General features: G+C 35.5%; 71 protein-coding genes (2 of these 71 cut by a window edge). 55 read left to right on the forward strand and 16 right to left on the reverse strand.

Annotated features, from left to right (window positions below):
* Together recD2 and IGI43_RS15660 are read left to right on the forward strand one after the other, a co-directional pair.
* A protein-coding gene (gene recD2, locus IGI43_RS15655) for an SF1B family DNA helicase RecD2 (RefSeq protein ID WP_438758710.1) crosses the window boundary here: on the forward strand, window positions 1-636 show its 3' portion. 1,947 nt of this gene lie to the left of the window's left edge; 636 of the gene's 2,583 nt are visible here — the last part of the coding sequence; its start codon lies beyond the left edge, outside the window; it ends in the stop codon at window positions 634-636.
* Window positions 637-780: 144 nt separating this feature from the next.
* Window positions 781-1,896, forward strand: a complete 1,116-nt coding sequence (locus IGI43_RS15660; protein ID WP_438758711.1) for a PLP-dependent transferase — start codon at window positions 781-783, stop codon at window positions 1,894-1,896.
* A 136-nt stretch (window positions 1,897-2,032) separates the two neighbouring features.
* Here IGI43_RS15660 and IGI43_RS15665 read toward each other — a convergent pair whose 3' ends face one another.
* Window positions 2,033-2,992 carry a diacylglycerol/lipid kinase family protein gene (locus tag IGI43_RS15665; RefSeq protein WP_438758712.1) on the reverse strand — a complete coding sequence of 320 codons (960 nt, stop codon included), beginning with the start codon at window positions 2,990-2,992 and terminating at the stop codon, window positions 2,033-2,035.
* A 240-nt stretch (window positions 2,993-3,232) separates the two neighbouring features.
* Between IGI43_RS15665 and IGI43_RS15670 the strand changes: the two genes are divergently transcribed.
* Entirely contained in the window at window positions 3,233-3,739 is a 507-nt protein-coding gene (locus IGI43_RS15670) for a QueT transporter family protein (RefSeq protein WP_438758713.1), read from the forward strand.
* 175 nt (window positions 3,740-3,914) lie between these two features.
* A complete protein-coding gene (locus tag IGI43_RS15675; RefSeq protein WP_438758714.1) occupies window positions 3,915-5,120 on the forward strand; it encodes an aminoacyltransferase in 1,206 nt (401 codons plus the stop codon).
* 73 nt (window positions 5,121-5,193) lie between these two features.
* Here IGI43_RS15675 and IGI43_RS15680 read toward each other — a convergent pair whose 3' ends face one another.
* From IGI43_RS15680 to IGI43_RS15695, 4 genes are read right to left on the reverse strand one after another with little or no spacing between them, the layout of a single operon-like run.
* The gene (locus IGI43_RS15680) at window positions 5,194-5,838 is read right to left on the reverse strand and encodes an ECF transporter S component (RefSeq protein WP_438758715.1); all 645 of its coding nucleotides are present in this window, start codon (window positions 5,836-5,838) and stop codon (window positions 5,194-5,196) included.
* 16 nt (window positions 5,839-5,854) lie between these two features.
* A complete protein-coding gene (gene coaC / locus IGI43_RS15685) occupies window positions 5,855-6,397 on the reverse strand; it encodes a phosphopantothenoylcysteine decarboxylase (RefSeq protein WP_438758716.1) in 543 nt (180 codons plus the stop codon).
* Window positions 6,397-7,167 carry a phosphopantothenate--cysteine ligase gene (gene coaB / locus IGI43_RS15690; RefSeq protein WP_438758717.1) on the reverse strand — a complete coding sequence of 257 codons (771 nt, stop codon included), beginning with the start codon at window positions 7,165-7,167 and terminating at the stop codon, window positions 6,397-6,399. Before coaB ends, coaC begins: the two co-directional genes overlap by 1 nt.
* Before the next feature lie 15 nt (window positions 7,168-7,182).
* A complete protein-coding gene (locus IGI43_RS15695) occupies window positions 7,183-8,175 on the reverse strand; it encodes an oxidoreductase (RefSeq protein WP_438758718.1) in 993 nt (330 codons plus the stop codon).
* Window positions 8,176-8,406: 231 nt separating this feature from the next.
* On the opposite strand from IGI43_RS15695, the gene IGI43_RS15700 reads away from it, so the two are divergent.
* The 13 genes from IGI43_RS15700 (at window position 8,407) to IGI43_RS15760 (ending at window position 20,654) form a co-directional block, all read left to right on the forward strand.
* Complete coding sequence (locus IGI43_RS15700) at window positions 8,407-8,925, forward strand: FUSC family protein (protein WP_438758719.1); 519 nt, start codon at window positions 8,407-8,409, stop codon at window positions 8,923-8,925.
* A gap of 196 nt (window positions 8,926-9,121) precedes the next feature.
* On the forward strand, window positions 9,122-9,664 hold the full coding sequence (locus tag IGI43_RS15705; RefSeq protein ID WP_438758720.1) for a helix-turn-helix domain-containing protein: 543 nt from the start codon (window positions 9,122-9,124) through the stop codon (window positions 9,662-9,664).
* Between the two features lie 135 nt (window positions 9,665-9,799).
* Window positions 9,800-10,885, forward strand: coding sequence for an ABC transporter ATP-binding protein (locus IGI43_RS15710; RefSeq protein ID WP_438758721.1), 1,086 nt, complete (start codon window positions 9,800-9,802; stop codon window positions 10,883-10,885).
* A gap of 11 nt (window positions 10,886-10,896) precedes the next feature.
* Window positions 10,897-11,706 (forward strand): ABC transporter permease, encoded by an 810-nt coding sequence (locus IGI43_RS15715; protein ID WP_438758722.1) that lies wholly within the window; start codon window positions 10,897-10,899, stop codon window positions 11,704-11,706.
* Window positions 11,703-12,539, forward strand: a complete 837-nt coding sequence (locus tag IGI43_RS15720) for an ABC transporter permease (RefSeq protein ID WP_438758723.1) — start codon at window positions 11,703-11,705, stop codon at window positions 12,537-12,539. The genes IGI43_RS15715 and IGI43_RS15720 overlap by 4 nt, the downstream gene beginning before the upstream one ends.
* Complete coding sequence (locus IGI43_RS15725) at window positions 12,536-13,609, forward strand: ABC transporter substrate-binding protein (protein WP_438758724.1); 1,074 nt, start codon at window positions 12,536-12,538, stop codon at window positions 13,607-13,609. The genes IGI43_RS15720 and IGI43_RS15725 overlap by 4 nt, the downstream gene beginning before the upstream one ends.
* Window positions 13,610-13,727: 118 nt before the next feature.
* Window positions 13,728-13,991, forward strand: a complete 264-nt coding sequence (locus IGI43_RS15730; RefSeq protein ID WP_438758725.1) for a pyruvate formate lyase family protein — start codon at window positions 13,728-13,730, stop codon at window positions 13,989-13,991.
* A gap of 359 nt (window positions 13,992-14,350) precedes the next feature.
* Window positions 14,351-15,652 (forward strand): glucosaminidase domain-containing protein, encoded by a 1,302-nt coding sequence (locus IGI43_RS15735; RefSeq protein WP_438758726.1) that lies wholly within the window; start codon window positions 14,351-14,353, stop codon window positions 15,650-15,652.
* Window positions 15,653-16,210: 558 nt separating this feature from the next.
* The gene (locus IGI43_RS15740) at window positions 16,211-16,501 is read left to right on the forward strand and encodes a TIGR04197 family type VII secretion effector (RefSeq protein ID WP_438758727.1); all 291 of its coding nucleotides are present in this window, start codon (window positions 16,211-16,213) and stop codon (window positions 16,499-16,501) included.
* Window positions 16,498-16,845 (forward strand): DUF3958 family protein, encoded by a 348-nt coding sequence (locus IGI43_RS15745; protein ID WP_438758728.1) that lies wholly within the window; start codon window positions 16,498-16,500, stop codon window positions 16,843-16,845. Before IGI43_RS15740 ends, IGI43_RS15745 begins: the two co-directional genes overlap by 4 nt.
* Entirely contained in the window at window positions 16,845-18,398 is a 1,554-nt protein-coding gene (locus tag IGI43_RS15750) for an EndoU domain-containing protein (RefSeq protein WP_438758729.1), read from the forward strand. Before IGI43_RS15745 ends, IGI43_RS15750 begins: the two co-directional genes overlap by 1 nt.
* A gap of 12 nt (window positions 18,399-18,410) precedes the next feature.
* Entirely contained in the window at window positions 18,411-18,818 is a 408-nt protein-coding gene (locus tag IGI43_RS15755) for a hypothetical protein (protein ID WP_438758730.1), read from the forward strand.
* Window positions 18,819-19,406: 588 nt separating this feature from the next.
* Window positions 19,407-20,654, forward strand: a complete 1,248-nt coding sequence (locus IGI43_RS15760; protein WP_438758731.1) for an IS256 family transposase — start codon at window positions 19,407-19,409, stop codon at window positions 20,652-20,654.
* Between the two features lie 242 nt (window positions 20,655-20,896).
* Here the strand turns inward: IGI43_RS15760 and IGI43_RS15765 are convergent, their stop codons facing one another.
* The 4 genes from IGI43_RS15765 to IGI43_RS15780 all read right to left on the reverse strand — a co-directional run bounded on the left by IGI43_RS15765 (window position 20,897) and on the right by IGI43_RS15780 (window position 26,798).
* On the reverse strand, window positions 20,897-22,612 hold the full coding sequence (locus IGI43_RS15765) for an ABC transporter permease/substrate binding protein (protein ID WP_438758732.1): 1,716 nt from the start codon (window positions 22,610-22,612) through the stop codon (window positions 20,897-20,899).
* Window positions 22,605-23,795, reverse strand: a complete 1,191-nt coding sequence (locus tag IGI43_RS15770; RefSeq protein ID WP_438758733.1) for a quaternary amine ABC transporter ATP-binding protein — start codon at window positions 23,793-23,795, stop codon at window positions 22,605-22,607. The genes IGI43_RS15765 and IGI43_RS15770 overlap by 8 nt, the downstream gene beginning before the upstream one ends.
* A gap of 407 nt (window positions 23,796-24,202) precedes the next feature.
* Window positions 24,203-24,838, reverse strand: a complete 636-nt coding sequence (locus IGI43_RS15775; protein WP_438758734.1) for a TrkA C-terminal domain-containing protein — start codon at window positions 24,836-24,838, stop codon at window positions 24,203-24,205.
* A gap of 16 nt (window positions 24,839-24,854) precedes the next feature.
* A complete protein-coding gene (locus IGI43_RS15780) occupies window positions 24,855-26,798 on the reverse strand; it encodes an ABC-F family ATP-binding cassette domain-containing protein (RefSeq protein ID WP_438758735.1) in 1,944 nt (647 codons plus the stop codon).
* Between the two features lie 215 nt (window positions 26,799-27,013).
* On the opposite strand from IGI43_RS15780, the gene IGI43_RS15785 reads away from it, so the two are divergent.
* Window positions 27,014-27,679: a redox-sensing transcriptional repressor Rex gene (locus tag IGI43_RS15785; protein ID WP_438758736.1), complete on the forward strand. Its 666-nt coding sequence runs from the start codon at window positions 27,014-27,016 to the stop codon at window positions 27,677-27,679.
* Window positions 27,680-27,744: 65 nt separating this feature from the next.
* Here the strand turns inward: IGI43_RS15785 and IGI43_RS15790 are convergent, their stop codons facing one another.
* Complete coding sequence (locus tag IGI43_RS15790; RefSeq protein WP_438758868.1) at window positions 27,745-28,413, reverse strand: lysostaphin resistance A-like protein; 669 nt, start codon at window positions 28,411-28,413, stop codon at window positions 27,745-27,747.
* Between the two features lie 86 nt (window positions 28,414-28,499).
* Window positions 28,500-28,682 carry a hypothetical protein gene (locus tag IGI43_RS15795; protein ID WP_438758737.1) on the reverse strand — a complete coding sequence of 61 codons (183 nt, stop codon included), beginning with the start codon at window positions 28,680-28,682 and terminating at the stop codon, window positions 28,500-28,502.
* A 223-nt stretch (window positions 28,683-28,905) separates the two neighbouring features.
* On the opposite strand from IGI43_RS15795, the gene groES reads away from it, so the two are divergent.
* Together groES and groL are read left to right on the forward strand one after the other, a co-directional pair.
* A complete protein-coding gene (groES, locus tag IGI43_RS15800) occupies window positions 28,906-29,190 on the forward strand; it encodes a co-chaperone GroES (protein WP_069639783.1) in 285 nt (94 codons plus the stop codon).
* A 63-nt stretch (window positions 29,191-29,253) separates the two neighbouring features.
* Window positions 29,254-30,882, forward strand: coding sequence for a chaperonin GroEL (gene groL, locus IGI43_RS15805; RefSeq protein WP_438758738.1), 1,629 nt, complete (start codon window positions 29,254-29,256; stop codon window positions 30,880-30,882).
* Between the two features lie 99 nt (window positions 30,883-30,981).
* Here groL and IGI43_RS15810 read toward each other — a convergent pair whose 3' ends face one another.
* The 4 genes from IGI43_RS15810 to IGI43_RS15825 are packed head-to-tail and all read right to left on the reverse strand — an operon-like array spanning window position 30,982 to window position 33,798.
* Window positions 30,982-32,121 (reverse strand): tyrosine-type recombinase/integrase, encoded by a 1,140-nt coding sequence (locus IGI43_RS15810; protein WP_438758739.1) that lies wholly within the window; start codon window positions 32,119-32,121, stop codon window positions 30,982-30,984.
* A 50-nt stretch (window positions 32,122-32,171) separates the two neighbouring features.
* Window positions 32,172-32,960, reverse strand: a complete 789-nt coding sequence (locus IGI43_RS15815; RefSeq protein ID WP_438758740.1) for an Ltp family lipoprotein — start codon at window positions 32,958-32,960, stop codon at window positions 32,172-32,174.
* Window positions 32,961-32,983: 23 nt separating this feature from the next.
* Entirely contained in the window at window positions 32,984-33,412 is a 429-nt protein-coding gene (locus IGI43_RS15820) for an ImmA/IrrE family metallo-endopeptidase (protein ID WP_438758741.1), read from the reverse strand.
* 11 nt (window positions 33,413-33,423) lie between these two features.
* On the reverse strand, window positions 33,424-33,798 hold the full coding sequence (locus IGI43_RS15825; RefSeq protein WP_438758742.1) for a transcriptional regulator: 375 nt from the start codon (window positions 33,796-33,798) through the stop codon (window positions 33,424-33,426).
* A gap of 264 nt (window positions 33,799-34,062) precedes the next feature.
* Between IGI43_RS15825 and IGI43_RS15830 the strand changes: the two genes are divergently transcribed.
* Both IGI43_RS15830 and IGI43_RS15835 read left to right on the forward strand, forming a co-directional pair.
* Window positions 34,063-34,245, forward strand: coding sequence for a helix-turn-helix domain-containing protein (locus IGI43_RS15830; RefSeq protein ID WP_438758743.1), 183 nt, complete (start codon window positions 34,063-34,065; stop codon window positions 34,243-34,245).
* 88 nt (window positions 34,246-34,333) lie between these two features.
* On the forward strand, window positions 34,334-34,645 hold the full coding sequence (locus IGI43_RS15835; protein ID WP_438758744.1) for a hypothetical protein: 312 nt from the start codon (window positions 34,334-34,336) through the stop codon (window positions 34,643-34,645).
* A gap of 345 nt (window positions 34,646-34,990) precedes the next feature.
* Here IGI43_RS15835 and IGI43_RS15840 read toward each other — a convergent pair whose 3' ends face one another.
* Window positions 34,991-35,158, reverse strand: coding sequence for a YjzC family protein (locus tag IGI43_RS15840; RefSeq protein WP_438756526.1), 168 nt, complete (start codon window positions 35,156-35,158; stop codon window positions 34,991-34,993).
* A 108-nt stretch (window positions 35,159-35,266) separates the two neighbouring features.
* On the opposite strand from IGI43_RS15840, the gene IGI43_RS15845 reads away from it, so the two are divergent.
* The 33 genes from IGI43_RS15845 to IGI43_RS16005 all read left to right on the forward strand — a co-directional run.
* Complete coding sequence (locus IGI43_RS15845; protein WP_438758745.1) at window positions 35,267-35,446, forward strand: hypothetical protein; 180 nt, start codon at window positions 35,267-35,269, stop codon at window positions 35,444-35,446.
* Window positions 35,447-35,459: 13 nt separating this feature from the next.
* On the forward strand, window positions 35,460-35,726 hold the full coding sequence (locus IGI43_RS15850) for a hypothetical protein (RefSeq protein ID WP_438758746.1): 267 nt from the start codon (window positions 35,460-35,462) through the stop codon (window positions 35,724-35,726).
* A gap of 48 nt (window positions 35,727-35,774) precedes the next feature.
* Window positions 35,775-35,996, forward strand: a complete 222-nt coding sequence (locus tag IGI43_RS15855) for a helix-turn-helix domain-containing protein (protein WP_438758747.1) — start codon at window positions 35,775-35,777, stop codon at window positions 35,994-35,996.
* Window positions 35,956-36,546, forward strand: a complete 591-nt coding sequence (locus IGI43_RS15860; RefSeq protein ID WP_438758748.1) for a hypothetical protein — start codon at window positions 35,956-35,958, stop codon at window positions 36,544-36,546. The genes IGI43_RS15855 and IGI43_RS15860 overlap by 41 nt, the downstream gene beginning before the upstream one ends.
* A gap of 4 nt (window positions 36,547-36,550) precedes the next feature.
* On the forward strand, window positions 36,551-36,907 hold the full coding sequence (locus IGI43_RS15865) for a winged helix-turn-helix transcriptional regulator (RefSeq protein WP_438758749.1): 357 nt from the start codon (window positions 36,551-36,553) through the stop codon (window positions 36,905-36,907).
* A 14-nt stretch (window positions 36,908-36,921) separates the two neighbouring features.
* Window positions 36,922-37,401, forward strand: a complete 480-nt coding sequence (locus IGI43_RS15870) for a siphovirus Gp157 family protein (RefSeq protein ID WP_438758751.1) — start codon at window positions 36,922-36,924, stop codon at window positions 37,399-37,401.
* Window positions 37,401-38,105 carry an AAA family ATPase gene (locus IGI43_RS15875; protein WP_438758752.1) on the forward strand — a complete coding sequence of 235 codons (705 nt, stop codon included), beginning with the start codon at window positions 37,401-37,403 and terminating at the stop codon, window positions 38,103-38,105. Before IGI43_RS15870 ends, IGI43_RS15875 begins: the two co-directional genes overlap by 1 nt.
* A 3-nt stretch (window positions 38,106-38,108) precedes the next feature.
* Entirely contained in the window at window positions 38,109-38,630 is a 522-nt protein-coding gene (locus IGI43_RS15880) for a hypothetical protein (protein ID WP_438758753.1), read from the forward strand.
* A gap of 394 nt (window positions 38,631-39,024) precedes the next feature.
* Window positions 39,025-40,845 carry a hypothetical protein gene (locus IGI43_RS15885; RefSeq protein WP_438758754.1) on the forward strand — a complete coding sequence of 607 codons (1,821 nt, stop codon included), beginning with the start codon at window positions 39,025-39,027 and terminating at the stop codon, window positions 40,843-40,845.
* Window positions 40,842-42,302: an ATP-dependent DNA helicase gene (locus IGI43_RS15890; protein ID WP_438758755.1), complete on the forward strand. Its 1,461-nt coding sequence runs from the start codon at window positions 40,842-40,844 to the stop codon at window positions 42,300-42,302. The genes IGI43_RS15885 and IGI43_RS15890 overlap by 4 nt, the downstream gene beginning before the upstream one ends.
* On the forward strand, window positions 42,299-42,763 hold the full coding sequence (locus tag IGI43_RS15895; RefSeq protein WP_438758756.1) for a crossover junction endodeoxyribonuclease RuvC: 465 nt from the start codon (window positions 42,299-42,301) through the stop codon (window positions 42,761-42,763). The genes IGI43_RS15890 and IGI43_RS15895 overlap by 4 nt, the downstream gene beginning before the upstream one ends.
* Window positions 42,763-43,101: a hypothetical protein gene (locus IGI43_RS15900; RefSeq protein ID WP_438758757.1), complete on the forward strand. Its 339-nt coding sequence runs from the start codon at window positions 42,763-42,765 to the stop codon at window positions 43,099-43,101. Before IGI43_RS15895 ends, IGI43_RS15900 begins: the two co-directional genes overlap by 1 nt.
* A 15-nt stretch (window positions 43,102-43,116) precedes the next feature.
* Window positions 43,117-43,545 (forward strand): YopX family protein, encoded by a 429-nt coding sequence (locus IGI43_RS15905; RefSeq protein WP_438758758.1) that lies wholly within the window; start codon window positions 43,117-43,119, stop codon window positions 43,543-43,545.
* Window positions 43,546-43,639: 94 nt separating this feature from the next.
* The gene (locus IGI43_RS15910; protein WP_438758759.1) at window positions 43,640-43,987 is read left to right on the forward strand and encodes a hypothetical protein; all 348 of its coding nucleotides are present in this window, start codon (window positions 43,640-43,642) and stop codon (window positions 43,985-43,987) included.
* A 152-nt stretch (window positions 43,988-44,139) separates the two neighbouring features.
* A complete protein-coding gene (locus tag IGI43_RS15915) occupies window positions 44,140-44,631 on the forward strand; it encodes a DNA N-6-adenine-methyltransferase (protein ID WP_438758760.1) in 492 nt (163 codons plus the stop codon).
* Between the two features lie 89 nt (window positions 44,632-44,720).
* Complete coding sequence (locus tag IGI43_RS15920; RefSeq protein WP_438758761.1) at window positions 44,721-45,173, forward strand: hypothetical protein; 453 nt, start codon at window positions 44,721-44,723, stop codon at window positions 45,171-45,173.
* 450 nt (window positions 45,174-45,623) lie between these two features.
* Window positions 45,624-45,914, forward strand: a complete 291-nt coding sequence (locus IGI43_RS15925) for a hypothetical protein (RefSeq protein ID WP_438758762.1) — start codon at window positions 45,624-45,626, stop codon at window positions 45,912-45,914.
* Between the two features lie 111 nt (window positions 45,915-46,025).
* On the forward strand, window positions 46,026-46,379 hold the full coding sequence (locus IGI43_RS15930) for a phBC6A51 family helix-turn-helix protein (RefSeq protein ID WP_438756498.1): 354 nt from the start codon (window positions 46,026-46,028) through the stop codon (window positions 46,377-46,379).
* A complete protein-coding gene (locus tag IGI43_RS15935) occupies window positions 46,366-47,673 on the forward strand; it encodes a PBSX family phage terminase large subunit (protein WP_438758763.1) in 1,308 nt (435 codons plus the stop codon). Before IGI43_RS15930 ends, IGI43_RS15935 begins: the two co-directional genes overlap by 14 nt.
* A 13-nt stretch (window positions 47,674-47,686) precedes the next feature.
* Window positions 47,687-49,204 carry a phage portal protein gene (locus IGI43_RS15940; protein WP_438758764.1) on the forward strand — a complete coding sequence of 506 codons (1,518 nt, stop codon included), beginning with the start codon at window positions 47,687-47,689 and terminating at the stop codon, window positions 49,202-49,204.
* Window positions 49,205-49,209: 5 nt separating this feature from the next.
* On the forward strand, window positions 49,210-50,151 hold the full coding sequence (locus IGI43_RS15945) for a minor capsid protein (RefSeq protein ID WP_438758766.1): 942 nt from the start codon (window positions 49,210-49,212) through the stop codon (window positions 50,149-50,151).
* Between the two features lie 9 nt (window positions 50,152-50,160).
* Window positions 50,161-50,388 (forward strand): hypothetical protein, encoded by a 228-nt coding sequence (locus IGI43_RS15950; RefSeq protein WP_438758767.1) that lies wholly within the window; start codon window positions 50,161-50,163, stop codon window positions 50,386-50,388.
* A 131-nt stretch (window positions 50,389-50,519) separates the two neighbouring features.
* A complete protein-coding gene (locus tag IGI43_RS15955) occupies window positions 50,520-51,131 on the forward strand; it encodes a capsid assembly scaffolding protein Gp46 family protein (protein WP_438758769.1) in 612 nt (203 codons plus the stop codon).
* A gap of 12 nt (window positions 51,132-51,143) precedes the next feature.
* Entirely contained in the window at window positions 51,144-52,028 is an 885-nt protein-coding gene (locus IGI43_RS15960; RefSeq protein WP_438758770.1) for a phage major capsid protein, read from the forward strand.
* Between the two features lie 68 nt (window positions 52,029-52,096).
* Window positions 52,097-52,309: a hypothetical protein gene (locus tag IGI43_RS15965; protein WP_438758771.1), complete on the forward strand. Its 213-nt coding sequence runs from the start codon at window positions 52,097-52,099 to the stop codon at window positions 52,307-52,309.
* Window positions 52,310-52,319: 10 nt separating this feature from the next.
* Window positions 52,320-52,649 (forward strand): phage head-tail connector protein, encoded by a 330-nt coding sequence (locus IGI43_RS15970; RefSeq protein ID WP_438758772.1) that lies wholly within the window; start codon window positions 52,320-52,322, stop codon window positions 52,647-52,649.
* Window positions 52,646-52,963, forward strand: a complete 318-nt coding sequence (locus IGI43_RS15975; protein ID WP_438758773.1) for a hypothetical protein — start codon at window positions 52,646-52,648, stop codon at window positions 52,961-52,963. Before IGI43_RS15970 ends, IGI43_RS15975 begins: the two co-directional genes overlap by 4 nt.
* On the forward strand, window positions 52,956-53,297 hold the full coding sequence (locus IGI43_RS15980) for an HK97-gp10 family putative phage morphogenesis protein (RefSeq protein WP_438758774.1): 342 nt from the start codon (window positions 52,956-52,958) through the stop codon (window positions 53,295-53,297). Before IGI43_RS15975 ends, IGI43_RS15980 begins: the two co-directional genes overlap by 8 nt.
* 12 nt (window positions 53,298-53,309) lie before the next feature.
* Window positions 53,310-53,699 carry a phage capsid protein gene (locus IGI43_RS15985; protein WP_438758775.1) on the forward strand — a complete coding sequence of 130 codons (390 nt, stop codon included), beginning with the start codon at window positions 53,310-53,312 and terminating at the stop codon, window positions 53,697-53,699.
* A gap of 15 nt (window positions 53,700-53,714) precedes the next feature.
* Window positions 53,715-54,266, forward strand: coding sequence for a phage major tail protein, TP901-1 family (locus IGI43_RS15990; RefSeq protein WP_438758776.1), 552 nt, complete (start codon window positions 53,715-53,717; stop codon window positions 54,264-54,266).
* Between the two features lie 52 nt (window positions 54,267-54,318).
* On the forward strand, window positions 54,319-54,672 hold the full coding sequence (locus IGI43_RS15995) for a tail assembly chaperone (protein ID WP_438758777.1): 354 nt from the start codon (window positions 54,319-54,321) through the stop codon (window positions 54,670-54,672).
* Between the two features lie 119 nt (window positions 54,673-54,791).
* A complete protein-coding gene (locus tag IGI43_RS16000; RefSeq protein WP_438758778.1) occupies window positions 54,792-54,998 on the forward strand; it encodes a hypothetical protein in 207 nt (68 codons plus the stop codon).
* Window positions 54,999-55,013: 15 nt separating this feature from the next.
* A protein-coding gene (locus tag IGI43_RS16005) for a tape measure protein (protein ID WP_438758779.1) crosses the window boundary here: on the forward strand, window positions 55,014-56,660 show its 5' portion. Its footprint extends 1,638 nt past the window's final position; only the first 1,647 of its 3,285 coding nucleotides appear in the window; its start codon is at window positions 55,014-55,016; the stop codon falls past the right edge of the window.

The raw sequence follows: 56,660 nt of genomic DNA on the forward strand, positions 1-56,660 counted from the left end.
GTCGATGAATTAGTCATTCAGTTTGATAATAATGAAGTCAGCTATAAACGAAATGAATGGAACAAAATCACTCTTTCTTATTGTTGTTCGATCCATAAAGCACAAGGTAGTGAATTTAAGATGGTTATTTTGCCAATGGTTCATCAATATCACCGTATGTTGCAGCGCAATTTACTTTATACGGCCGTTACTAGAAGTAAGGATATCTTGATCTTATTGGGCGAAGTTCAAGCATTTAATACCTGTGTTGCACACGAATCTGCCAGTCGTTTGACGATGTTAAAAGAGCGTATCACAAGTGCTGATGATATGTCTCTCACAACAAGAATGCAGTTAGAAGCATATGAAGAAGGTATGAACAAAGAAGCACCATTTTCTGAGACAGTAGAAAATAAATCAATTGCATATGACACTGCTAAAGAAAATAAACCAGCTGTGATTGAAGAAGTATCAGAAGATGTACCAGCTAAACCTGAAATGGAAACAATTTCATTATTCAGTGAGCCAGTACAAGAAATTGTTGAAACAATTGAAGAAGAGTTGGAAAGAATATTGACGCCAAATTTAGTTAGCACTCAAACGATTGATCCAATGATTGGAATGAATCAGACGACACCGTATGATTTTATGAAATAATAGACAAACTGGGGTAAACGACAAGCGTTTATTCCAGTTTTTTCTTGCCTTAAGGGGATAGCGATGTATATAATGAAAAGCAACATAGAAATATATGTTATAACAAATGAAGGTCGTTTATTTTGGTAGAAATGAGGGAAGTCAATGGAACAGGAATTTTATTCGAAAAACGTTCAAACGGATACTTTTTTAGCACAAATCGGGAATCATCAAAATCCAGTAACAGGATCGATCAATACGCCAATTTATTTTTCAACGACGTATGAACATCCAACACTAGGGGAGTCGACGGGCTATGATTACACGAGAACTAAAAATCCGACAAGAGAAGTTGTAGAAAATGCATTGGCAGTTTTAGAAAATGGAGCAATCGGTTTAGCGACTAGTTCAGGAATGAGTGCCATTCAATTAGTATTCAGTCAATTTCCTGTAGGGAGTCAAATTGTGGCATCTAGAGATTTATATGGAGGTAGTTACCGTTATTTCAAAGAGTTAGAGAAACAAAACATATATCAGTTCATCTATGTAGATGATGAAGTAGGTTTTGAGAAAGAAATCACCGATAATACTGCAGCAGTCTTTATTGAAACACCAACTAATCCTTTGATGAGGGAAGTCTCGATAGAAAAGATCGTAGTTTTCGCTAAAAAACATAATGCCAAAGTAATCGTTGATAATACTTTTTACACACCATTGATTCAGCGACCGCTAGATTTAGGAGCAGATATTGTGATTCATAGTGCGACCAAGTATCTTGGCGGACACAATGATCTCTTGGCTGGGGCAGTGATTGCAAAATCAAAAGAAGTAGGAGAACAATTAGGCTATACCTTAAATACGACAGGAGCTGTTTTGTCACCATTTGACTGTTGGCTCTTGATTAGAGGAATGAAGACTTTGTCGTTACGGATGGAACGACATGAAAAAAATGCTCAAGCAGTAGCAACGTTTCTAACGTCCGATCCCAATGTAAAAGAAGTTTTCTATCCAGGACGTGGCGGTATGCTAAGTTTTAAAATCAAAAATGAAGGATCGATCAAAGAATTTTTGCGGCACTTATCGATTTTTACGTTTGCAGAAAGTTTGGGTGGGGTCGAAAGTTTGATCACCTATCCAACAACACAAACACATGCTGACATCCCAAAAGAGTTGAGAGAGTCGTATGGCTTAACGCCAGATTTGTTGAGAATATCCACTGGAATCGAAGCAAGTGAGGATTTGATAGGGGATTTGAAATTCGCATTTGAATCATTAAACTAATAAACAAGGATAGAACAGAAACCTTTGATACGAAAAAATAAGCTGAAGGGACTAATCTGCTTCCATCCTATAATCGCTATTTAGGTTATGAAGGAAAAGTTATTGTACTTTTCCTTCATAACCTATTTTAATACGTTTAAAACCAAAATAATCTACTAGTTGTCCCGAAAGAAATATCCGTACTTCGTTTTCCTAAAATTTCTCCATCGGCATGAACATATTCAGGAACCGTTGAAATAATTCTGAATTTACTAGATTGAAAATGATGGAAGTATTTTGACTGCATCTGTTTTTTTTGAATCAATAATAGAATAAGCCAGAAAATTTTAAACAAATTGATTCGTTCCACTAATACAAAATCTAAAACTGGTTTACGTGGATCGGCCATTGGAGCTATGGGTACTCCACCACCAAAATAAGGATGTTTTGTTACCGTACATAAAAAAGCTCGATCGAATTCAATTTTTTTTCCATTGATTTCAACAAGAATTGGGAAGCCCTTTTGGGTGAATAATACCTTTAAAATAGAAAAAATATAAGACAAAGAACCCATATTAAATTTGTTTAATGTACTTTTTGAAGTAGAAGTATTAGCCGCATTGACGATTGCTGCATCTAAACCAATACCGATATTATTAACAGCTAATCCTGTTTCATCTTGAATTGATTCAGTATACGTGACAAGTTGGATTTCTTGTGGGATTTCAGCTTTAAGTAGTTGTAAAAAAGCTTTTTCTATCTGCCTAGAGATGCCCACTCCACGAGCAAAATCATTACCTGAACCACATGGGATATAACCAATCGGAATTTTAGAATCGAATGACTTTAAAGCATTGACTACGCTATGCAAAGTGCCGTCGCCTCCAAGAACAACTAAAAGTGGGAATGTTTCGATTTCAAGTTCATCATCCCAAGGAATCAATGTATCTTGAGCTAGGTTTTGAACGATCTCTGTTTCGTGGCCGGCATAACCTGTATAATAAGTCGTATAATCAATGTTGACTGTTTGCAATTGTTTACTAATTTTTTCAGCAGCGAGATGTCCGGTACCGCCACCCGCTTTTTCATTGATAACGAGATAAAAATGTTTCTTCATTTATTCCCTCCTTGTGCAAAGTCTTATTATAACAGACATGTGAAAAATTAAGAATAATGGATGCTTGAAAAATTTTAAATATGGAATCAAGAGCAGAAGGATTTATAAATTGTGAGTTATCATTGTGAAACGACGAATTATGAGATATAATGCCTACGTAGCATTTTTTGAGGAAGTGAATCCTCGACAAGGTTCATCAACCATCCCTTGTAAAAAAACTCGGAGAAAGAAGGGGAAACTATGCAAAATACTGTTTCATCAAACAGTAAAGTAAAAGCAATTACGATGAATGGCATTGTGATGGCGTTATATCTTGGTTTAACGATGTTAGTAGCACCCGTTTCGTCAGGACCGATCCAATTTAGAATTTCTGAAAGTTTGAATCATTTAGTTGTTTTCAATCGGAAATTGATGTGGGGCGTTTTAGGCGGAGTGGTTGTCTATAATTTTTTCTTTGGCTTTGGTGCCATGGATGCATTATATGGTGGGATACAAACATTTATTTCGCTTGGGCTAACCGCTTTATTGCAAAAAAGAGTGCCTAATACTATAGCACGTTTAGCGCTGAATACGCTATTTTTCACTGTGTCGATGTGTATTATCGCCTTTATGCTAGCGCCAAATGGTGGAGCGGCTTTTTGGGGAAATTACGCAACGTTGGCACTTAGCGAATTTGCAACGATGACGCTAGCTGCACCAGTGATGTATTGGATCAATAAATCCGTTCATTTTGAAAATCGACTTTGATCGATAAAAAAATAGAATAAGAATTCATTTTTGAGAGACTGAGTCAAGACTAGTGTAGTTTGGATCCAGTCTCTTAAAGTTTTCTAACCAATTTCATGAAAAACTTTACTGTTCCTGTTGAATAAATTATGATATGGTAATACAGAAGCTAAAATGTAGAGGAGTTTTTTTTATAATGTTTGAATTTAAAATTGGCATCGATGCTAAAGAACACGATAAGTTTGTGGAGAGCCATCCTTTATGTAATTTGTTGCAATCATCTGCCTGGGCAAAAGTGAAGGATAACTGGGGATCTGAAATTGTCGGTGTTTATGAAAATGGGATCTTAATTGCCTCTAGTTTGGTATTGATTAGACCATTACCAATGAAATTTTCGATGCTATACACACCGCGCGGCCCAATTATGGATTATACGAATTCAGAACTTGTTGCATTTTTCTTAAAAGAGTTAAAGCAATTCGGTAAGAAAAAACGTGCATTATTTGTAAAAATGGACCCGACTGTTCATTATAAAGATTTTCATATAGGTGAAGAGTCGACGATTGATCCAATGGCTCAACCCATTATCGATAATATCATCGCAAGCGGGGCGAAATATCAAGGTTTGACGATGGAAATGGACGCAACGATCCAACCACGTTTTCAAGCGAATATCTACAAAGAAGATTTTAGTGAAGAGCAATTATCAAAAAGCACGAAGAAAATGATGAAACAAGCGCAGAAAAAAGGGGTCAAAGTTACGTTGGGTCATACTGAATTGGTCGATGATTTTGCTAAAGTTATTGAATTAACGACCGAACGTCAAAATATTTCACTTAGAAATAGTGACTATTTTGAAAAACTATTAACAATTTATCCTGAAAATTCGTTTATCATGTTAGCACGAGTGAATTTGAAAGAGCGTTTTGAGGAAACCAAACTACGTTTTGATAAAAACAAAGAAGATCTAGCCAACTTAAAAGAAAATCAAGTGAAAAAGCGTCATAACTTAGAAGAACTTGATTTTTCTTTAACTCGAGAAATGAAGGAACTTGAAGAAAACATCGCACATTCAGGTGATATGGCAGTCGTGGCTGGTGCTTTAGCGATTACATTTGGCTCAACGAGTGAAATTCTGTATGCTGGGTTGGATGATCGTTATAAGCGTTATATGCCTGCATATGTAACGTGGTTTGATGCGATCAATGAATGTTTTGAACGAGGCTGTACAACTTGTAATATGGGTGGATTGGAAGGTAGTTTGAATGATGGGTTGATTAAGTTTAAGTCTAACTTCAATCCAACAGTCAATGAATTTATTGGGGAATTTGATTTGCCTGTGAATGGATTACTTTTTAAAGCCAGCGAGTATGCCTATAAATTGAAAAAACAGAAAAAATAAAAAAAGATAGAGGTTGTGACAAACACCGATGAGGGCTAGCGTTCCCATGGTTGTTTGTTTCAACCTCTATTTTTTACAATTTTTGTGTCGCATTATTTTTTACTAAGCGCAGTAAAACTGAAGTTACACCAACTGTAGCAATTGCCGCTACAATGGCTTCAACAACACCGCTAGTAAAAATCACCGTTAAAATTGCTGTATAAATTGCTGCACCATTGGCACCAATAATTTGTGCATAAGAATCTTTAAATAGAAAATAAATCAAGTTCATCACAAGAATCGTATTCGTAGCCGATCCTAGAAACCCTGCAACAAACAAACTAAAAGTTTGAGAAGTAGGATTATTTTTCGTCAATTTCTTTAAACCTATAAAGACAAAATACGGAACGACTCCGATCAAAATTCTTGGCACCATTGCAACGATTATTGCTTTAAGGCTACCTTGATCTGTCCCAATCACAGGAATGAATGGTGAGAACACAAAAGATAAGGGAGACAAAACGATAGTGCTGCGAATCATGCTGATGATACCGAAAACACCTCCCAAAAAGGCCCCGATTCTTGGACCTAAAACGATTGAAGCAATGATTACAGGAATGTGCATCGTTGTAGCGTTGATCGGTCCAATTGGGATGAATCCTAAAAAAGGAACGGCAGATAACAAAATCAAAATTGCTAAAAACATAGCAGTTAATGTAAATGTCTTTGTATTTTTCATAAATGACTCCTCAAAATTATTTCGTTGATCCTTCATTGATTGTAGCGACAATTTCTTCCACTGTTGCAAGCGCACCACGGCCAAAATCACCACAGGCTAATAAGGCTTCTCGGGGATCGATTTCATGATAACCGACTTCTTTCAATATTGATAAATTTCGTTGCATAATCGGATTTTGGTACATATAAGTATTCATTGCTGGTGCAATAAATTTAGGGACTTCTTCTTTCAAAGCCAAAGCTACAGTCGAGAGCATATCGTCGGCAATTCCGTGCGCTAATTTTGCTAACATATTAGCGGAAGCAGGAGCGACTAAAAAAAGATCTGCTTTTTTAGCTAATTCAATATGGTTGATCTTATCAGGAGCAATCTCTTCCATTACATCTGTATGAACTGGATTTTTTGACAAAGACTGCAATGTTAAAGGTGTAATGAACTTTGTACTATTGGTCGTCATGATGACTTCGACATTATAACCTAATTTGGTGAGTTGGCTAGTAATATCAGCTGCTTTATAGGCAGAAATACTACCTGAAATGCCTAATAATATTGTTTTCATCATTGGTTCCTCCATTTTTCTTCAACCTTTTTGACAATCAATTGAGCAATCTCGTTTTTAGTCTGAGCTGTTTCTGTTTGCCCATCAGAATCAATCAAGATTCCTTTATGTTGGTTGCCACGAATCTCTTCAAGGTCATTGGCTAAAACAAAGTCACAGCTGTTTTTGACTAAGATCGATTGACCGACTTGAATCAGTTCTTCAGTGGAAACGCCCACCAATAATTTGAATCCTACAAGTATCGTATGAGGTTGTTCTTGCTTCAGCATTGCAATTATTTTAGGGTTTTTCTTTAAAAAAAGCAAGAGTCGATCTGTTTTAGAAGGTATTTTTTTTTCTTGCTGGATCGATTTACTAATTTCATCTAAACTGTGGTAAAGTTCTTCGGTCAAATTGGCTAAATCAGATAAGGAATCATCTGTTGTTAATTTAGCTGCAAGTTTTTCGATAAAGTCATCTTCTGACAAGGTGGCTTCAGTTGTAAAGTCGCTGACAGCCATGCTATGAATGATACTATCAAATGTTTGATGCTTAAATTCATCAAGTAAAGCGGATTCCAATTCATTTGTTGTTTCGATTTCTACCAGCCTTAAATTTGAATCACTGGAAGGGCGGACTGCCTGAGGTGTAGTTACATACGTTACAAGATGTCCTTGCGCTAAAAAGGCTTCACCGATTGTCTTTCCTAAACGTCCTGTTGAGTGGTTTGTAATGGAACGAACATTATCGATTTTTTCAGAAGTTCCACCTGCAGTAATTAAGATATTCATAGATAATTTGCTCCTTTAACTGATTTTAACGATCGTGCGGCCAATATGAGTCCCTGCCTGCAACTGATCTAAGGTTTGGGTCAATTCTTGTAGCGTTATTTCATTTACTAGTTCATGACTACTTACATTTAAATCAGTAGCTAAACGTTGCCAAATAGCTAAACGTTTGTGCATTGGAACATTGACTGAATCGATCCCTAATAAAGTCACATTCCTTAAAATAAATGGCAAAACAGTCGTATTTAATTTGATCCCAGCCGCGTTTCCACAAATAGCGATGCTGCCGCCATAGTTAAGTTGAGATAATAATAGAGAACATATATCACCGCCAACGGTATCGATTGCAAAATCAATGGTTTGTTTTGCTAAAGGTTTGATTTTTTCTGGCATAAATTCATCTATTAAAAGTACTTCTGTCGCACCAATATTTTTCAAAGAAGGTATAGCTGATTTTTTTCGACTTAAGGCAATGATATTTTTGTATCCTCGTTTTTTTAGCATAGCAAGAGCTAAACTTCCCACCCCACCAGATGCGCCTGAAATTAAAATTTTGGACTCCTTGTTGGTAGCTAATCCTTGATTTTCAAGTGCTTGAATGCATAATGCAGCAGTAAAGCCAGCTGTACCAAAAACCATAGCTTCTTTTAAACTTAATCCATTAGGTAAAGGTACGACCCAATCGCCTGGCACACGAGCAATTTCAGCAAATCCACCAGTGTGTGTAACACCTAAACAGTAACCCGTTACTAGAACGTTTTGACCTTCTTGAAACCGATCGTCTTTGGTCGTTAGAATAGTACCACTTAAATCGATTCCGGGTATCATCGGATAATGACGAATGACACCGCCATCTTGTCTGATGGCAAGTGAATCTTTATAGTTGACAGAGGAGTACGCGATTTTAATAAGTACATCTCCTTCAGATAAATCAGTGTGTTCTATTTTTTCTACAGTGGTTTTAACATTTTCATTTATTTTCTTAACACGAAATCCAGAAAACTTTTCCATAAATATCCTCCTTGTAATATAGACGATGAATAGGCTTTTTTACTTTAATCAAAAAATTAGTGTGATTGTTTCTATCATAACATATTCTCTTTTTATCTTTAGCAAATATTTCTTGAAGACCCCTTCTTAATAGAAGAAAAATAAGTTAGAATAGAATGGATGGGCTTAATTATAATAAGATGAATAGAACTGCAATCGTCGTTTTGCACTATTTGAAAGGAATTTAGTTTGTTGAAATTAAAAATTGGTATGCGAACATTTAAAACAGGATTAAGTGTCTTTTTTTGTATTTTGGTCAGTATTTTATTGAAGAGGGAAACATATGTAGTTGCAGCGATCACAACAGTTTTTACCTTGAGAGAAGATATGGAAAATACGCTGAAGTACGGCAAACATCGTATTATTGGGAATGTCATGGGAGCGCTGATGTCAATCGTTGTGATTGCTGTTTTCAATTTATTAGGTAGAACAGAGCTTGTACAGTTGATTTTTATCCCACTGATCATTACGTTAATGATCGCATTGTTGGCTGGTTTGGGCTATCAAGAAGGGACCGTTGGGGCATGTGCAACGCTTTTAACGATTGTATTTATGATTCCAGCAAACCAATCGTATGGCTATGCATTTGCTAGGGTAGTCGATAGTTTTATTGGGATGGGCATTGCATTGTTAGTGAATTATTTTATCCCGTTAAAATTTACCAAAAAAAGAAGTTTAAAATCTGCAGAAAATGAGGAAGTGTCTGATTGATAGATGCTTTTTTATTTTTTTAAAATAACCAAATCGATGCTAGTATTAAAGAATGAGATGAAACTAAAAAAATAAAATATTATTGTTGAAATTTGTTGCTATTTTTTGAAAAATTTGTATACTAGAAAAGGTAAAATTAAACTTATAGTTTAGTATTAGCAAACTTTTATATATTTTTATGAAATGAGGTGGTTTAATGGAAATCGGTGAGAAGTTACGTAATTTACGTGTACAAAAGAATTTGACCCAAGAAGAACTAGGCGAACGAACAGATTTGACGAAAGGGTACATTTCTCAACTGGAACGTGATTTAAGTTCACCTTCAATGGAAACATTCTTCAATATTTTGGAAGTTTTAGGCATCACACCAGAACAATTTTTCAGTGAACAAATGTTGGAACAAAAAATCGTTTATAAAGATGACGATAGTACACTATATTACGATGAAGAAAATGGCTATGAATTAAAATGGCTAATTCCTGAATCGAATGAAAAAGAGATGGAACCCATTGTTTTGACATTTGACAAAAACGGTGAGTATAAAACGTTTGAACCTTCTTTATCTGAAACATTTATCTATGTGATCGATGGGTCTGTTTCATTGATTCTTGGGGAAACGACTTATTCTGCAAAAAAAGGGGAAGCAATGTATTATCAAGCCGCAGAACCCCATCAGCTGATCAATCATTCAAAAGGGAAAAGTCGCGTATTGATCGTTGCAACAGAATCTTATTTATAATGTCTGGTTTTAAGGCCAGCTTCTCGAGAAAAAGATAAAATTCAATTGTGAGAAAGAACGTCACACTCTGATTTTATTATTTTTCATTCGAGCTATAAAGAGTCCAGTATACTTTTATTAAAGGAGGATCAGCGAGTGAAAAAAAATATTATTACATTTGAAAATGTCGTCAAACAATATGATGATGAAAAAGTGCTGAAAAATGTCAGTTTTGATATAGAACAGGGAAAGTTTTATACGTTACTCGGTCCTTCAGGTTGTGGGAAAACAACGATTTTACGTATTTTAGCGGGTTTTGTCGATGCTACCGAAGGTGATATTTATTTTGATGGTCATAGAATTAACGATATTCCAGCAAATAAACGCCAAGTGAATACTGTGTTTCAAGATTATGCCTTGTTTCCACATATGAATGTATTTGATAATGTAGCATTTGGGCTTAAAATCAAAAAGATAGCGAAAACAGATATTGAGAAAAAAGTTAAAGATGCGCTACGCATGGTTCAGTTACCTGGTTATGAAACTCGAGAAATCAGCGAAATGTCTGGTGGTCAACGTCAGCGTGTAGCGATTGCGCGTGCTATTGTGAATGAACCTAAAGTGCTGCTTTTAGACGAGCCACTTTCTGCGTTGGATTTAAAATTACGAACGGATATGCAATATGAGTTACGTGAGTTACAGCAACGTCTAGGCATTACTTTTATATTTGTTACCCATGATCAAGAAGAAGCGCTAGCGATGAGCGATGAAATTTTTGTTATGAACAAAGGTCATATCGTGCAAAGTGGTACGCCAGTTGATATTTATGATGAACCAATCAATCACTTTGTAGCAGATTTCGTGGGGGAAAGTAATATTGTTAACGGGACGATGATCGAAGATAATTTAGTAGAATTTGTAGGAAAACGTTTTGAATGTGTGGATGGTGGGATGCGCCAAGCTGAAGCAGTTGAAATAATGCTGCGTCCTGAAGATTTGACAATCACCACTGCAGATAAAGGGAAATTAGTCGTGACGGTTGATACACAGTTATTTCGTGGGGTTCACTATGAAATCATTTGTTATGATGAAGATCAAAATGAGTGGATGGTTCATTCCACTAAAAAAGCGACAGAAGGGGCAAAAGTTGGTTTATTCTTTGAACCAGAAGACATTCATGTGATGCGTTTTAATGAGTCAGAGGAAGAATTCGATGCCCGCTTAGAAAGTTACGAAGAATAGGAGGAGTAATAATGAAAACAATGCGTCGGATTTATTCGATTCCTTATATGATGTGGCTGCTATTCTTTGTGATTGCGCCCGTTTTAATGATTATTTATCAGTCTTTCTTTAATATGAATGGACAATTTACTTTAGAAAATTATCGAACTTATTTTACTTCAGGCACTTATTTAAGTATGACGCTTAATTCAGTCTGGTATGCGTTTTTGATAACCTTGTTTACACTCTTGATCAGTTACCCAACAGCGTATTTTTTGACAAAGTTGAAACATAAACAATTATGGCTGATGCTGGTGATTTTACCGACGTGGGTGAATCTTTTGCTGAAAGCTTACGCATTTATTGGGATTTTTAGTATTCATGGGAATGTCAATCAATTTTTAGGCTTTCTAGGCATTGGGCCACAGCAAATATTATTTACTGATTTTAGTTTTCTATTTGTAGCGACGTATATTGAAATTCCGTTTATGATTTTACCGATTTTCAATGCGCTTGAGGAGTTGAATCCTTCGTTGATCAGTGCCAGTCGAGATCTTGGCGCGAATAGTGTTGAAACTTTTCAACGAGTGATTTTTCCGCTTTCATTGAACGGTGTAAAAAGTGGCGTTCAAGCCGTCTTTATACCGTCTTTGTCCTTATTCATGTTGACACGATTGATTGGTGGAAATCGTGTGATCACATTAGGAACAGCGATTGAAGAACATTTTATGGTGACACAAAACTGGGGGATGGGGTCAACGATTGGTGTTATTTTGATTGTTGCGATGTTTATCGTGATGTTGTTGACAGGTGAGAAGAAGAAAAAGGGGCGGGTGAAATGACAAAGAAAAAAATTAAATGGTCTTATCTTTATCTGATCATCGTTTTTGCTTTATTGTATGCGCCAATTTTCTATCTGATTTTTTACTCATTCAATGACACCGATACGATGAACCAATTTACTGGTTTTACGCTTGCGAATTATACTGCTGTATTTGAAGATACACGGTTGTTGATCATTGTGTTAAACACTTTTTTATTGGCTTTTTTATCAGCGTTATTAGCAACAATCATTGGTACATTTGGTGCGATGGCTATTTATTATACAAGGCGTAGAAAAACAAGAACGACCTTGATGAGTTTTAATAATATTTTGCTTGTTTCGCCAGACGTGATCATTGGTGCAAGTTTTTTGATTTTTTTTACAGCTGTAGGTTTTATTAGTTTGGGATTTACTAGTGTATTATTGTCACATATCGCATTTAGTATTCCGATCGTAGTGCTAATGGTGCTGCCAAAACTACAAGAAATGAATGACTCGATGGTGGATGCTGCGCGCGATCTAGGTGCTAATAATGTGCAGCTTATCAAGAATATTATTTTGCCCTTTTTAGCACCAGGGATCATTGCGGGTTATTTTATGGCATTTACGTATTCGTTAGACGATTTTGCGGTGACCTTTTTCGTTACAGGAAATGGATTCTCGACTCTTTCTGTTGAAATCTATTCCAGAGCAAGACAAGGAATCAGTTTAGAAATCAATGCGTTAAGTGCGCTAGTGTTTATTTTTTCTATGATTTTAGTCATTGGCTATTATTTTATCAGTCAAGATAATACCTCTAAGCGCATGAAAAAAATACGTCGAGAACAAAGCGAGGTGGCTAAACTTAAATGAAAAAACTACAATCTTTGTTTATCGGTATTTTAGCGATCATCCTGATTCTTTTTTTAAGCGTCCGTCAACTGGAAAAAACCAGCGGAATGGCTGGTGCTGATACCTTGACGATTTATAATTGGGGCGATTATATCGATCCAGACTTATTACGTAAATTTGAAAAGGAATCAGGGTATAAAGTCAATTATGAAACCTTTGATTCAAACGAAGCAATGTTTACGAAAATCCAGCAGGGGGGAACGGCTTATGATATCACGATTCCTTCTGAATATATGATCCAAAAAATGATGAAAGAAAAAATGTTATTACCGATCGATCATAAGAAACTAACTGGACTACAAAATATCGATGAACGTTTTTTGAATTTAGATTTTGACCCACAAAATAACTATTCGATCCCTTATTTTTGGGGAACGTTAGGTATCATCTATAATGATAAATTTATCGGAGAAGATGAAATAAAACATTGGAATGATTTGTGGAAACCAGAATTGAAAGACAATGTGATGCTGATCGATGGAGCAAGGGAAGTATTAGGATTCTCTTTAAACAGTTTAGGCTATTCTCTAAATAGCAAGAACAATCAAGAGCTGCGTGAAGCAACAAATAAATTAAATAAATTAACGACAAATGTCAAAGCGATCGTAGCTGATGAAATTAAAATGTATATGATCAATGAAGAAAGCGCAGCCGCTGTAACGTTTTCTGGTGAAGCTGCTGAAATGCTCGATGGGAATGAACATCTTCATTATGTGATTCCATCAGAAGGCTCTAATCTTTGGTTTGATAATATCGTGATCCCTAAAACAGCAAAAAATATCAAAGGTTCATATGCGTTTATCAATTTTATGTTGAGACCTGAAAATGCTGCTCAGAATGCAGAATATATTGGCTATTCAACACCTAATCAGGCTGCAAAAAAACTATTGCCCAAAGAAATTTCTAGTGATGAACAATTTTATCCAAATGATGAAGTGATCAAGCATTTAGAAGTTTATGAAGACTTAGGTGCAAAATATTTGGGAATTTATAATGATTTGTTTCTTGAGTTTAAAATGTATCGGAAATAATGAGTGTTTCAGCTATAAATTTCCTAATTGTTTCAAATAGGTTAGGACATAACTTTACGGGTTATATCCTAGCCTATTTTCGTTTGATTTAAGTTTTGAACGTGATGCTCCAGATGTTTTGTGTTCTATTCTCACTAAAGATTACATTAGTCGAGGAAAGACGATTAAAGAAGGTAATCCATTTTATGCTTTCATTTCAGGTCTTCAAGTGGGAATTGCAAACTTAGCTGATTTATTAGCAGCGAATAGACAGTTAGTTTTTGAGCTTTGGGAAGTGTTGATCAGAAACTATCAAAGTGACCGCAGCAAAGATATTCAGCGAATGATCATTCAATACACATCGGAATATAAAAATGATGAAGAAAAAGAGAAGTTTATCTAAAATGACAAGAAGCCAGATGAAAAGAGATCATTCTTTGTCTGAAGCGTAAATTTTTTTCGAAACTTTCTAAACTTTTAAATCAAATACATGATTTTTCGATATACCTATGGTAAAATTAATATAACTTGTAGAAGGTTAAACGAAGTTTTTAGAGGTAGGGTAGTTGGATAGTTTAAAGAGAAATGAAAACGCAGTAGTCGTTGGGGATTTCTCGCATTTCATCATCAAGCTATTTTAATTACTAGGACGATCAAAAAATCAGTTTAGTAGTAAGTGCTTTAAACGTTTTTATTTAAAAGGAAGAAGAAACCAATAAAAACATCAGAATCTTTAATATATTTTGAGAGGAACTAAAAGGAATGAAGAGAAAAATATTATCACTGCAGATGATTTGTGTACTGCTCAGTGTCAATTTAATTCCAGTTGTTGGTCATGCGGATGAATTAACACATTCAGAGTCAAGCACAATTGAAGAGGCAACACCTGAAACAACTGAAAGTTCTTCAACAGAAGACTCTACAACAACGACAGATTCGTCTACATCAGAGACGGAAACGGGTAGCAGTGAAACCAATAACAGCACAGAATCTACAGAGGAGGTACAACCTCCTACAAGCAGTCAAGAAGTGACAGATGAGACACAACCGAGTGCTCCAGTTGAAACTGTTACGGAACAACCAGTTCAGCCAACGACCGATCACGCGCCTACTGAAGCACAATTGGATCAAACAATCAAAATCGTTAAGAATGAACCCACAGAAACGTTCATTCGCCGTATTGGTGAAAAAGCTCGTGCTGTAGGCCAAAAAAAAGATTTATATGCTTCAGTTATGATCGCACAAGCAATTTTAGAATCAGGCTCTGGCAATAGTGATTTAAGTCAACAACCGTATCACAATCTTTTTGGAATCAAGGGTGAATACAAAGGAGAAAAAGTTGTCTTTTCTACTCAAGAAGATGACGGATCAGGCAATTGGTTTACCATCGATGCAGCGTTCAAGAAATACCCTGGTTATAAAGAATCATTTGAAGACTATGCTAAGTTGATGAAGGAAGGTATAGATTCAAATAAAACGATTTATTCAGGTACTTGGAAATCAAATGCAGTAAGCTATCGTGAAGCGACTAAATCTTTAACGGGTTTGTATGCTACTGATACTAGCTATGATCAAAAATTAAATGCTTTTATCGAAGAGTATGACTTGACTGAATATGACAAAGAAAAACCATCTACTTCAACTAGTGGAATCATAGTTTCAGATAGTCATCCAGATAGTGATTTTAAAGAATATACTGGAGAAACTTACTCTGGTTCAGAAGCTTATGCTATAGGAAATTGCACGCAATATGTATACAACCGCATTGTTCAATTAAAAGGTTATGTAGAGACCACGATGGGGAATGGAATGGATTGGGGAACAACTGGAAAAGCCAATGGTTATGAAGTATCTAACAAACCTAAAGCTGGAACGGCTGTCAGCTTCCAACCAACTGTTGCTGGTGCGGATGGAACATATGGACATGTAGCGTTTGTTGAACATGTTTATGATGATGGTTCCATTCTAATTTCAGAAATGAATGTTGCTGGCCTAGGTATAGTTTCATTCAGAGTCATCGATAAAGACACAGCGAATAAATTAGCTTATGTAACACCTAAGTAAAAAATACGTCAATGATAGTATCGAACAAAGTTTGATGCTATCATTGACTTTTTTATTGTCAAAAGAATGCTATTTACTTTTTCTTAAGTATTCTATAGAAAACCTAAATGATTTGGGCATAGTTTCTTCAAATCTTCAGTTTAATATGTATACATACCCAATAACAAACCCAAACAAAACACTTTTTCATTTTTACTCCTCAAGTAAAAAGAACTCCTTGCCACCGCCTACCCAGCGGTGGTTATTTTTATCGAAAAATGCCTAAAGGTGTGTAAGAAGAAGAGTTCAAAATTTCAAAAAGAAAAATGGTTAGTTTTACCAATAGATATTTTCCGAAAATTTAATACGAGATTAGTGATTGTGAAGGAATTTTTGCAATCACTTTTTTTGCATTTTATTGAGTAAAAGTTAGAAAAAATAGTGAATCAAAAATATTATAGATTTTAATATTTTAATTTTAGAACTAAATATATATTCAAAAGTAAAAAATTAACTATTACGAAAATGATATGTGTGATAATATTTTATTACAATTAGTTTTATGAGGAGGATTAACTGATGGCAATAAAAAGTAATTTGGCAGGTGCAAATCAAAAGGCTACTGCATTAAGAAGTGCAACAGATAGGTTAATACAACAATCAAGCATAAATAGTGATTCCCGAACAACAGTGGCAGGAAATACAAATGCTCAAGTAGCCATTACTGCTGCACAAGAAACAGCAACTAAGGTAGCACAGGCAGTGTTTACAGCATCCAATAATTTACAAAGTGTAGCTAAAGATTTTGAGGCATTAGACCAGACGGTTGCAAAAACTCTATTTAAGCCAATTGGTGGGTTAGGTAAATGAGAAGATTAGAAGATATTCAAAAAGAAGAAAAACAATTATATTTAAAAGAAGAAACATTAATTGGTGAAGTAAATCAATTAAAACGAGTTAGAGAAACCTATGATCAACATTTCCATGAGGTAAGACATTTTATTGATGATATTTGTTATCAGTTTGATAAAAATGAACAAGGAAATTTTTTCAAATCAATTTTTGATGAATTTTCTCAAAAATCAAGACAAGTAATGGATTGTTTAGAAAATGATGAAGAAGAATTACGTATACAAAAAAAGAAAGTTTTGAACCAATTAGATGATATCGGTTATGAAAAGAGAAAAGCGTTTGCAGAGGAGGATGGAAAATAATGAGTGTTGATATGTATGTTTCTGCATCACAAAATCAAGCATCAAGTGTATCTACTATGTGCAAATCGCAAGCAGAGGGATATCAAGAATTGCAAAAAGCAATCAATGATTTTACATTAAATGCCCCATTTTTAACAGGAAAAGTATATGATTCTGCAAAAGATTATTTTCAGTCGGTTCTATATCCTTTAGCACAAGGTGGTATACTGTTATCTGAAGCAGTAGAAAAAGCAGTGAAGAAATTTCCAGAAGAATATATTTCTCAGGTAGATAGTGGAGATTTAAAAGAGTCAGAATTACAAGAAAAGATTAGACAGGCAGATAGATTATTGAATCAGGCAGAAGATATTCGAAGAGAATTAAATTCTTCAAAAACACCTGATATTACAAAATCATTCCAGTTAAATGCTAACTCTATGCTAATTGGGATGTATAGTGCATCCAAACAAAAATTGGAAGAACAATTACGTAAATTATTAGCATTTAATGCAAGTTCACCTTCAATATTTTCTGAAATCTCTAGCTTACAAAGTGCAGTAAATCAAGGACTAGCACAAACAAGTATTGCATGGAATGCGGCAACAGGAACATTTACTATTCCAGAAGATTTATCTTGGAGAGATACTATAGGCGATAAATGGAAACTTTATCAGGATAACATACATGGAATAAATGAAAAGAAGAATAAAGAACTAGAAAAATATAATGTCTATGCAGTAATCTATACAGATGCAGATGGAAACCCAAAAATTTCATGGCAAATAGAGGACAAAAAAACAGGTTATGGTATAACGAATCCAGAGTTATATAGATATTTATCAAAAGCAGGAAATTATCTTGATTCCGATTTAATTCAATTTATGACTTATGATGCTTACGATAAAAAAATAAAATCTGGTTGGAGAAATGGTATTAATTATGTAACTGGAGAAAAATTGAATCCAGTTTTAGGTGGTATTGTTGCAGGTTCACAATATATCGAAGATGGGGTAAATTGGATAAATGAATCTGAACTAGGGCAAGCAATCCAAATTTTAGGTTTTACTTATGCATCATACAAAATTACAACCTCGAGTGGAACGAAACAAATAAATAGTGGTAACACAAAGCAAGTAAATTCAGTAATCACTCCTGAAATGGAAGAAAAAATTCTTTGGGGACAGAGAAAAAATCCTAATAAAAATGAAATTATTGGTGGACATTCACCAGAAATTAATAATAACCATCCTAATTATGCCACTGAAACTATTAAGGTTAATGCTGATGGAACAAGAGATTTTAAATATACGACACAATTTTCGGATGGAAATCTTGCGAAAATAAAAAATAGTACGGTTTTTCCAGATAGTTGGACTGATACTAAAATTTTAAATGGTGTAAGAGAAATTAGTAACTCTTCTCCAATAAGTGTCAGAGGTAGAGACGGTGCTACTTTTCATAGAGGAATTGTTGACGGTGTAGAAATAGATGTAATAAAATTAGGAGATAACATTATTAGTGGTTATCCAACAGGGCAAGTAAATGCTCCAATACCAGGGGGATTTACCAAATAAGGAGGAAAATTAATGTATGAAAAAGTAGATGCAGTTTTAAGTGAGAATAGTTCAGATAACTATTTTTATGATGATGAATTTATGTATGTACAAGAATTAATGAAAGACTTTACTGAAGTTGACTGGAAAAAATTAACGGAAAACTTAAAAGACAAGGATGATAAATATAAAATTAGATTAGCCTACTGTATTGATGAAGATACAAAAATGAATGGATTTAATGTATTACTAGATTTAATTAATGGAAATGATGAGGTTGCAGAATATGCGATAGATTCTTTACGTTCTTTTGATAAAGAAGAATACAAAAATTTAATTGCTTCTGATAAGAAAATAATTAATAAGGCAAAAGCTTTGCTAGAGGATGCAAGTCTACCTGTTAAAAGAATCTTAGAAGCATTCTTGCAACAAAATCAGTAATTTGAAATAAACAATTAATATGTTAATTGAAGAGAAAAATATATTAAGCTAGTAAGAGGATAATTAATAGTATGAATACTTGGAGAAAACGATTGAGTAAATACGTTACAACTAACAGAGTATGGCAAATATCTGCATGTTATCTTGGTATAATTGCATTGTTAGATTTTTTTTCATGTTCAATATAATTATTTATCAGGAGAAATTCTAATACATCCTTTTATTTCCATATTAGTTATAGTTGAGATTATATTAATAGTACTTCTAATTTTTAAAACAAAGTTAGGGTACTTGTTGACAGTTGTCTATTTATTGTTGGTAGCATTAATAAAAATACTTCAATTATTAACTATGAAAAGCCTTATGCAAATACTGGAAGTACAGCTGTAACTACTGATGAATAAAGGTTTATTACGTTACCATTGTTTCATATTTATGTCAACTTTACATAGAAAATTATTTCTGTTATAAAAAAAGAGAGTGTAAAATAAACTGTGTAAGTAGCTAATTCTAGATAAGTTACTTATACAGTTTTTCTTTTCGTGTAAAGAAAATTCAGATAAAATAAAAATGAAAGGATGCGAGAATATGGCAAGACAGAAAAGAGATTCTAAAACCGTCGAACTAGCGAAAACTATTCTAGAAAACTACAATCCTGAAAATGTCGATGACATGCAAGAAGCGCTAAAAGATATTTTTGGTCCCTTATTTGAACAAATGCTTCAAGGCGAAATGACCCATCATTTAGGCTACGATATTCACTCAAAACAGGAGAAAGAAACGAACAATCGAAGAAATGGATTCGGCTCTAAGAAAGTAAAAACAAGCTTTGGAGAAGTCCCTATTGATGTACCTAGAGACAGAGAAGCCACGTTTGAACCAGAACTTATTAAGAAACGTGAACGGGATGTTTCAGCTATCGAATCAAAGGTTTTGTCCATGTATGCCAGAGGCATGTCTCAAAGAGACATCGCTCATACCATTGATGATATTTATGGGTTCTCCATTTCTCACGAAATGATTTCTACAATCACCGATTCTGTTCTTCCAGAACTGGAGGAATGGCAAAATCGCCCTTTGGCGAAGTGTTATGCCTTTGTTTTTGTGGATTGTATGTATGTGACGTTAAGAGAAAATTATGAAGTCAAAGAATACGCTGTTTATACAATTCTTGGCTATGATTTAAAAGGAAAAAAAGATATTTTAGGGTTGTGGTTGAATGAAACCGAGAGTAAAAACCGCTGGATGCAGATTTTTGATGAATTGAAATCTCGCGGTGTACAGGACATTTTCTTTATGTCTATGGATGATGTTTCTGGTCTTGAAGATGGAGCAAAATCTATTTTTCCAAAGGTGATCGTTCAACGCTGTATCGTCCATTTAGTGCGTAATGCGCTTCGGTATGTTCCTTATAAAGACTACAAGGAATTTTCTCGGGAAATGAAAAAGTTTTATGGTGCTCCTTCGTTAAAAGCTTGTCAGAGTGCTTTTGATGCCTTTCAAAAACGGTGGTCACACTACTCAGGTGCTGTAGAGGTTTGGAAACGTAATTTTTCTCATGTGGAACAACTTTATGATTATGGTAGCGCAGTGCGTAAAATTATGTACACAACAAATGCCATTGAAAGTATTCATTCTAGCTTTAGAAAAGTAACTAAAAAAGGCGCATTTCCAAATGAAACCGCCCTTTTAAAGCTTCTTTATCTACGAGTAAAAGAATTAGAAAAGAAATGGAAAGCTGGTTTTATTCCCAATTGGCCAATGGTCTTAAATCAATTAATGGCGAATGAACAGTTTTCTGAGCGCATCAACACTTATAGCTTATATATTTCCTAGTCACTGTTGCATCAAAAAAGAACATCAAATTTTCCTTTTTTGGTAAGGTTTCTTTCTTATACCCTTTTAACCGAAGGTTATTTAGGAATGGTTTAATGTTCTTTTTCGTTCTTAAATTTGTCAGTTACACACTTTAGTTGACAAAACCTAAAAAAACTTATTTTATAAGCTTACATTAGATTATTTTTATGATGACTAATCCAAAAAAAATGCTACCGAGAAAATTCACGGTAGCATTTTTATTATTTTTTCCACTCAGCTACTTCTTTTGAATGACTGTCGATCCAGTCTCTAGCAGCTTTTGTTGGTTCTGTTCCATTATTGATTTCTAACATAACAGATTCCATATCTTCTTTTGTCCAGTGGAAATTTTTTAAAATAGTATAAGCTTCAGGATTTTCTTTTTCCAATCCTTTTCTAGCCATTGTATGAATTGTTTCTTCACTACCCATTGTGCCTTTCGGATCTTCTAAATATTTAAGATCATATTTAGCAAACATCCAATGAGGAGACCAACCAGTAATAACAATATCTTCTTTGTTTTTAATGGCTTGTCCAAGTGCGACAGTCATTGCGCCAGAAGAAGAGGTTTCGACAGACCAGTCCGCTAAGTTGTTGTATGCTTTTTGTGTTTTTTCTGCAGCAGCAACAACGCCTGCACCAGGTTCTATCCCAGTAATTTTTTTACCCGCTTGATCTTTTAAGTCCTCGATTGAATCAACGTCCATATATTCAGGGACAACGATACCTAATTTGGCACCTTTTAAGTTTTCACCTAGATCATCTACTTTATCTTTGTACTGCTTGTATTGCTCACCATGAGTTCCAGGAAGCCAAGCTGCAACCATAGCATCTGTTTCACCTTTTGAAATAGATTCCCACATAATAGCATTATCCAGTGGTGTTAATGAAACATTATAGCCAACATCCTTTAAAACTTCACCAACTACATGAGTTGAAGCGACTTCTGTATCCCATTCCACATAAGAAAGAGAAATATTTTTTTCATCGTTTTTAGCAGAAGAGAAAAGAGTAGAACCTGCAATCACAGCAATGACAGCTACAACGGCAATAACAATTCCGCTGATCTTTTGTTTTTTAGATAGTTTTGATTTTGCTGGAGTTGTTTTTTTCTTGTTTAAATTTTGAGTAAAGCGATCAATGATGATTGCTAGAATAACTAATGCGACACCATTAACAAAACCATTTCCGACTTGGGCACGTTGTAAGGCAGAAAGAACGCCACGACCTAAACCTGGTGCACCGATCATTGATGCGATCACCACCATAGAAAGTGCTAGCATTGTCGTTTGGTTGACACCAGCCATGATTGTGTTTTTAGCTAATGGTAATTCAAGTTTGAATAATTTTTGCCAGCCTGTACTCCCAAATGAATCAGAAGCTTCGACCAACTCTTTTGGTACTTGACGAATCCCAAGATTAGTAAAACGGACGGTAGGCGGTAACGCAAAGATTACTGAGGCAAAAACCCCGGGAACCATACCGATTCCGAAAAATGCAACGGCCGGAATCAAGTAAACGAATCCAGGCATAGTTTGCATGAAATCTAAGATAGGTGTAATAATACTTTGGGCTTTATTACTTTTAGCCATTAATATTCCAAGTGGTACACCAATGACGATTGAAACTACACTAGATAGTAAAACTAGCGTCACGGTATTCATTAAATCTGTCCATAAATTTTGGTTATAGATAAAGAGTAAACCAATGAATGTAAACAAACTTAACCCAATTTTTTTATTTGAAATAAAGAAAGCAATTGCTGTTAAAATGATAATAAATAGTAGTGGTGGAATCGCGACTAATAGTGAAGTGATTCCATCCATTAAGTTTTGACCAGTTGTTTGGAAGAAACTGAAAAGACCAGAAAAAGTATTCGTCATCCATTCCGTAATCGTTTCGACCCAATTGGCTACAGGTAATTGATAATTATTCATGAATGTTCACCTCTGTTTCTGCTAGTGCTTCAAGAACACTGCCTCGAATGACTACACCTAGCAATTTATTATTGTCAGTTACGGCAACCGGTGTGGGTGAATCATAGATGATCTGGAATATGTCATTGACTAACATATCTTTATCGATAGAAGTGATATCAGTATCTACATAATCTGTTAAAGGTTTACCAGCTTTACGAGCTTCTAACGCACGTTCAGCTCTAACGACACCCTTTAATTGACGTTTTTTATCAACGGCTAAAAGCATACTAACTTCTTCTTGACGCATACGAGTCAATGCAACAGTTGGACCATCGATTTCGATATTAGTTGTTAATGCAGGAACCATGATATTTTGAGCGGTTAAAACTTTAGAACGATCGACATCCTCAACGAATGTACGAACATAATCATTAGCAGGATTCGTCAATATTTCTTCACCTGTTCCGATTTGCATGATTTGACCGTCTTTCATTAAAGCGATCCGATCACCGATACGTAAAGCCTCGTTTAAATCGTGGGTAATAAAAATAATCGTCTTTTTCACATTATCTTGTAAATCAACTAACTCATCTTGCATTTCCCGACGAATCAAAGGATCAAGTGCTGAAAAAGCTTCATCCATTAGTAAAATTTCTGGGTCATTGGCTAATGCTCTAGCTAAACCAACACGTTGTTGCATCCCACCAGATAATTGATTTGGAAACTGATCTTTAAATGCTAGTAGACTTGAATTTTCTAAAGCTTGTTCTGCTTTAGCTGTTCGTTCTTCTTTTGGAACACCTCGAACTTCTAAACCATACTCTGTATTTTCTAGAATAGTTCGGTGAGGGAAAAGACCAAAATTTTGGAACACCATGCTCATCTTATTACGACGAACTTCTCTAAGTCCTTCTTTGTCCAATTTTGAGATGTCTTGATTGTCAATAAAAATATTTCCAGAAGTTGGTTCGATCAAACGATTCAATAAACGGATCAAGGTAGATTTCCCACTACCAGAAAGACCCATAATCACGAAAATTTCTCCTTCTTCTACTTCAAAACTGACATCGTAGACGCCGACAGTAGCACCGGTTTTTTTCAAGATTTCGGTTTTATCTTTGTTTTCTTTGATCATATCCAGTGCTTGTTTGGATCTTTTACCGAATATTTTTGTTAAGTGTGAGACTTTTACTTTGGGCAAAACAAAATTCCTCCTAAATTTAAAAGCTGAAAGAGCTTATTTAGCTTAGACAGGATAATAGATAAAAGTGACGGAGCCATTTTCTCTCATTCTGTTCTATCTTTTTCCTGAGAAGCTAGCTCTTGAAGCCAGATAATAATAAAAGCGTAATAGTTCGTTTAACTCAAACGCTAAAACTTGATTTTACATGTAAAGAAAATGATTTTCTTTTCTGTAAAAAAAGTGACCATACTAGATTAACATCGTGCAGTCACTTTGTCAAATTACTAGCCTAACGATGACAAAACAAAAAAATGGCGCGAATAAAACGTCAAAAGTTTTATTCGCGTCACGGGAGATTCAAATAAGGACGGTGATAGGCCGGACCTTCGATAATTTCCTATACAGCTGTTCTCATCATTTTTTTATTATAGATTCGGATAGAAAAAATTCTGAATCCGTTGTAATGTTGACTCATGTCCAACAAAATAAATCGTATCACCTGCGGTAAGTTTGGCATATGGACCAGGTGAAACCAGTAATTCATCACCATGTTTTATTGCAATCAAAGTAGCAGAGGTACTTTGCCAGAGGTTCAATTCACTGATCGTCATTTCCAAATGAGACGCTTCTTCTGTTAGTGTAAACGTTACTGGATTTAGTGGATTAAGTGAATCAAAACGTTTGGTTTGGTCAACAAGTTTATCTAAAATTTCTGAGAAGTGACTCAATTCTTCTTTTTGTTTTTTTACACTATCGATCAAATCATCTTTTAAATCATGGATAGATTGAACATCTTGGTATTGCTCGACAAATAGTTTGGCTTTTTCTATTGAATGAACATAAAAGCCACTACCATGCTTCGCTTGTACAATGTCTAAATCGACCAATACGCTGATTGCTTTTCTGGCAGTTTCAGGAGAAACACTGTACTTGTTAGCTAAAGTTGAACGTGCATGGATTTTATCGCCGACCGTAAATGTTTGATCCGCGATTTTAGAGGCAACGTCTACTGCGATTTGTTGGTACTTAGGTTTGGTCACATTCATACGTTTTGAAGTCATGTCCGACCGCCTTTCGTCAATTGTTTTCATTTACTTCTTCAAGTTCTAAACTAAGATCTTCCCACTCAGTCAGCAATTGTTCTTGTTGTGTCCGCAGCGTCTCTAATTCTTGATTCAAAGACATTAGTTTGACATGGTCATCGATGAGTGTTGAATCACTCATCGATTGTTCTATCTGGGCAATTGTCGTATCCAACGTTGCTAAATCTTCTTCTAGCTGTGTAATTTTTCGATTTAAAGTACGTATCATTTTTTGTTGCTCTTTGTTTTGATAGAAATCGTTTTTTGGCTTGCTAGTTTCTGTTTGTTTTAAAATAGATTGGTCAGCCAACAAGGCAGCTAATTCTTCCTCTTCTTTTTTCTTCTCTAGATAGTAATCATAATCCCCAAGGTAAAGCTTACTACCCGTTTCAGAAAGTTCAATTACTTTTGTTGCGATCCGATTAATAAAATACCGGTCATGTGAAACGAACAGAAGTGTTCCTTCATAATCAATCAAGGCATTTTCTAAAACTTCTTTATTATCGATATCTAAATGGTTGGTCGGTTCATCCAGAATTAAGAAATTTTCTTTGTCCATTGATAATTTTGCTAAAGCAACGCGGGCTTTTTCACCGCCACTCAAAAGAGGAATCGTCTTTTCTACATCATTTCCGCTGAATAAAAAGCTGCCTAAAATATTACGGATGTCTTTTTCAGGAGTCGTCGGATGTTCGTCCCAAAGTTCTGCCAAAACAGTTTTGGTTCCATGTAGATTTGCTTGTTCTTGATCATAATAGCCGATTTGGACATTGGTGCCTAATGTGGCATTTCCTTTAATAAAAGGAATAGATCCAATAATCGATTTTAGTAAAGTAGATTTTCCAATTCCGTTAGGTCCAACCAACGCAATGGCTTCTTGGCGACGAATATCTAAGGAAACGGGTTCTGATAAGATAGTTTTATCATAACCAATCGCAGCATCTTCTACTTGAAGCACGACATTTCCAGAAACTTTATCGATTGCGAAAAGAAAATTCGCAGATTTTTCATCTCCTTGTGGTCGGTCTAAACGTTCCATTTTTTCTAGCGTTTTTCTACGACTTTGTGCTCGTTTGGTGGTAGATGCTCTTACTAAGTTTCGAGCGACAAAATCTTCTAGTTTATTGATTTCAGTTTGCTGTTTTTCGTAAGCTTTCCACTCACTAGTCAGTTGTTCCGCTTTTAATTCCAAATATTTTGAGTAGTTACCCTTGTAATAACGCATTTTATGGCGACTGATCTCATAAACTTCTGTAACGACCTTATCCAAAAAATATCGATCATGTGAGACGATTAAAAGTGCACCAGCGTAACTAGGTAAATAATTCTCTAGCCAAGAGAGAGTATCAATATCTAAGTGGTTGGTCGGTTCGTCAAGAATAAGGATATCTGGTTTTTGTAAAAGCATACGTGCTAACGCTAATCGGGTTTTTTGTCCACCAGATAAGGTACTGATGTCTTTTGAGTAAAATTCTTCTTTGAATCCAAAACCATGTAAGACAGAGCGAATTTCATTTTCATAACCGTATCCATTTTTTTCTGAAAAATCATGTTGTAAACGATCATATTCTTTCATAACGGATTCATAATTTGATGCATCAGGCAACAGTTCACTGATGATCAATTCTAATTCACGCATGCGCTTTTCCATTGTGATGACATCAACAAAAGCTTCAAGCATTTCATCCCAAACCGTTTTATCAGAATCAAGTCCAGTATCTTGGGCTAAGTAACCTAAACTGGCTGTTTTATTTTTAGCAATTGTACCAGCATCTGGAGAATCGATCCCAGCAATTATTTTTAAAAGAGTAGATTTGCCAGCACCATTACGGCCGACTAAAGCGATTCGGCTATTTGTGCTGATCTCCATTTGTATGTTGTCAAACAAAGTCTCTGCACCAAAATATCGCGCAATTTGGTTTGCTTGGAGTAAAATCATGGGGCATCCTCATTTCTATTTCGATGCCTTTAGTGTAGCATAAGTTGATCATAAAAAGCACCTGTCCTACTGTAAGAGATAAATTTTAGTTGGACTATTTAAGAAAGTTTGAAAAATATTTCTTTTCTTGAGCTGTAAGATTGCTTTTTCTCTAGAATAACTGATATTATGAGAAGTGGATATTTGTGTATATTTAGAGTATTGGAGGTACGATTGTGAAAGACCAAATTATTCCAAAAGCAACTGCAAGACGCCTTCCCCTATATTATCGTTATTTGAGAATTCTGCATGATGCAGGCAAAAATAAAGTTTCATCTACTGAACTAAGTGATGCGGTGCAAGTAGATAGCGCGACAATTCGACGAGATTTTTCTTATTTTGGCGAATTAGGTAAGCGTGGCTATGGATATGATGTAGAGAATTTGATGAATTTCTTTGCAAAAACATTGAATGATGATGAACTTACAAATGTAGCCTTGATTGGTGTAGGTAACTTAGGAAGTGCCTTACTAAAGTATAAATTCCATCAAAGTAACAGCATTCGAGTTAGTTGTGCATTTGATGTCAACGATGATATTGTCGGCAGAATCGTTGATGGTATCCCAGTTTATCCAATGACGGATATGATGGAACAGATTCGGATACAACAAATCGAAGTGGCAATCTTGACTTTACCGGCCAGAAAAGCCCAAGAAGTTGTAAGTCAGCTGGCTGATGCTGGAGTGAAAGGGATTTTGAACTTTACTGCGGCTCGTTTAGTAGCACCGACTGATGTTTTGATTCAAAACGTCGACTTGACGAATGAATTACAAACATTGATTTACTTCTTGCACAATGATAATACATTTGTTGATACTGAAATCGAAGACAGTAAAGAATAATTAAAAAAGTCCTATGAGTGCATTTTTTGTAAAATTTGCATTCATAGGACTTTTTTATTTTTATGTTATTTAGGCATTTCAATATTTCCAAAATGGATCACAAGTTGAGCAATCACAACGATCGTATTCATGCCGCAATGCGCGATGATCGAGGTCCAAATTTTCCCAGTCATTTTATATAGCAGAGCAAAAAAGAAGCCCATAAAGAAATAAACAAAGAAATGACCATCTTGATGAATAACTGAAAACAAAGCAGAGCTAATAATAGCAGAGAACCAAAATCCAGTATAAGGTTCTGTCAAACCAATCATAGAACGACGAAAAACAAATTCTTCCATAATAGGACCACCGATTGTTGTTGCTAAGATAAAAAGTGGATTTGCCAAAATAACTTTGATAATATTTTGCGTATTTTGTGAATTTGGATCAGCGCCTGTGATGGCGGTTTCGATACTGAACACAATTGCTTGAATGATCATTGCCAAAAAAATACCACTGACACCAAGTAAGAAGATAAAAACAGGTGAGGTCAGTTTGGCTTCTTTTTCTACTATTGTAACGGCAGTTTCTTTATTTTTTATATAAAGCCAAATCATCAAACCAGCACCTAAAATATAGGTAAAGGTTGTACCACTGATTACGATATTTGGAGAAAATGGACTAAAAATATAAGGAGAAAAAAATACCAATCCATAGAGTAGAATCATTGAAAAACTTACTTTTTTAATAGACATATTTGTAGGCATAAACATAGAAAACCCCTTCCAATAGTTTCAGATTATAAACGTATACCAAAGTCTGTAATAATGCAAGCAGATGCTTATTTTTTATGATTATTGCGATAGCCTAATAAGAGAAAGATAAATACAAAGAAAAATGCCGCTTCCCATAAGGTCGTCGTCCAGTCAACACGCCTACTGACACCAAAAAAGAAATTCCCAATATTCGCAATAATTAGATAAAGTCCTGTTATCGTCAAAGCTCCCACGATTCGTTGTTTCATTTCAATCGCCTCTCTTTCTTTTTTTATTTTACCATGAAATAGAAGATATAGAAGGAATATACCAAATCTTGCTAGTAAACATACTTTCTTTGATTGATTGTTCAATAAAATTAGTCAAAAGACTTGCAAAACGATAGGGAAATGAGTATTATAAATAGTGTAGTTAGCACTCGATAACTAAGAGTGCTAAAAAAGATAAATATTTTTTATGGAGGGATTTATTGTGTTAAAACCATTAAGCGATCGCGTCGTTATTGAAGTCGCGAAAGAAGAAGAAAAAACAGTGGGGGGCATTGTCTTAGCATCTGCAGCTCAAGAAAAGCCTCAAACAGGAAACGTTATCGCGGTAGGTGAAGGCCGTGTTTTAGAGAACGGTACAAAAGTTCCTGCCGATGTAAAAGTAGGCGATACCGTGATGTTTGAAAAATATTCAGGTACTGAGGTTAAATATGAAGGAAATGATTATTTGATCGTTTCTGGTAAAGACATTATTGCCATTGTGGAGTAATGCATTTTTAAATGAAAAAACTAATTAAAATAGAAAAAATAAAAATTTTGAGGTGAAGGAATTATGGCAAAAGAAATCAAATTCGCAGAAGATGCACGTGCAGCAATGCTTCGTGGTGTAGATATTTTAGCAGATACAGTAAAAGTAACATTAGGCCCTAAAGGCCGGAACGTTGTTTTAGAAAAATCTTTCGGATCACCATTGATTACAAATGATGGGGTAACGATTGCTAAAGAAATCGAATTAGAAGATCATTTTGAAAACATGGGTGCGAAATTAGTTTCTGAAGTTGCATCTAAAACCAATGATATCGCAGGAGATGGAACAACTACTGCAACAGTTTTAACGCAAGCAATCGTGCGTGAAGGATTGAAAAACGTGACTGCAGGCGCTAATCCATTAGGTATTCGTCGCGGTATCGAATTGGCAACAAAGACTGCTGTGGAAGAATTACACAATATTTCAACAGTCGTTGATTCCAAAGAAGCAATCGCACAAGTAGCAGCAGTTTCATCTGGATCAGACCGTGTAGGTCAATTGATCGCTGACGCAATGGAAAAAGTTGGCAATGATGGGGTCATTACCATTGAAGAATCAAAAGGGATCGAAACGGAATTAGATGTCGTTGAAGGTATGCAATTTGACCGCGGCTACTTATCTCAATACATGGTGACAGACAATGATAAGATGGAAGCTGCCTTAGAAAATCCGTATATTTTGATCACTGACAAAAAAATCTCTAACATCCAAGATATCTTGCCATTGTTAGAACAAATTTTACAACAAAGTCGTCCATTATTGATCATTGCTGATGATGTTGATGGTGAGGCTTTACCAACATTAGTATTAAACAAAATTCGTGGAACATTTAACGTCGTTGCTGTTAAAGCACCTGGCTTTGGTGATCGTCGTAAAGCAATGCTTGAGGATATCGCTATCTTAACTGGCGCAACAGTGATTACGGATGATCTAGGTCTAGAATTAAAAGATACAACGATCGAAAACTTAGGTAACGCAAGTAAAGTTGTTGTAGATAAAGACAACACAACTATCGTTGAAGGCGCTGGCGAAAAAGCGGGTATTGATGCTCGTGTTCAATTAATCAAAAATCAAATTGCAGAAACAACATCTGATTTTGATCGTGAAAAATTACAAGAACGCTTAGCTAAATTAGCTGGTGGTGTGGCAGTTGTTAAAGTTGGAGCTGCAACAGAAACAGAACTAAAAGAATTAAAATTACGTATCGAAGATGCATTGAACGCTACTCGTGCCGCTGTTGAAGAAGGTATGGTTTCAGGTGGTGGTACGGCATTGGTAAATGTTATCGGTAAAGTCGCTGCATTAGATGCTGAAGGTGATGTAGCAACTGGTGTGAAAATAGTTGTTCGTGCTTTAGAAGAACCAATTCGTCAAATTGCTGAAAATGCTGGTTATGAAGGCTCAGTAATTGTTGATAAACTAAAAAATATCGAATTAGGTATCGGTTTCAACGCTGCAAATGGTGAATGGGTAAACATGGTAGAAGCAGGAATCGTTGACCCAACGAAAGTAACGCGTTCAGCATTACAAAACGCTGCATCAGTGGCTGCTTTATTATTGACTACAGAAGCAGTAGTTGCAGACAAACCAGAACCAGCAGGTGCTGCAATGCCTCCAATGGATCCTTCAATGGGAATGGGCGGCATGATGTAATAGTACTTTAAGAACCCTTATTTAATAGGGGTTCTTTTTCTTTTGATTGACTGCTTGTATCCATAAGGGGCAAGCAAGGGGCATAATAATACAAAAAAATTATAAGGTATTTAGTTTGCTTATGACTTGTTTCTTAGCTTTTTTTGTAACATGGTTATAAATGGATAGAGTTGTGTTAGCATCAGAATGTCCTACACGTTCCATTATAGCCTTTAGCGGAACGTTGAGTTCAGACAAGAGTGAAACATGGCTATGTCGAAATATGTGAGATGATAACTTTTTTTCAAAAGCTAGTTCGTCTTCCACTCTATGAAGAATAGCATTGAAACTATGAAGTGAAAGAGGAGTTCCCCTGTTTGATATGAAAATAAAATCCTCTGGCGCTTGTTTTCCAAGTCTGAAAGTATTGTCAGCAATTACCTGGTTTATTATCTCTTTTGCTCGATCCGATAATTCAACAATGCGATTAGAATAAACGTTCTTCGGTGTAGTCTTTACAGCTTCAGACATTTTCAAGAAAGAATAGTCTAGTGTCCCATTCACCTGAATAGATTGTCCATCATAGTTTTTAATCTGCAGGGCTTGAAGTTCTCCATATCTTAACCCTGTTAGATAAAGAAATTCAGCAATATAAGCGTGAAGTGATCGACTGCTTCTTTCTCTCATATAATCGAGAATTATTTTCACTTCTTCCTGATCCAGATATTTTTCATCCATCTGCTTTCTTCGTTTTTCTTCTTCGCTCTTCTTCGGTTGTATCTTTACCAGCAAAGCTGGATTGTTAGGGATGTATTTTTTGTGTTGCGCATAATTTAACATGACAGATAGAGTAGTTTTTGTCTGCTTAGTATAGTTTAGTGACAAGGTTCCGAATGTGTACATTTCTTCAACTATTTTCTGGATAAGTTCTTCGTCAATGTTTCTTATCAAGGTATCACCTGGTATCACCTTATTAATGTGTTTCATCATTTTCGGAATTTTGGTCCAGCTAGTCCTTTTAACATGCATCTTATAGTAAATGAACCATTCTTTATAAAGCTCATCAAATCTCATGTCAGATTGATTATGATTTTTAAGTTTTTCATCTATTCTTTCTGAAAGAATTTTAACGGCTTTATTTCTTGCCCGTCCTGAATCGGAATCTAAAGTCACACTAACTCTTTTGACCTTTTCGGAATAAGGCTCTGTATAACGTTCAAAATACTTGAACTTTCCGTTGTCTAACTCTTCAACCCACATTATATAAATTACTCCTTTCCTAAAAAGAAAAGCTCGAAGGCTAGTCTTTTTTACTGGTTCAAATTTTGAATAGCGTATTCAGCTTCCTCGGGAGAGAATTTTTCTCCGTGATCAGAGATAAGCTGATCACGAATTGCATCAGGAGACATTGACATTTTTTCTTGATAACTTTTTGCTTTGGCTAGTGCATTTTTGTTCCAATCAACTTTCATGTTGTCAACTGCATACTGTGCAGCTTCAGGAGAAAATTTTTCTCCAAGTTCAGAGGTAAGTTGATCATATATTCCCGCCTTTGATAAGTGTAGAGTTTCAGAATACGAAATACCTTTATTTAGTGCTGAGATAAAATCAGTCGGAATATTTTCTCGTTCCTTATTTAGCTCTTCGGCTTTTCTCTTTAATTCCTTCTCGTATTTACTATTGGTTCTGATTGTTAATTTTTTTGAAGTGTATTGATCACCTAATTTTGCTGAAACAGTATATTCTTGGTCACTAATAGATATGAAATCTTCTCTTATCGTAAATTCACCCAGTTCGTTTGCTATGGAAGAAGACGCTTTTGATTTGATATAAATTGAAACTTCTGCATTTGGGAGAGTCTTCCCGTGAATAGCCACTTTTTTATCTGCACCCGCTTCAACTTCCTCAGGAATCTCTAAGAAAAATTCTCTATTTTGAGATTTTGCCGACGAGCTATCTGAAGAAGCTTTAGCATTATTCAATTCTTTCGCTTTTTCGACCGCTGAAGAACCAAAAGGATCATATTCAGTTTCCTTTTTTGAAGAACACCCTGTTCCAAAAATTAATAGAATTGGCAACACTAACAAAAATTTTTTCATCTTTTATTCCTCACTTTTATGATTTAGTAATTCTCTATGACATAATAGAATGCTTCAGGAAGTCCGTATTCTTTTGAAAGTAGATCAACCGTACGTAGCTCAAAATCATGTTCTTCCTTATACAATTCGTAGATCAGTTTAGTAGCGAACCTGCTCGCTTCATATTCCGATTTGTTTTTCGTCGAGTTATTCAAAGAGTAATACCCTGACATGTCCCTATGAAGCAGAGCATGACCGAGTTCATGGGCGCAAACAAAATACTCCTCATTTGTATCTTTGATTGAATTACTTAGCAGAATCACTCGTTCGCCTAGTATCGTTGTATATTGACCTCTAGGATTTTTCAAAAAATTTACATATTTAATTTCGATATTCATGTGTTCAGACAAGATAAATGGATTCAACGTACCATATTTGAGTTTTAAATCATCCATCACTTTAGATATCCGCAATCACGTCACCCTCATTTATTGGTTTTCTTTTGTTTCTCTAACTTTTCCCAGAATATGCCCGTCAGTACATCCATAACTCTTTGTTTTTCTTCTTCAGTCAAATTTTCACCTCCATAACTCATATTCACATTTGAACTCAACATTTTATCTAGTTCTAGAATATCTTTTTTAGTTGCCCAAGAAGGGGTCTTCTCGTCTTCTCTGCCTAATAAAAAATCAGTGGTGACATTGAAATAATCAGCAACTTCTTCGAGTTTTTTTATACCAGGCGGGTGCTTATCAAATTTTCTCACACTTCCATTCGGAAAATTTAGATTTCTTTCAAGCTCAGCAATAGAGATTTTTCTTTGGGCAGCTAACTCCTGTATTTTACTGTATAGTGACATGTTTTATCCTCCTAAAAATGCAAAACGAGGTAAAATATTCTAAATAATTGTTGACAAAGGTAAAATAATACCTTATACTCGTTTTGTAAGCAATAATAGTACAGCATACATAGGGTGCATAAATAATACTCTAGTCCGCCAAGACAAAGCAATAAGTGCGCAATTAGTGTGTGCTGTATTTCCTATGCTTACATAATAGAATATATTACCTCATGTGTCAATGGGGTTTTGTACTATATTCTAAAAAATATAGGAGGTGTGAAGATGTCAAGCTTTAAAAAGACTGTAAAAATCGCCTTAGTTGAAAAAGGGTGGAGCCAGCGTGAGCTTGCAAGACAAATGGGAATCACTGTTTCTTATTTACAGGACTTATTAAATGGAAATAGAAATTCCTCGGAAAGAAAGCAGCAGATAAAAGATTTGTTAAGCATTAGTCGGGAACATTAGTTCTCATGAGTATGATAGCGCAAAAGCTAATTTATTGCAAATTAGAATACTCTAATGTGTGTAAAAGCTAATTGAAAGGAGTAGCAGAATGAAGAAACCAACTGTAGAAGAACTTCTAAAACAGATAGAAGGAAAAGAAGTTCAAGCCGAGTGGGATCGCAGAGACGAGCTCATGAAACGTTTTAACGGTTTATCGAGATCAACGCTTAATACCTATCAGAAAGAAATGGAAGAAATACCTGAGTTTAAAGAAGGGATTCTGAAACCGACCCACAGTGTCACATGGATAAACCTAGCTCTTTTCATTCTGTTTCTAAAATGGAAGGAAGAAAACAGATATCGTACTCGTAAAGTATCAGCTAGTGACTTCTTATTAAAGCTAGAAGATGAAGTAGCATGATCACCACAGCAAAGCAACCAAGAAGGCTAGAAATGTGGAAGCAATACTACTAACCACAGCTAACCTAATCCTACTAACCATATCAATCATCTGTTTTGCCGCAGGCGAGACGGTGCAGGGCAGTATATTTTTAGCGGTGATGTGGGTGGGGAGCGTGGGAGTAAGAATACAGAAGTTAGGAGGAGGGAATATTAATGATTAAACATCATATTACTAAGTATATTGAAAATGAAACTAAATATGCTGAATCATGGATTCAATTAAACTTTTTCGGTAAAGCTTACTGCTTTTCTAAAAAAAGAATTGTACTGTAAAAAGCCGCTGCGGATACAGCGACTTAAAGAGTTACTTTTTAACCCATCCATTACCTGGTTTTTGAGTGGGAGGTAGTCGATCGCCTGGATCGATGTGAACTTCTCTACCTTTAGGTACATTTCCACCGCGAGGACCTACTTCTTTGTAATTTCCTCCAGGTTTGTTATCTGTACCTGGTTTAATGATTTCTTTAGCCATATATAAATTCACCACCTTAATTTATTTCAGCAGACCACTTGCTGATAGATAAAGTATACCAAGGTGAATGATTTCTAACAACATGAATTTAGGAAAGGAGCAAGCAAAATGAAACACAAACTAATTAATGCACTACTAGACACACCGTTTGCGATCCTACTAGCTTTTGTCTCTCGGTTATCCATTTGGGCAGGAATATTTATGATCGTGGTCTACGTCATTAACAAAGCATTTAAGCTACCAGAAATTACTTGGGTAAATAAACGACCAAGAAAAAATATTAATTAGGAGGGGAATAGCAATGTCAGCACCAGCTAGAATGAGAGTTGCATCAGCAAATATGATCACATTACCGAAGAATCACAAGATGTACAAGGCACGAAAGAAAATTGAAACAGATTTAGAAATTGGAGATACGGCTTTAATCGATGGAGCTACAGAAATAAAAATTGTAAATAAAGGAAATTGCGCAGCTACGGTTGAATTTAATAATGGAGATCGTACGGTGATTAGTTTTGACAGATTACAAAAAAAGCCTACCTCGTTGGCAGACGAAGAAGGCAAGTAAGAAAAATTATCGTAACTGAATTATACCACGAAAGGACGTGAGAGGTAAATGAACTACATTAAATCTATCAGACGAAAAAATAAAATGTCTCGTGAAGAATTATCTCAAAAACTTAATATACCTGTCAAATTGCTCAGTAAATATGAACGAGCAACTAATCCAGTATTGACACTTCAATTAAAAGAACGATTTAAAAGTATTTTTGAATTATCCGAGGAGGAATTAAATTATGAAATTAAAGCCACAGAACACGCACAAACATCTAACTAATTTTATTTCTACAAGTTCGACACGTCCAGTTCTACAGGGTTTCCACTTTTTAGAAAATGGAAATGTAGAAGCGACGGATGGACATAAATTCTTAAGATTATTAACTGATACAGGTATTGACAAAGACTATGTGATACACCCAAAAACATTAATGAAAATTGAGGGGAATTATCCAAAAGTAGATCATTTAATCAGTCCGTATTTCTCTAAAAATTGTCATGTAAGTCAAAATGATTCGATAGCATTATGTGACTTTTTAAAAGGTTCTAAGAAAAACGATGTAGCAACGTTAACGTTCGAACAGAACATATCGGTAAGTTTAGAAAATGGTTCAACAACGGTCATTAATACGAAATGCACTAATGATGAGCAAATGGTTCTGAATGTAAACGCGACATACTTAAAACAAATTTTCGATTTTATAAAAGATATAACTGACGAAGAGGTATTGATCGGAGTCATCAGTGAAGAAAAACAAATGGTTGTAAAAAAAGACGATTTGTTCATAGCAATGTTGTTTCCCATAAAAATGGCTAAGAAGAAGGAGTGAAATCATGAATACAAGGAAGAAACGAGTGGCGAAGTTTATTCAAGCTAATCCAACTGCGACCAATCAAGAAATTGCACAAGAATTGGACATTAATGAAAATTCTGTAAAAGCTTATATTAGTCAATTGAAGCGCGATAACTTTATCAAAGTAAAACAGGACAAAGAAGGTCGTAAAATCGAAACGCTCGACGAATATGAGGCGGAAAACATTAATTCTGCTACGGCTCAAAAACTTGAAATTAAAAAAGAAGCATATACAAAATTACTGAATCGATATATGGATGATTTTGACTTAACGGACGATATCGACATTCATTTGAAACTAGGTAATTCGATTTTACGGATTTTAGATAATTTATAAGGAGTGGAAGAAGAATGAAACTTTACGAACTAACAGGGAACTACAACCAAGTTCTTGAACTAGCTGAACAACTTGATGCTGAAACGTTAAAAGATACATTAGATTCGATAGACGAGGCAATAGAAATTAAGGTAGAAAATACTGCGAAGGTCGTTCGATCACTAGAAGGTAATGTGGATGCGATTGACGCTGAGATTAAACGTCTAACTGCTAAAAAGTCTACACTAAACAATAATATCAAAGGTATTAAGTCTTACATGCAAGAATCAATGGAACAAGTAGGAAAAGACAAGATCAAAGGTCAATTGTTTAACATCGGCATTCAAAATAATCCACAAAGTGTGAATGTAATGGATGAGAAAAAAATTAACATGAATTATTTCATTGAACAACCACCGAAGCTAGACAAAAAACTACTCCTCGCCGATCTAAAAGAAGGCAAAGAAGTAGAAGGCGCTGAAATACAACAAACAAGATCGTTGAGGATAAGATAATGGTCCAAAAAATAAATGCAGAAAATATTAATCGTTTCGATAATTGGACAGCGTTGATTTATTCGGAACCAGGAAAAGGAAAAACAACTATGGTCAAGTCTTTGAAAGGACGCACGGTTCTTTTTTCTACGGATGGCATGTATCACGTCCTAGCTGGTTTAAAAAATATTGAGATTCAAGTAATGGACAATAAAAAACCATTTGATGAATTAGGTGCTTTTTACAAAGACATTTTAAAACGTCAATCTGAATTCGATAATATCGTTATTGATAATTTGTCATCATTCCAAAAGTTTTGGTTGAATGAAAAATCGACAGAATCAAAAAGCGGCATGCCTGAAATCAAGGACTACGGAGTAATAGATCGGGTATTACTTGATTTTATCGCAAGTTTAAAATCTTTAGGCAAAAACGTTTTGCTTTTCGCCCATGAAAAAAAAGTAGAAATAACGATGGAATCAGGTCGTGTTTATACTCAATTTCAACCGGATGTTCGTAATCTTGATGCAATTATGGGAATTGTCCCTTTGGTAGGGCGACTAGTAATTGCTAAAAATCAAGAAACGCAAAAAGAAGAACGCATCATTGTATTACAACCAACACAAACAACTAGAGCTAAAGATCAATTAATTGGTAATCTGCAGACCGTCAATCAGATGGATTTGCTTTCAATATTACAAAATAAAAACGAAGAGGAGAAATAACAAATGGGACTATTAGACACTTTAAGCAACATCAAAAAAGAAGGATTCGATCCAAAAAAAGATAAGGTAGCAACAAACTCTAAACTAGAAGCTGGATCATATCCAGTTCGTTTAAAATCAGCACAAGCAAATGTAGATAAAAATGACCGGACGCAATTAGCAGTAGCCTTGGAAGTCGTTTCAGGAAAAGATAAGAACCGTTTAGAAGTCATCTACTTCTCATTCGACGATGGCCTGCCAGACTTTGTGCTTGAAAAAAACGGTCGCACATTACTTAAGTTAGCAGCAATGGCAGAACTAGAACTTACTAAAAAAGATTTAACGGACGAATATACAACTGCACTTGCTCTTGAAAAAGTAATTGGCAATCAATTCTTAATGAATCTATCGATCGCCGAAAACAAAAAAAATCCAAATTTCCCTTATCGAAATTATGATTTCGGGCCATTGGATAACGAAGTTTCTGATCCATTTGGTGGAACAGGTTCTACTATTGACATTTCAGATGATGATTTACCATTCTAAAAAGTGGTTACAAACATGGTTACAAACGTAATTTTCACAAAGTGACAAAAACCTAGTTGAAGCTTAGAGCGACATAGGATTGAGCAAAGTTACAAAAAAAGTTACAAGGTGGTTACACAGAGCAATAAATAACCTCGGATTTGAAAAAATACCCAAAACTTTTGTAACTGTAACCATGTTTGTAACTTTTCTGTAACCACTCTAAACCTTACTCTCCCAATGGATGTAGCGATTTGGTTACAAAGTTACACCTAGTATATTTAAATACTAATAATATAGATAAATAGAAAGATATACCCTTTTTTGTAACTTTTCACAAAGTTTTAAGAGTATATCTGATAAATTGCTATTTGAATGTTTGACTAAGTTTACCATGAAAGGAGTGATAAAACAAGTGGGAGAAATAATTTTCGACAAATCGAAAAAGAACCTAAAAAAGATATACAACAGAATTAATTCTACTAGTTTGACAAAACATACAAGAATGGACGAGGTTTTATTTGTGGCCATTGGAGGATACAGCAGAACGTTTGAATTGCTCCTTAAAATAGGCTTAGACAAAGAAGACATTGCAACGTTTTCCAGTTTGAACCTATCACAAAACTTTATTACTGAGACACACCGAAAAAAAGTTGTCTATGTAAAAAAAATAAACTATGTGACAAGCGTCATCAAAGGAAGCACGTACTCAAGCAAGAATCTTGATTTGAACATCGCAGATGCTTTTGAAGAAAGTATGATGATCTATAAAAATGCCGAACGCACCTTGGTTATTGATAAACGAAGAGTGGTATGGAATAAACCGTCTATTGTGGTCTTGGATGATCAATCACTCAATCTACAATATGATGGACACCGTTTTCTTTATCAAAATGAAATTGGTTTCGTGCAAATCAGAAATAGAAATGCTGACCCAATGGTCATTGTTAAAGAATTAGAAGACGTGGAAGAAGCGGATAGAATGATGTTTGCTCTTTATCAAAAAGGGATTGTGGCAGAAGAAGAGATTTTAAACGCTCTTACTAAATTACAAGCAACGGCTTTTCGTCAAGTCGATCAAGAGTGGTTCATGAAACCTACTGAATACAAAAGTATTATAGGTTCGCATGAGTTAGCCAATGCCATGAAAGATATCAAAGAATTAGGAATCTATCAACTAGCTTCTAATAAAAAGATTGGGCGTGAAAATGCTCGATGGATCGTTATTCCAAATGTTGCGTTTGAATTTACTGGTTTTGAATATAAAGACGAGACGGATATATTCGAAGAGGAATTACGAACGGAAGAACAGCAAGAAGAGGCTTTGGCCTCTCAACAAGAGCAATTACTACAAAGTATCTTGTCTATTGAAATCCCTTTGAACATAAAAAAAGGATTTGTTGGAAATGACATGCAGCATAGTCCTTCGGAAACCTTACAATCATTTCTGGATGATGTCGACAATATAGAGGCTGAAAAGGTTGGTGGCATTGAATTACTATCAGGCGCTACTACCGAACAAGAATATAAACATATCAAGAAATATCAGCTTGCTTATTTTATTGATGGAACTTTTAAAAACAACGAACGATCAGATAACAATTACATGGGTGGTCGTCGCTTAATATCAATCGATATTGATGATGCTGAGTATACCAGGGAAGAAATAGAAAAGAAATTAGAGGGCCAAGGATTATTCGGTTTAATTTACCCAACAGCGAAATACTACTTTGATCAATCTAACCGTTGGAGAATCATCTTGATGGCAGATTGCGAAATGAACAAAGAAGAATATAAAAATGTGGTTACTGGCGTGGCGAAAATGTTGGAACTAGACATAGATGAAGCTAGCAAAAAAGTTGCTCAGCTTATGGGCTATCCGTTAGCTGTATCAGACGTTTCAACAATTATTGGCACAATGGTCAATGTGGAACAGTTTAGACCTGCTAAACGACTAGGGATGGATAACGTGGTCAATTTCTCTAATAGCTCAAAGTCATTATTAACTTTTAATCATGCTCAAGCTAAATTATTAACACAAGTATTGGATCATGGCGTTTCAGAAGGTAGCCGAAATGAAACCTATAGACAAGTATATATGTATCTAAACGATACTTTAAATAATCCTGAAATGGAAAAATGGCACCAAGAAGCAGCTGAACTGATCGAGAAGACTAAAGCACAAGCAATTTTAGATGGGCTCCCAGAAAAAGAAGTGGAAGTGATATACAGATGAAAAATTATTCAAAGGCACTACAAGCAAATATTGAAAGTACCTATACCTATGCCTTTGTCAAAAATACCAAAAATTATAAAGGACGAGCTGATCGATACAATCCAATTGATTTCTTTGATCATCTTTTGGAAGTAGAGAATCCGTTTATGGTTTTTATGGAACTTGACAGGTACGCGTTCAAAAATGCCAAAAATGCAATTGTGCGATATGGAATTAATTATACAGAAGAACAAGAAAGAGCAGCCAAAGTTTTTGTTGATGTTACTACAAAAATGCAACAAACAAGGAGTGACATTGTGGCTCTTCATATTGATGATTTAAAGGGGACGGGTGTTGTCTTATATGAAGAACCATATTATCTAACAACAAAAGATACACTTTATGTTGCGGAAGCGATTCAACGCCTTCCTAGGAATAAATTAACATTTAATCAAGTATATGATCAACACTTGAATATAAGCAAAGAACAGCGAGAAGCTCTAGAAACCTGTGTGAAGCATCAATTTTCTTGCATGGTTGGTGGTGCTGGAACTGGAAAAAGTTTTGTGACTGCAGAAATAATCAAACAGTTGGAATTGAACGGTAAGCACGTAGCTGTGTTGGCACCTACTCATAAAGCAAGAGAAGCATTACAGTCAAAAATAAAGGGAAGTAAAGTAAAAGTTCAGACGATTCACAGTTTTGTTTATAATCCTGCCAACTGTGATGCGATCGTAATTGATGAAAGCGGCATGTTATCAACTCCGTTATTTGCTAAATTAATGCGAATCTATGATCAGCAGCAACTAATTTTTGTTGGTGATAAAAACCAACTTGAACCAATTGAATATGGTCGTCCATTTGAACGTCTACAAGAAATCTTTAAAACAGCTGAATTAAAAGAAAATTGGCGGTCTGAATCTGCAGATATCATCGCATTGGGAAGAGAAATATTAGGTATTCCCCAAAATTCCAATATGCCAATGCCAAATATAGAGGTCGTAAGTGATTCAGATGAAGCATTCAAAAGAGGGGCAGAAGTAGCATTATCCTTTACGAATCATAACGTCAAAGTGATCAACGAACAGCAACGAGTCAAACATGGTTCGGTCACTATATCACCAAATTTTAGTATCAATGACATGATTGTTGCAAAAACAAATGAAAAAGACCGATTCTATAATGGTCAAATTTTCCAAATCATTTCTGCATATAGTGCTAAAAAGAAAGATAGTGAAGAAATCATCACATTCAAAAATCAAAAAGATTTAGATAATAATTTTGATTTAGCCTATGGATTAACTATTCACAAATCACAAGGGAGCGAATGGGATGTGGTTGCCTACCAACCAAGTGAAAACGATTATCAAAATCTAGCGTATGTAGCTGTTACTCGTGCGAAAAAGAAATTAATCATCATTGGCGATGCGATTAAAACAAACTACAAGCCTAATCGAGAATGGAGGCATATCGAATGAATTTAATCGCTTTTGACCAATCAACGACAGCAACGGGCTGGTGTGTAATGGAAATGGATAGCTCTAAAATTGTAGCCTATGGAGTTATTCGTCCTTTAGGACCGACAAACGAACGGATTCGAGAAATCATAAAGAAATGTATGACCTTGTGTAATAAGTTTGAGGCAACATTCGTATATATTGAAGGCATCCAGGTACAACGAAACCCTGTGGTATATGAAGTGTTAGCAAAACTAAAAGGCACTTTAGAGATATGTTTGGAAGAAAAAGGCTATTTTGTAAATGTTGTAAAAGCGACGGAATGGAGAAAACGGGTCGGTATCAAAAATAAAAAAAGAGACCTTGTAAAACAAGAAGCGCTCGATATGGTCAAAGATATATATTCAATCGAGCCCTCAGAAGACGAGTGTGAAGCAATTTTGTTCGCAAGGGCATTTTCCGCATTGGAGGTTGAAAACTGATGATCAAAAACCTAGAAGAATTTTGGACGAAAATTGACGAAATCCGAATAAGGAAAAATATTACATGGAAAGTATTGTTCGGCGGAAATGGTAGCTTAGCTGCTAATAAAACATTGAATCCTACGTTGAAAAGCATACTTAGCATGCAAGAAATATTAGGAGTTAGCTTAATAAATATTTTACCAGATGAAACATTTGAAAACTCTGGATTAATTAAAAAAGATCCAAAAGCAAGAGAGAAGATGGATTTGATCTATAGATTAACGAAAAATCCTGAATGGATGACTAATCAAAGGATAGTTGAGCAAGTGCAAGAAATTGGTAAGACGATCGTCTAGAAAGGACTGAACCGAATGAATGAACCGAAGTTTCGGGCGTGGGATAAAGAGAACGATGTAATGAGGTACGGAGTTTGTGTATCATGGAATGCCTACAATAGCGGAAACTTAATAATTTCTGTTGATGATGAATACGGGGATTGGAAAGAAATTGATTCAAAGTTCCTCATGCAATACACAGGGCTAAAAGATAAGAATGGTGTGGAGATATTTGAGGGGGATGTGGTGACAGGAGAAAACTTTCTATTTCCGTTTCCTGATAATAGACCATTGCCAATATATTGGGACGAAGAAACAGGAGGATTTCAGCTAAATGCATTCAACAAGAAGACTATTGAAATTTTAGGAAACATTTATGAGGATGGTGATTGGATTGGAATTGTAGAAGATATTGAGGAATACTTATCCGAAGAACTGCAGGAGGTAAAGGATGACTCTATTTGATTTTATCGACAAGCACCCGTATATGACTGTTTTTATTGTAGTTCTCATTTGCGGTACGATTTCAGATTGTTTTTCAAGAAAGGAATGAGTAGGGATGGAAATAGTTATAAATAAGCAATTCGGAGGCTTTAGGTTATCACATAAAGCCCTAATGAATATATACGAACTAAAGAACATTAAGGTGTTTCCATATTTCTTAGATATGGACTATGGAGATTATATAAATTATGAGTATGTTTTTACAAAAGTTCCATGTAATTACAATACGTCTTTAAATGATTTAGGAAGAAGTATTTGGTATTTAAAAAACAACCCTAAATGTCAAAGTTTTTCGATAGCAAGTGATGGTGTACTTCCAGAAACAATCGACGCTGAAGATGTATTTGGGAAAGATTCCAGAGATACAGACGCTAAAGAATTGACAAAGATGTCATTAAAGTAGTCAAAGAATTAGGCGAGGAAGCAAATACAAAAGTTTCCGAGTTAGAAATTGTAGAAATACCAGATGATTATGAATTTGCAATACATGATTATGATGGATTAGAAACGTTGTACGCCGGAAAAAATTTAATAAGGATTTAACCCAAGAAAGGAGTGGAGGTTTGTCGGCCGACACTAAAAAGCTTTTTACTCCTTTGTGATGATATGGAAAATAAAGCCTTATTTACAAGCAACAAACAAGACTGGGAAACACCACAGGATCTATTTAACGAGTTAAACAATAAATATCACTTTGATTTAGATGCAGCAGCAAGTCACGGCAATACCAAACTGCCAAAGTATTTTACCGCCGAGGATGATGCACTAAGTAAAGAGTGGCAAGGTAATGTGTTTTGCAATCCGCCATACGGTAGACAATTAGGCAAATGGCTTGCTAAAGCATGGCAAGAGCATCAACGTGATCCTGATCGCACTATTGTTTTTTTGATACCAGCAAGGACAGATACGAGCTATTGGCATAATTACATCTTTGGTAAAGCAGAGATTGAGTTTTTACGAGGGCGTATTAAATTTGAGGATAACGGGCAAAAGAAAGATGCTGCTCCGTTTCCGTCAGCGATTGTAGTTTATGGTGGTGATAGCTGATGCGTGAGTATTGTGTTAAACGCAACGGGTCCATGAACAGGCGGCAAGCTTTTGGTGGACTATTTAAATAATACAGGAGGGGTAGCGGATTGAGCAAACATTACAAAGTAAGCGAAGAAGCTAGAAACTATGCTAGAAAAGTTCTGCGTCTTCACAATTACGAAAAGAAACAAATTAAAAAGATTGAAGAAAGCTTGCGTTATCCTTATCAAGAAACGGATGAAAATATCGGCGGTTCAAGAGTTAGTTCAAATATTGCACCGCAAGAGGCGGAAGCTGAACGAGTATGGACCAATGAAGAGTTTCTAGCTACTGTTAAGCATGTGAGTGTTGTAGATAATTTTCTTGAAGATATTTCAGATGAAGCAGTTAATCTAGTTAGGAACAGATATTTAAGTGACAACGGAAGCAAAGAGCGTAGGCCTAAAGAGTTGCCTAACTGGGTCAAAGTATCAAAGTTGGTCCATTTATCAGAAGATGCATGCAAAAAACAAGATTCCTTACTCGTTAATTCTTTAGCTAAACGGTTCAATCTGAAGTGACGGCACGAATGGGGGTGTAAATTAGGCACACAACTAGGTAAAAAGACGGCACACAACACCCTTAATATAATGATATATTGATATTATGAAAAACAAAGATAAATCACCTACAGCAAACAATTACACAACTATCTTTCTCAATTTAAAAAGAGAGTGATATTGCTGTAGGTGGGGTACATAAAAATAATTATCTATATCACCGGAATGAACGATTAAGTATAAACTCGCTACATGTATCCAGCATCGAAAGAGAGTCAAGCTGAAAATAAAATCAAGTAAGAGTTTTAGAATTATTTGAGTTTAGATGAATTATTGGATATTTTTTGTGTATTGAGAACCAGATTTAAACTTATATTATGATAGCGTGAATAAGTCTGACATAAAGTCTTTTTTTAAAGAATATTCTTTGGTATAATTAAAGCATTCAAAGAGAAAAGAGGATTGGATATTATGTTATCAGGTAAAATGAAATTCAAATGCAATAACAAAGAATGTTCTGAAGTGATTGAGGTAGATTCATCCGACTTTGATTTTCAGAATACATGGACTGACGAAGATCGTGGAATGGGATCAGAGGAAGGGTACGAAGGGGAAGTGCAACTAGTATGCCCTAATTGCAATGAAGAATATGAGGTATCTTATGAATATACTGAATACCCAATAGGTGCACCAAATTTTGAAGATGGTCCAAAAATTAATAAAACTGTAGAGATTCTAGAGAACAGTTTAACAATTTTTTAGTAAAGAACACATATTACTAGTCATCGCTCATGCGGTGGCTTTTTATATTACATAAACCGTCATTCGTGGCGGTTGTTTTAGTTTAGTTTATTTTAGATTGGAGGTGATTTTTTGAAACTGAATAAAAAGCATCAAAAGGCTATATATATGCTGTTTGAAGGTTCTTTGAAGCGGAGAGAAATCGCCGAAGAACTAAAGGTAAGCGAACAGACTTTGTATAACTGGCTAAAAGATGAAGATTTTACAAAAGCATATGATGAATATATACAACAGATAATGGGTAAATCATCTGGCAAAGCGTTAAACACAATGTTAGCTTTAATGACTGCTCGATCTGAAATGGTAAGGTTCAATGCAGCAAAAGATATACTTGATCGTGGAGGGTTTGCACCAGTGAGTAAACAAGAAGTGACTAATATTCAAACCCCTATTTTTGAGGACGATATAGGTGATGACGATGGCTAGAAAAAAATTATCGAAATTACTACCAAAGAAATTCCATTCGGTTTGGCGAGTTACTCTCAACTCAGATATTCTCAACATTATTTGTAAAGGCGGTCGTGGTTCTGGTAAATCATCCGACATTGCACACATTATCACGCAGTTATTAATGCGCTACGCTGTAAATGCTGTTGGTATTCGTTATGTAGACAATACGCTTGAGCAATCGCTGTATGAGCAGATGAAATGGGCGATTGAGCAACAGGACGTGACACATCTGTTTAAATGTAACAAATCGCCATTAAAAATAACGTATCTTCCTCGTGGCAACTATATGATTTTCAGAGGTGCACAGAATCCTGAACGGATTAAATCATTAAAAGATGCAAGATTTCCATTTGCTATCGGGTGGATAGAGGAATTGGCCGAATTTAAAAATGAAGATGAAGTAACGACTATCACTAACTCTCTACTACGTGGAGAATTAGAGGATGGTCTTTTTTATAAATTCTTTTACAGTTACAATCCGCCGAAAAGAAAACAGTCGTGGGTTAATAAGAAATATGAGACAAGTTTTCAGCCTAAAAATACTTTTGTGCATCATTCTACGTATAGAGATAATCCCTTTATATCTAAAGAATTTCTTAGTGAGGTAGAAGCAACTAGAGAACGTAATCCTAGGCGCGCCGAATGGGAATATGACGGCAAAGCAATCGGCTCTGGTGTTGTGCCGTTTGACAATTTACAAGTTAAAGCAGGATCTATCACAGATGAGATGGTAGCTAATTTTGATAATATTCGGAATGCTGTCGATTTTGGTTATGCTACTGATCCACTGGCTTTTGTGCGATGGCATTACGACAAGAAGAAGAATGGCATTTATGCAATTGATGAAATATACGGCGTTAAGATCAGCAACCGTGAGTTTGCTAAGAAATTAAATGACAAAGGCTACCAGTCAGACAGGATGTTTGCTGATTCAGCTGAACCTAAATCTATTGCGGAGTTAGCGAATGAACACGGTATTAAAAAGATAACTGGCGTTAAAAAAGGTCCTGACTCAGTAGAATACGGCGAGGAATGGTTAGATGATTTAGACTTTATCTGTATCGATCCATTGCGAACACCGAATATTGCACGAGAGTTTGAGAATATTGATTATCAGACCGATAAAGATGGTAATCCTAAACCTAGGCTTGAGGACAAGGACAATCACACGATTGATGCTACGCGTTACGCGTTTAGTGAGGATATGTGGGCAAAGAAAAAATCTACGATTACTAATAAACAAAGAAATAAAATTAAACGAATGTTTTAAAGGAGTGTGAAAAATGGACAAAGTAAATGAATTTGAGCATGGTGCTGATACCAGTTCTTCAAGTGGTACGACGGCAAACTTCGTTAGCTTCAGTGTAGAATCAAATATCCATTACAGATATAGTTCTGCAGAAGAGCTACTGGATAATACTGATATTTTAGCTAAGATGATTTCTCATCATAATGAACACCAAGTTCCACGGTTACAGGTTTTAGATGATTATTATAAAGCAAAGAATACCAACATTATCAAAAATCGGAAACGTAAAGAGAAAGAAAAGGCTGATCATAGAGCAGCACACAATTTCGGAAAAGTTCTTGCAACGTTTGATGTTGGCTACAATACTGGTAATCCTTTAAAGGTGCAAATAAACGGGGAATCCAGCCAAACAATAATTGATGAATTTAACCAAGACAATGATATAGACGGTTTAAATGGTGAACTATGGCTAGATATGGATAAATACGGTCGGGCATATGAAATAATTTATCGAGATGAAGACGATATTGATTATGTGGATCTGTGCAACGCTTTTGAAACCTTTGTTGTATATGATACTACAGTGAAACGTAAACCAATATTAGCTGTTCGATATCCTAAGACGAAATTTACCGTAGATGCAGATGAACAATTTATCCAGCCGATAATCTATACTGCGGATAAAATCATTACTTATGATGAAACCACTATTGCGGCCATTGAACTAAAAAATCCGAATGAAGATGCTCACGAATACAAAGAAGTCCAAATAACTGAATTTTCGCCAAACCGCTTCCGTATGGGATTGTACGAGGATGTTTTGTCTCAGATAGATTTATACGATGCTGGTCAGTCAGACACGGCTAATTATATGACAGACTTAAACGATGCATTGTTAGTTATCAGTGGTGATATCGAAGCCGCTGGTTTAACTACAGACGATGCGGTTAAGCAAAAGGAAGCCAATATGCTATTGCTTGAATCTGGAACGGATATCAACGGGAACAAAACCTCCGTTACAGCTGGATACATTTATAAGCAATATGATGTAAATGGTGTTGAAGCATACAAAGAGCGTGTCAGAAAAGGAATCCATGAAATCTCAATGATTCCAGACCTAACAGATACAAACTTTTCTGGAGTACAATCAGGAGAAGCTATGAAATATAAAATGTTTGGCTTCAACCAAATGACGGCAGTGAAGCAAAGGCTATTTAAAAAAAGTCTTGTGCGACGCTACCGTCTTTTATTTAATCTAAAATCAAGCGTTTCTGAGATCGATAATTCCGATTTAAAAGGTTTGCGAATCGTATTTACACCTAATCTACCTAAGGCGATTCTTGAAGAATTAAAAACACTAGTTGATTCTGGTGCTGAACTTAGCCAAGAAACTATTCTTGGTCTAGCCTCATTTATTGATAACGTCCAAGAAGAACTGGACAGAGTAGAGAAAGAAGGCACGCCGCTCCCATCAACGGATGAAGAAAAAGAAAACCTAAAAAAAGAGCAAGCAGAATTTCTTGCAAAACAAGCTAAATCTAAGGGGGACTGATGTAGATGTCCTACTTAAAAGAACGTGAAGATGCTTGGATAAAAGAGCAAATACAGCTTGATAAAGCCCGTGAAAAAGAAATTGTAAAGCAACTACAGCAAGCAATTGATTCTATTCAAACCGAAATTGAAGCAAACTGGGAAAGATTTTCTGATGGCCAAAGGATTACGATTAGTGAAGCCCGAAAGCGTGCCGATCAAATGGATGTCAAACGATTTGAGCGCAAAGCTAAGGAGTATGTTAAAAATAAAGATTTTAGTCCTCAAGCAAATAAAGAACTTAAAATCTATAATCTTGTAATGAGAGTATCAAGACTAGAGCTGCTTAAGGCTCAACTGGGACTGGAGTTAGTTACTCTTTTTGATCAGTTAGATAAGTGGGGCTATACCCAATTGTCTTCTGTTGCTAAAGATGAACATCTTCGACAAGCAGGTATTCTGGAAGGTACGTTAGACAAAAACTATACACAGAAAATTTCTTCCATAATAAATGCGTCATTTAAATCAAGTGAATATCCATCATTCAGCGATAACATTTGGCAGAATTTTACAGAAATGAAGGCTGATCTAGAGAAATTATTAACTCGATCCATTACTCAGGGGAAAAATCCTAAAGCACTAGCAAGTGAGTTGGCAAAGTTTTTGAAACCGAATCAAGATAATATCAGATATAAACTTAACCGATTAATGATTACAGAAACGACATCAATACAAACTGATATTCAGAAACAAAGTTATTTAGATGCTGAAATAGAGGATTATGATTATATTGCTGAACCATCAGCTTGTAAGGTGTGTAAAAATATTGCTGAGAACGGTCCATATAAAGTCGTAAAAATGGCTAAGGGAATTAATGCTCCATTTATGCATCCAGGTTGCAAATGTTCTACTGTAGCTCGCATAAGTCGTGAAGCTTTAGAAAAATTATTAAAGAAAAGAGGATTGTAAAATGATAAAATGAATGATTTTAAACATAAAAAACAAGAGAATGAACGTGGCGTATCTGTTCAAACAATTATTGAAGAACTGAATCATAGTGATTTAGATCAATTAGCAGTTGTTGGGATCGATGAGAATGAGGAATTAGTTATGGCGTATTCTTTGAGCAATCGCTTGGAATTGATAGGGATACTTGAAGCGTTAAAATCAAAATTGATTGATGAAATGAACTATACGGAAGATTAGGTCTAGCCGATTGCTAGGCTTTTTATTATGCCTTTTTACTGCTTTCAGGCGTTAAAGATAAAGCTTTATCGATTGATGGGCGTAACCTATCAAAAATATCGGGTAGCGGCGTAACCGTGGAGGATGCACACATGAAAAAGAGTTTATTAATAAAAATGAATTTACAATTTTTTGCAGCTGACACAGGATCAGATGGAGGAAGTGAACTAGAAGGGCAAGAAAAACTACCAGCGACAGATCCTGATCCAACAGATCTAGATGATTCGGACGGGAAAGGGTCAGAAGGTAAAACCTTTACTCGTGATGAAGTAGCAAAAATGATTGCTGCAGAAAAAAACAAAGCGCAAAAAGCTTGGGAAAAAGAACAACAGGAAAGACAAGCTAAAGCTGAAAGACAAGCTAAAATGACGGCAGAAGAAAAAATCAAGGAAGAATTGGAAGAAAAAGATCAGAAAATCGCAGAATATGAACGGGAAAAAGCAGTAAATTTAATGTCGAAAGAAGCTTCTAAAATGTTTTCTGACGCTTCTTTGCCACATGATGATGATTTGCTCAGCTTGATTGTTTCAGATGACATCGAAGCTACTATACAAGCTGTCGCTATCGTTACAAACTACGTTTCAATGATCAAGAAAGAAAATGCTCGAAAACAAACACCTTCTGCAGGTGGTCAATTTTCAGCAGATCCTAACGAAAAGAAATCTGTTGCAAATATCGCAGCAAGTACACGAATTATAAAATAGGAGGAACTAATTATGGCACAAACATGGAATCCAGATAATGTAACAGTACTAGAGAAGAAAGACGGGACGATTCCTGATAAATACAACACGTTGATTTTAAAAGATGTGATGGAAAATTCTAAATTAATGCAGTTAGCAAAGTACGAAGAAATGGAAAGCAAAGAAAAGAAATTTGAATACTTTGCAGAAGGACCAGGAGCCTATTGGGTAGGAGAAGGTGAAAAAATCAAAACATCTAAACCTAAGTGGCTAAATGTGACAATGGTTGCAAAAAAAGTCGCAGTTATCATCCCAGTTTCTCGTGAGTATCTAAATTATAAAATGTCTGATTTCTTTACGGAAATGCAACCAAAAATTGCCGAAGCATTTTATAAGAAAATTGATACAGCAACAATTTTGGGCGTAGATAATCCTTTTCCACAATCAATTGAAAAATCTGTTGTTGCTGCAGGTAATGTTGTGACCGGTGGATTAACATATGACAACATTTTGGACCTAGAGGATTTATTAGGTGAAGATGAATACGAGCCAAATGCATTCATTTCCAATCGTAAAAACCGCACAGAATTACGCGGTGCTAGTAAAAAGATTGGCGAAACTACTCAGTTTATTTACGATCGTAGCAGCAATACGATTGATGGGTTACCTGTTGCAGATCTTAAATCTATGGAAAAAGGGGACCTTTATACTGGTGATTTTGATTACTTGCGATATGGTATTCCTTTCAACATCAATTTTAAAATTTCAGAAGATGCTCAGTTATCTACATTAACGAACGAAGATGAAACACCAGTAAACTTATTTGAACAAGAACTAGTTGCATTACGTGCGACAATGGACATTGGTTTCATGGTAATTAAAGATGAAGCGTTCGGTAAAATCTCCCCAAAAGCGTAACGCCTACAACAGGAATCGTTGCTAGTCAAAAAACGTGGACTGGAAAAGTAGGCGATACTAAGAATTTTGTGATCACAACAGATCCGGCGGATGCTTCTGATTCTATTGAAGTCATCACAGCAACAACCGCTGAAACAAATGCAGAAATGGTAGTTACAATTGTTAAAAATGAAAATGGTAGTTTTGATGCCTCTATTACGGGAGAAGGGGCAGGAGTAATCACGTTTACTTCAGGAGAATTTACTACAACTGTGTCAGTAACTGGTCAAACTACAGAGTAGAGGTGATTTGATGTCCATAAAAGAAGATGTAAAAAAACTATTAAATGGCTCGACCGATGACAAATTGGACATTATTGAAAAAAGGACACAGGAGCGTCTAATTTCATTACTAGGCGTTTCCGAAGTTCCAACAGGGTTTGAATACATTTCTTATGAAGTGACTCTTAAACGATTTAACCGAATTGGTAATGAAGGCATGCAGTCGTATGCACAAGAAGGTTTGTCTATGGCATTTCCCGATTCTGATTTTTCAGAGTATCAAGCTACGATTGATGAATATCGTCGAAAAGGTGAAGAAGCATTTTACAAGCCAAAAAAAGGAGTGTTTCGATTTATATGAGGTATGATAAGTCAATTATTTTCATAAAAGAATCTTCTGAATCACATTATGATCCGAATTTAGGCGAGTGGATTGAAGCTGAGCCGAAAAAAGCGCCAGCAGAAGTAAATATCACGGATCTGGGAACAGATCGATCCATTACTCTTTTTGGGAGTATAAAGCAAGGGGCTAAAGTCATTCGAACTCAGCCTCTTTTTTCTGTTCCGGAGTGGGATCATATTGAATACGATGGAAAGAAATACCAGCTAACTACGGAAAGAACCCCAAGCGAGAGACACAGCATAATTGTGGAAGAAGTAACCAAGAATGGCTAAGCATAATATTTCATTAGTAGGTGCTGACATATTTAAAAAGAAATTAAAAGAGAAAGCCACGTTATCAGATGTAAAACAAGTAGTCAAAATAAATACGGCTGAATTACAAAGGAAGTTGGCACAGGATGCTCCTATAGATACCGGCTATCTTAAACGATCAATTGTATTTTTATTGGCAGACGCAGGACTGACTGGTCGTGTCTTAATTTATGCTGAATATGCACCTTATTTGATATTTGGTACTCGTTTCATGGCTAAACAAGACTTTGTTGTTTCTAATTTTAATAAACAAAAAGAAAGATTCAAGTCTGACATGAACAGACTTGTTAAATAAAGAGGAATGAAAATGGTTAAAACAAGAGATCAATCAATTTTTGATGAAATGTTTAAAAAGTCTGATGATTTGGGGTATAAGACGTATGATTATAAACCAATGGATGAGATACCATATCCTTTTGTGGAGTTCGAAGACACTCAGGCATTACATCGACCAAATAAAACAGATATCAAAGGTTCGGTGATTTTAAATCTATCCGTTTGGGGATTACAAAAGAAAAGAAAGCAAGTGTCTGATATGGCAGCTGCTATTTTTAATGAAGCTTTGCAGATCAGCAAGGCAGATGGATATGCATGGGCTTTGAATATCGTTAGTAGTGGAATAAATATACTTGACGACACAACGACAAATACACCACTCAAACGAGCAATCATTACACTTGAATTTAGAATTTTATAGGAAGAAGGAATTTAAATGGCAACAGCAATTAAAGGTATTAATGTATTTTTGCTTTTTAGAAAATTAGTTGAAGCTGAACAAACGGAAGCAAAACGTTTAGCTTTTCAAACTGAACACAGTCGAACAATTGAAGGTGATTCGAGTAATACAATTACAAAAGACGGAAACGTAAACGTTCCAGGAGTGGCTACAGTAGAAATGAGTGTTACATCTATTTTAGCTCAAGGTGATACGTTACAGGATGAACTAGAACAAGCTGTAATCGATGGAAGTTTGTATGAAATTTGGGAAATAACCAAAACAGAAAATACTGAAGAAGATTTGACTAAAGCAGCTGAGACTAATAAATATCCTGCTACGTATTACCAAGGATACATTACTTCAACAGAATCAACGTTTGGAGCGGAAGATCTCACTGAATTATCAATCGGTTTGGCTATCAACGGAACAGGTGCTAAAGGGTTAGCAACAGTAACTGATGAGCAATCTCAAGTGATCCAATATTCATTCCGTGACACGGAAAAATATGTACCGACACCAGTAGAAAGTAGATCAACTAAAAAATAGTAAAATAAAGGGGCGGAATTATCTGCTCCTTTATTTTTAGGAGGAAAACACAATGGAATTAAAAATTAACGGACATGATACTGAAATCATTTTTGGTTTAGCTTTCAATCGTGAAATTGATACGATTTACAAGGTCGAAGGTCAGGGTTTAGTATTCGGCGCAGGGTTAGATACGTTGCTACCACAATTATATGCCGAAAGCGCAGTCGCTCTTTCCGAAGTGATCTATCACGGAACTGCACATATAAAAAAAGGGCGACCTAGTGGACATCAAGTAGATATTTATATTGAGGAAGCGGAAAATCTTGACAATTTGTTTGAGCAGGTAATCTCAGCACTAGGCGAGGCAAACGTATCAAAAAAGAAACTAGCGATGTGGAAGAAACAACTTCAAATAAACGACTAACTCATGACGAAATTGTTTTAAATATTATCAGATACCTAAATATAACAGATTTTGAAGTGATAGATAAGATGACAGTTTGGGAATATTCGATGCTTATGGAAGGTAAGAGGCTACAAAGAATGGATGAAATGGAAAACCTTCATCTTCTAGCTTATAAAATTCAAGTAGCGAAAAACACCAAGAAACAAGGAGACAAAATAGTACCAGAGTATCAATCATTTTATGATTTCTATGACAAAAAACTCATAGAAACAGGAATTTCTAGTAAGGCTTTAGAAATAGATGAATCAGAAATAGAAATGTATAAGCTCTTATCGAAACTATAAGAAAGGAGGAAAATAATGGCTGAATCATATAGTATACAAGCCGTCCTTTCTGCGGTAGATAAAGATTTCACTAGTAAGATGAACGAAGCAGCAGGAACTACAGATAAATTAGACGATGGAATGAAAAAAACGAATACCAGTATCATGGACATTGCCAAAGGTGTTGGTGTTTTCAAGTTAGTCGATATAGGAGTATCAGCGATTACAAATTCATTAGGAAGTGCAATCAAGCGGTTTGATACGCTGAATCAATATCCTACTGTTTTGCAGTCTTTAGGGGCTAGCGCTGAAGACGCTGAAAGTGGTATGCAGATACTTTCTGATGGAATTGATGGTTTGCCATCTACGCTTGATGAAGTAACAGGCACAGCGCAACAAATGTTTTTAGTTTTCCGTGATGCGGACAAGGCTTCCGAAAGTACGATTGCCTTGAATAACGCTCTGTTAGCCAGTGGATCAAGCGGTGATAAAGCAGCACGAGGGACTGAACAATACTTAAAAATGTTGCGTTCAGGTAAAGTCGATATGGATGTTTGGGGAACGTTACAAGATACTATGGGCATTGGTTTGGATAAAACAGCTACCTCTATGCTTGGTGCGGGTGCATCTACTCAAGATTTATATAAAGCACTGCAAAGTGGAGAAATAAGCGTTACGCAATTTAACGATGAGATCATTAAGTTAAATGATGGTGTTGGTGGTTTTGCAGAACTTGCAAGAGCAAATTCAAAAGGAATCGGAACCTCATTTAAGAATATGGGAAATGCTGTCACCAAAGGTGTTGCCAATGTGATTAAAGCATTAGACCAATTTGTAAAAGATTCTGGAATTAATGCAGATGGAATCATGGGCATTTTTGACAAGATGAAAGCTGGTATCAACACGGCATTTAAAGGAGTGATAAGTTCTATCGAGCTTGTTACGCCTGTTTTTTCTTCTTTATTCAAAACAATCGGATCATTAACGCCTTTATTGGCTCCACTCGCAATAGCGGCGGCTGGTGTTGCAACAGCAATCGGTACTATGAAAGTTATAAACATCATAACGCCTATGATTACGAGAATGAGCGATTCTGTTAAGATAGCTACAAATGTATTTCAAACATATACTATAGCGACTAAAGCAGGCATGGCATCGACTAAAGCTTATCAAGCTGCAACTGCAGGCGGAAGTATAGCCATTAAAACGACTACTATATTATTTGGTGCGTTAACAAAAGAAATAACTCTAGCTAATACTGCTCAAATGCTTGGAATTAAAGCGATGGCTGGATTCAAAGCTGCTGCTAGCGGATTGTATGCAGCGTTAGGTCCAGTAGGTATTGCTATGGGTGTTGTCGCAGCAGCAGGAACTGCTTTAGTTTGGATGAACAATAAAAACACCAAAGCATCGAAAGAATTGAAAAAAGCTCAAGATGATATGAAAGATTCTTTAGAAGAATCATCAGCTTCATACGATAAAGGGATAGAAAAAACCAAAACTCAAAGCGAAATAAATCGCCAGTTAAAAGATGAAGTTGTAGATTTGGCCACTCAGGAAAATAAATCTGCTGAAACAAAAGAATTACTTAAAACTAAAGTGGATGAGTTGAATAGCAAAGTTCAAGGGCTTGGATTAGCCTACAATGAAGAGACTGACGGCATTACAATGAGTAATGAGCAA

The organism is Enterococcus sp. AZ126, assembly GCF_051714545.1.
GTDB lineage: Bacteria > Bacillota > Bacilli > Lactobacillales > Enterococcaceae > Enterococcus_L.

Coding starts and splice junctions, on each gene's coding strand:
- IGI43_RS15660 (WP_438758711.1), top strand. CDS start 781: ATGGAACAGGAATTTTATTCGAAAAACGTTCAAACGGATACTTTTTTA.
- IGI43_RS15665 (WP_438758712.1), bottom strand. CDS start 2,992: ATGAAGAAACATTTTTATCTCGTTATCAATGAAAAAGCGGGTGGCGGT.
- IGI43_RS15670 (WP_438758713.1), top strand. CDS start 3,233: ATGCAAAATACTGTTTCATCAAACAGTAAAGTAAAAGCAATTACGATG.
- IGI43_RS15675 (WP_438758714.1), top strand. CDS start 3,915: ATGTTTGAATTTAAAATTGGCATCGATGCTAAAGAACACGATAAGTTT.
- IGI43_RS15680 (WP_438758715.1), bottom strand. CDS start 5,838: ATGAAAAATACAAAGACATTTACATTAACTGCTATGTTTTTAGCAATT.
- coaC (WP_438758716.1), bottom strand. CDS start 6,397: ATGAAAACAATATTATTAGGCATTTCAGGTAGTATTTCTGCCTATAAA.
- coaB (WP_438758717.1), bottom strand. CDS start 7,167: ATGAATATCTTAATTACTGCAGGTGGAACTTCTGAAAAAATCGATAAT.
- IGI43_RS15695 (WP_438758718.1), bottom strand. CDS start 8,175: ATGGAAAAGTTTTCTGGATTTCGTGTTAAGAAAATAAATGAAAATGTT.
- IGI43_RS15705 (WP_438758720.1), top strand. CDS start 9,122: ATGGAAATCGGTGAGAAGTTACGTAATTTACGTGTACAAAAGAATTTG.
- IGI43_RS15715 (WP_438758722.1), top strand. CDS start 10,897: ATGAAAACAATGCGTCGGATTTATTCGATTCCTTATATGATGTGGCTG.
- IGI43_RS15720 (WP_438758723.1), top strand. CDS start 11,703: ATGACAAAGAAAAAAATTAAATGGTCTTATCTTTATCTGATCATCGTT.
- IGI43_RS15725 (WP_438758724.1), top strand. CDS start 12,536: ATGAAAAAACTACAATCTTTGTTTATCGGTATTTTAGCGATCATCCTG.
- IGI43_RS15735 (WP_438758726.1), top strand. CDS start 14,351: ATGAAGAGAAAAATATTATCACTGCAGATGATTTGTGTACTGCTCAGT.
- IGI43_RS15740 (WP_438758727.1), top strand. CDS start 16,211: ATGGCAATAAAAAGTAATTTGGCAGGTGCAAATCAAAAGGCTACTGCA.
- IGI43_RS15745 (WP_438758728.1), top strand. CDS start 16,498: ATGAGAAGATTAGAAGATATTCAAAAAGAAGAAAAACAATTATATTTA.
- IGI43_RS15750 (WP_438758729.1), top strand. CDS start 16,845: ATGAGTGTTGATATGTATGTTTCTGCATCACAAAATCAAGCATCAAGT.
- IGI43_RS15755 (WP_438758730.1), top strand. CDS start 18,411: ATGTATGAAAAAGTAGATGCAGTTTTAAGTGAGAATAGTTCAGATAAC.
- IGI43_RS15760 (WP_438758731.1), top strand. CDS start 19,407: ATGGCAAGACAGAAAAGAGATTCTAAAACCGTCGAACTAGCGAAAACT.
- IGI43_RS15765 (WP_438758732.1), bottom strand. CDS start 22,612: ATGAATAATTATCAATTACCTGTAGCCAATTGGGTCGAAACGATTACG.
- IGI43_RS15775 (WP_438758734.1), bottom strand. CDS start 24,838: ATGACTTCAAAACGTATGAATGTGACCAAACCTAAGTACCAACAAATC.
- IGI43_RS15780 (WP_438758735.1), bottom strand. CDS start 26,798: ATGATTTTACTCCAAGCAAACCAAATTGCGCGATATTTTGGTGCAGAG.
- IGI43_RS15790 (WP_438758868.1), bottom strand. CDS start 28,413: ATGTCTATTAAAAAAGTAAGTTTTTCAATGATTCTACTCTATGGATTG.
- IGI43_RS15795 (WP_438758737.1), bottom strand. CDS start 28,682: ATGAAACAACGAATCGTGGGAGCTTTGACGATAACAGGACTTTATCTA.
- groL (WP_438758738.1), top strand. CDS start 29,254: ATGGCAAAAGAAATCAAATTCGCAGAAGATGCACGTGCAGCAATGCTT.
- IGI43_RS15810 (WP_438758739.1), bottom strand. CDS start 32,121: ATGTGGGTTGAAGAGTTAGACAACGGAAAGTTCAAGTATTTTGAACGT.
- IGI43_RS15815 (WP_438758740.1), bottom strand. CDS start 32,960: ATGAAAAAATTTTTGTTAGTGTTGCCAATTCTATTAATTTTTGGAACA.
- IGI43_RS15825 (WP_438758742.1), bottom strand. CDS start 33,798: ATGTCACTATACAGTAAAATACAGGAGTTAGCTGCCCAAAGAAAAATC.
- IGI43_RS15830 (WP_438758743.1), top strand. CDS start 34,063: ATGTCAAGCTTTAAAAAGACTGTAAAAATCGCCTTAGTTGAAAAAGGG.
- IGI43_RS15835 (WP_438758744.1), top strand. CDS start 34,334: ATGAAGAAACCAACTGTAGAAGAACTTCTAAAACAGATAGAAGGAAAA.
- IGI43_RS15840 (WP_438756526.1), bottom strand. CDS start 35,158: ATGGCTAAAGAAATCATTAAACCAGGTACAGATAACAAACCTGGAGGA.
- IGI43_RS15845 (WP_438758745.1), top strand. CDS start 35,267: ATGAAACACAAACTAATTAATGCACTACTAGACACACCGTTTGCGATC.
- IGI43_RS15850 (WP_438758746.1), top strand. CDS start 35,460: ATGTCAGCACCAGCTAGAATGAGAGTTGCATCAGCAAATATGATCACA.
- IGI43_RS15855 (WP_438758747.1), top strand. CDS start 35,775: ATGAACTACATTAAATCTATCAGACGAAAAAATAAAATGTCTCGTGAA.
- IGI43_RS15860 (WP_438758748.1), top strand. CDS start 35,956: ATGAAATTAAAGCCACAGAACACGCACAAACATCTAACTAATTTTATT.
- IGI43_RS15865 (WP_438758749.1), top strand. CDS start 36,551: ATGAATACAAGGAAGAAACGAGTGGCGAAGTTTATTCAAGCTAATCCA.
- IGI43_RS15870 (WP_438758751.1), top strand. CDS start 36,922: ATGAAACTTTACGAACTAACAGGGAACTACAACCAAGTTCTTGAACTA.
- IGI43_RS15875 (WP_438758752.1), top strand. CDS start 37,401: ATGGTCCAAAAAATAAATGCAGAAAATATTAATCGTTTCGATAATTGG.
- IGI43_RS15880 (WP_438758753.1), top strand. CDS start 38,109: ATGGGACTATTAGACACTTTAAGCAACATCAAAAAAGAAGGATTCGAT.
- IGI43_RS15890 (WP_438758755.1), top strand. CDS start 40,842: ATGAAAAATTATTCAAAGGCACTACAAGCAAATATTGAAAGTACCTAT.
- IGI43_RS15895 (WP_438758756.1), top strand. CDS start 42,299: ATGAATTTAATCGCTTTTGACCAATCAACGACAGCAACGGGCTGGTGT.
- IGI43_RS15900 (WP_438758757.1), top strand. CDS start 42,763: ATGATCAAAAACCTAGAAGAATTTTGGACGAAAATTGACGAAATCCGA.
- IGI43_RS15905 (WP_438758758.1), top strand. CDS start 43,117: ATGAATGAACCGAAGTTTCGGGCGTGGGATAAAGAGAACGATGTAATG.
- IGI43_RS15910 (WP_438758759.1), top strand. CDS start 43,640: ATGGAAATAGTTATAAATAAGCAATTCGGAGGCTTTAGGTTATCACAT.
- IGI43_RS15925 (WP_438758762.1), top strand. CDS start 45,624: ATGTTATCAGGTAAAATGAAATTCAAATGCAATAACAAAGAATGTTCT.
- IGI43_RS15935 (WP_438758763.1), top strand. CDS start 46,366: ATGACGATGGCTAGAAAAAAATTATCGAAATTACTACCAAAGAAATTC.
- IGI43_RS15940 (WP_438758764.1), top strand. CDS start 47,687: ATGGACAAAGTAAATGAATTTGAGCATGGTGCTGATACCAGTTCTTCA.
- IGI43_RS15945 (WP_438758766.1), top strand. CDS start 49,210: ATGTCCTACTTAAAAGAACGTGAAGATGCTTGGATAAAAGAGCAAATA.
- IGI43_RS15950 (WP_438758767.1), top strand. CDS start 50,161: ATGAATGATTTTAAACATAAAAAACAAGAGAATGAACGTGGCGTATCT.
- IGI43_RS15955 (WP_438758769.1), top strand. CDS start 50,520: ATGAAAAAGAGTTTATTAATAAAAATGAATTTACAATTTTTTGCAGCT.
- IGI43_RS15960 (WP_438758770.1), top strand. CDS start 51,144: ATGGCACAAACATGGAATCCAGATAATGTAACAGTACTAGAGAAGAAA.
- IGI43_RS15970 (WP_438758772.1), top strand. CDS start 52,320: ATGTCCATAAAAGAAGATGTAAAAAAACTATTAAATGGCTCGACCGAT.
- IGI43_RS15975 (WP_438758773.1), top strand. CDS start 52,646: ATGAGGTATGATAAGTCAATTATTTTCATAAAAGAATCTTCTGAATCA.
- IGI43_RS15980 (WP_438758774.1), top strand. CDS start 52,956: ATGGCTAAGCATAATATTTCATTAGTAGGTGCTGACATATTTAAAAAG.
- IGI43_RS15985 (WP_438758775.1), top strand. CDS start 53,310: ATGGTTAAAACAAGAGATCAATCAATTTTTGATGAAATGTTTAAAAAG.
- IGI43_RS15990 (WP_438758776.1), top strand. CDS start 53,715: ATGGCAACAGCAATTAAAGGTATTAATGTATTTTTGCTTTTTAGAAAA.
- IGI43_RS15995 (WP_438758777.1), top strand. CDS start 54,319: ATGGAATTAAAAATTAACGGACATGATACTGAAATCATTTTTGGTTTA.
- IGI43_RS16000 (WP_438758778.1), top strand. CDS start 54,792: ATGGATGAAATGGAAAACCTTCATCTTCTAGCTTATAAAATTCAAGTA.